Annotated in this window: 52 protein-coding genes (2 of these 52 cut by a window edge); 17 read left to right on the top strand and 35 right to left on the bottom strand. The window is 43.8% G+C overall.

Annotation, left to right across the window (positions count from 1 at the left end; genetic code table 11):
* From LEP1GSC050_RS02290 to asd, 12 genes are all read right to left on the bottom strand, one after another.
* Positions 1-267: the 5' portion of a hypothetical protein gene (locus tag LEP1GSC050_RS02290; protein WP_010569453.1), read on the bottom strand. Its footprint begins 222 nt before the window's first position; only the first 267 of its 489 coding nucleotides appear in the window; it begins with the start codon at positions 265-267; its stop codon lies off the left edge, out of view.
* A complete protein-coding gene (locus tag LEP1GSC050_RS02285) occupies positions 264-1,172 on the bottom strand; it encodes a MinD/ParA family protein (RefSeq protein ID WP_010569452.1) in 909 nt (302 codons plus the stop codon). Before LEP1GSC050_RS02285 ends, LEP1GSC050_RS02290 begins: the two co-directional genes overlap by 4 nt.
* Positions 1,173-1,211: 39 nt before the next feature.
* Positions 1,212-2,489, bottom strand: a complete 1,278-nt coding sequence (flhF, locus tag LEP1GSC050_RS02280) for a flagellar biosynthesis protein FlhF (RefSeq protein WP_010569451.1) — start codon at positions 2,487-2,489, stop codon at positions 1,212-1,214.
* A gap of 39 nt (positions 2,490-2,528) precedes the next feature.
* The gene (locus LEP1GSC050_RS02275) at positions 2,529-4,646 is read right to left on the bottom strand and encodes a flagellar biosynthesis protein FlhA (protein WP_010569450.1); all 2,118 of its coding nucleotides are present in this window, start codon (positions 4,644-4,646) and stop codon (positions 2,529-2,531) included.
* Between the two features lie 17 nt (positions 4,647-4,663).
* The gene (gene flhB, locus LEP1GSC050_RS02270) at positions 4,664-5,854 is read right to left on the bottom strand and encodes a flagellar biosynthesis protein FlhB (RefSeq protein ID WP_010569449.1); all 1,191 of its coding nucleotides are present in this window, start codon (positions 5,852-5,854) and stop codon (positions 4,664-4,666) included.
* Positions 5,851-6,633 (bottom strand): flagellar biosynthetic protein FliR, encoded by a 783-nt coding sequence (fliR, locus tag LEP1GSC050_RS02265; protein WP_010569448.1) that lies wholly within the window; start codon positions 6,631-6,633, stop codon positions 5,851-5,853. Before fliR ends, flhB begins: the two co-directional genes overlap by 4 nt.
* 9 nt (positions 6,634-6,642) lie before the next feature.
* On the bottom strand, positions 6,643-6,906 hold the full coding sequence (fliQ, locus tag LEP1GSC050_RS02260; protein ID WP_010569447.1) for a flagellar biosynthesis protein FliQ: 264 nt from the start codon (positions 6,904-6,906) through the stop codon (positions 6,643-6,645).
* Positions 6,903-7,679, bottom strand: coding sequence for a flagellar type III secretion system pore protein FliP (fliP, locus tag LEP1GSC050_RS02255; RefSeq protein ID WP_010569446.1), 777 nt, complete (start codon positions 7,677-7,679; stop codon positions 6,903-6,905). Before fliP ends, fliQ begins: the two co-directional genes overlap by 4 nt.
* 76 nt (positions 7,680-7,755) lie before the next feature.
* Positions 7,756-8,541 (bottom strand): FliO/MopB family protein, encoded by a 786-nt coding sequence (locus tag LEP1GSC050_RS02250; protein ID WP_010569445.1) that lies wholly within the window; start codon positions 8,539-8,541, stop codon positions 7,756-7,758.
* The gene (gene fliN / locus LEP1GSC050_RS02245) at positions 8,538-9,608 is read right to left on the bottom strand and encodes a flagellar motor switch protein FliN (protein ID WP_010569444.1); all 1,071 of its coding nucleotides are present in this window, start codon (positions 9,606-9,608) and stop codon (positions 8,538-8,540) included. Before fliN ends, LEP1GSC050_RS02250 begins: the two co-directional genes overlap by 4 nt.
* A gap of 359 nt (positions 9,609-9,967) precedes the next feature.
* Positions 9,968-10,303: a DUF971 domain-containing protein gene (locus LEP1GSC050_RS02240; RefSeq protein ID WP_010569442.1), complete on the bottom strand. Its 336-nt coding sequence runs from the start codon at positions 10,301-10,303 to the stop codon at positions 9,968-9,970.
* Complete coding sequence (asd, locus tag LEP1GSC050_RS02235; RefSeq protein WP_010569441.1) at positions 10,303-12,525, bottom strand: archaetidylserine decarboxylase; 2,223 nt, start codon at positions 12,523-12,525, stop codon at positions 10,303-10,305. The genes LEP1GSC050_RS02240 and asd overlap by 1 nt, the downstream gene beginning before the upstream one ends.
* 65 nt (positions 12,526-12,590) lie before the next feature.
* Here asd and LEP1GSC050_RS02230 point away from each other — a divergent pair, with 65 nt between their 5' ends.
* A complete protein-coding gene (locus tag LEP1GSC050_RS02230) occupies positions 12,591-13,517 on the top strand; it encodes an LIC_11366 family protein (RefSeq protein ID WP_010569440.1) in 927 nt (308 codons plus the stop codon).
* A gap of 10 nt (positions 13,518-13,527) precedes the next feature.
* Here LEP1GSC050_RS02230 and LEP1GSC050_RS02225 read toward each other — a convergent pair whose 3' ends face one another.
* The 5 genes from LEP1GSC050_RS02225 to LEP1GSC050_RS02205 form a co-directional block, all read right to left on the bottom strand.
* On the bottom strand, positions 13,528-14,175 hold the full coding sequence (locus LEP1GSC050_RS02225) for an START domain-containing protein (RefSeq protein WP_010569439.1): 648 nt from the start codon (positions 14,173-14,175) through the stop codon (positions 13,528-13,530).
* A 118-nt stretch (positions 14,176-14,293) separates the two neighbouring features.
* Positions 14,294-16,441, bottom strand: coding sequence for a 7TM diverse intracellular signaling domain-containing protein (locus tag LEP1GSC050_RS02220; protein ID WP_040910842.1), 2,148 nt, complete (start codon positions 16,439-16,441; stop codon positions 14,294-14,296).
* Positions 16,442-16,536: 95 nt separating this feature from the next.
* Positions 16,537-17,718 carry an acyl-CoA dehydrogenase family protein gene (locus LEP1GSC050_RS02215; protein WP_010569437.1) on the bottom strand — a complete coding sequence of 394 codons (1,182 nt, stop codon included), beginning with the start codon at positions 17,716-17,718 and terminating at the stop codon, positions 16,537-16,539.
* A 167-nt stretch (positions 17,719-17,885) separates the two neighbouring features.
* A complete protein-coding gene (locus tag LEP1GSC050_RS02210; protein ID WP_010569436.1) occupies positions 17,886-19,085 on the bottom strand; it encodes a sterol desaturase family protein in 1,200 nt (399 codons plus the stop codon).
* A 24-nt stretch (positions 19,086-19,109) separates the two neighbouring features.
* Complete coding sequence (locus LEP1GSC050_RS02205) at positions 19,110-19,892, bottom strand: SDR family NAD(P)-dependent oxidoreductase (RefSeq protein ID WP_010569435.1); 783 nt, start codon at positions 19,890-19,892, stop codon at positions 19,110-19,112.
* 168 nt (positions 19,893-20,060) lie between these two features.
* Between LEP1GSC050_RS02205 and LEP1GSC050_RS02200 the strand changes: the two genes are divergently transcribed.
* Both LEP1GSC050_RS02200 and LEP1GSC050_RS02195 read left to right on the top strand, forming a co-directional pair.
* The gene (locus tag LEP1GSC050_RS02200; RefSeq protein ID WP_010569434.1) at positions 20,061-20,711 is read left to right on the top strand and encodes a glutathione S-transferase family protein; all 651 of its coding nucleotides are present in this window, start codon (positions 20,061-20,063) and stop codon (positions 20,709-20,711) included.
* Between the two features lie 164 nt (positions 20,712-20,875).
* Positions 20,876-21,112 carry a hypothetical protein gene (locus LEP1GSC050_RS02195; RefSeq protein ID WP_020986960.1) on the top strand — a complete coding sequence of 79 codons (237 nt, stop codon included), beginning with the start codon at positions 20,876-20,878 and terminating at the stop codon, positions 21,110-21,112.
* A gap of 85 nt (positions 21,113-21,197) precedes the next feature.
* Here the strand turns inward: LEP1GSC050_RS02195 and LEP1GSC050_RS02190 are convergent, their stop codons facing one another.
* The gene (locus tag LEP1GSC050_RS02190; RefSeq protein ID WP_051184834.1) at positions 21,198-23,162 is read right to left on the bottom strand and encodes a M3 family metallopeptidase; all 1,965 of its coding nucleotides are present in this window, start codon (positions 23,160-23,162) and stop codon (positions 21,198-21,200) included.
* 103 nt (positions 23,163-23,265) lie between these two features.
* Here LEP1GSC050_RS02190 and lsa23 point away from each other — a divergent pair, with 103 nt between their 5' ends.
* Both lsa23 and LEP1GSC050_RS02180 read left to right on the top strand, forming a co-directional pair.
* The gene (gene lsa23 / locus LEP1GSC050_RS02185) at positions 23,266-23,874 is read left to right on the top strand and encodes a surface adhesion protein Lsa23 (protein ID WP_010569432.1); all 609 of its coding nucleotides are present in this window, start codon (positions 23,266-23,268) and stop codon (positions 23,872-23,874) included.
* Positions 23,875-23,939: 65 nt separating this feature from the next.
* A complete protein-coding gene (locus tag LEP1GSC050_RS02180) occupies positions 23,940-25,118 on the top strand; it encodes a MaoC family dehydratase (RefSeq protein ID WP_010569431.1) in 1,179 nt (392 codons plus the stop codon).
* 206 nt (positions 25,119-25,324) lie between these two features.
* Here the strand turns inward: LEP1GSC050_RS02180 and LEP1GSC050_RS02175 are convergent, their stop codons facing one another.
* Genes LEP1GSC050_RS02175 through metK form a run of 3 tightly spaced genes read right to left on the bottom strand, consistent with a single transcriptional unit; the run spans position 25,325 to position 27,824 of the window.
* Positions 25,325-25,663, bottom strand: coding sequence for an ATP-dependent Clp protease adaptor ClpS (locus tag LEP1GSC050_RS02175; protein ID WP_010569430.1), 339 nt, complete (start codon positions 25,661-25,663; stop codon positions 25,325-25,327).
* Positions 25,664-25,704: 41 nt separating this feature from the next.
* Entirely contained in the window at positions 25,705-26,664 is a 960-nt protein-coding gene (locus LEP1GSC050_RS02170) for a transketolase family protein (protein ID WP_010569429.1), read from the bottom strand.
* Entirely contained in the window at positions 26,664-27,824 is a 1,161-nt protein-coding gene (gene metK / locus LEP1GSC050_RS02165) for a methionine adenosyltransferase (RefSeq protein ID WP_010569428.1), read from the bottom strand. Before metK ends, LEP1GSC050_RS02170 begins: the two co-directional genes overlap by 1 nt.
* Before the next feature lie 194 nt (positions 27,825-28,018).
* Between metK and LEP1GSC050_RS02160 the strand changes: the two genes are divergently transcribed.
* From LEP1GSC050_RS02160 to LEP1GSC050_RS02150, 3 genes are all read left to right on the top strand, one after another.
* Positions 28,019-28,417, top strand: coding sequence for a ParB N-terminal domain-containing protein (locus LEP1GSC050_RS02160; RefSeq protein WP_010569427.1), 399 nt, complete (start codon positions 28,019-28,021; stop codon positions 28,415-28,417).
* Between the two features lie 291 nt (positions 28,418-28,708).
* On the top strand, positions 28,709-29,530 hold the full coding sequence (lipL32, locus tag LEP1GSC050_RS02155) for a major surface lipoprotein LipL32 (RefSeq protein ID WP_010569426.1): 822 nt from the start codon (positions 28,709-28,711) through the stop codon (positions 29,528-29,530).
* 466 nt (positions 29,531-29,996) lie between these two features.
* The gene (locus tag LEP1GSC050_RS02150) at positions 29,997-31,739 is read left to right on the top strand and encodes an acyl-CoA dehydrogenase family protein (RefSeq protein ID WP_010569425.1); all 1,743 of its coding nucleotides are present in this window, start codon (positions 29,997-29,999) and stop codon (positions 31,737-31,739) included.
* A 180-nt stretch (positions 31,740-31,919) separates the two neighbouring features.
* Here LEP1GSC050_RS02150 and LEP1GSC050_RS02145 read toward each other — a convergent pair whose 3' ends face one another.
* Complete coding sequence (locus LEP1GSC050_RS02145; protein ID WP_010569424.1) at positions 31,920-32,621, bottom strand: oxidoreductase; 702 nt, start codon at positions 32,619-32,621, stop codon at positions 31,920-31,922.
* 279 nt (positions 32,622-32,900) lie between these two features.
* Here LEP1GSC050_RS02145 and LEP1GSC050_RS02140 point away from each other — a divergent pair, with 279 nt between their 5' ends.
* A complete protein-coding gene (locus LEP1GSC050_RS02140; RefSeq protein ID WP_010569423.1) occupies positions 32,901-34,178 on the top strand; it encodes an adenylate/guanylate cyclase domain-containing protein in 1,278 nt (425 codons plus the stop codon).
* Positions 34,179-34,181: 3 nt separating this feature from the next.
* Complete coding sequence (locus LEP1GSC050_RS02135) at positions 34,182-34,595, top strand: DUF5360 family protein (RefSeq protein ID WP_010569422.1); 414 nt, start codon at positions 34,182-34,184, stop codon at positions 34,593-34,595.
* A gap of 316 nt (positions 34,596-34,911) precedes the next feature.
* Here LEP1GSC050_RS02135 and LEP1GSC050_RS02130 read toward each other — a convergent pair whose 3' ends face one another.
* Positions 34,912-35,247: a DUF962 domain-containing protein gene (locus tag LEP1GSC050_RS02130; RefSeq protein WP_010569421.1), complete on the bottom strand. Its 336-nt coding sequence runs from the start codon at positions 35,245-35,247 to the stop codon at positions 34,912-34,914.
* Between the two features lie 891 nt (positions 35,248-36,138).
* Between LEP1GSC050_RS02130 and groES the strand changes: the two genes are divergently transcribed.
* Positions 36,139-36,426, top strand: coding sequence for a co-chaperone GroES (gene groES / locus LEP1GSC050_RS02125; RefSeq protein ID WP_010418648.1), 288 nt, complete (start codon positions 36,139-36,141; stop codon positions 36,424-36,426).
* A gap of 19 nt (positions 36,427-36,445) precedes the next feature.
* The gene (gene groL, locus LEP1GSC050_RS02120; RefSeq protein WP_010569420.1) at positions 36,446-38,083 is read left to right on the top strand and encodes a chaperonin GroEL; all 1,638 of its coding nucleotides are present in this window, start codon (positions 36,446-36,448) and stop codon (positions 38,081-38,083) included.
* Positions 38,084-38,157: 74 nt separating this feature from the next.
* Here the strand turns inward: groL and LEP1GSC050_RS02115 are convergent, their stop codons facing one another.
* The 6 genes from LEP1GSC050_RS02115 to lipB form a co-directional block, all read right to left on the bottom strand.
* On the bottom strand, positions 38,158-43,689 hold the full coding sequence (locus tag LEP1GSC050_RS02115) for an LA_1737 family protein (RefSeq protein WP_020987019.1): 5,532 nt from the start codon (positions 43,687-43,689) through the stop codon (positions 38,158-38,160).
* A 5-nt stretch (positions 43,690-43,694) separates the two neighbouring features.
* Positions 43,695-43,919 carry a DUF167 domain-containing protein gene (locus LEP1GSC050_RS02110; RefSeq protein WP_010569418.1) on the bottom strand — a complete coding sequence of 75 codons (225 nt, stop codon included), beginning with the start codon at positions 43,917-43,919 and terminating at the stop codon, positions 43,695-43,697.
* Positions 43,920-43,943: 24 nt separating this feature from the next.
* Positions 43,944-45,533: a murein biosynthesis integral membrane protein MurJ gene (murJ, locus tag LEP1GSC050_RS02105; protein WP_010569417.1), complete on the bottom strand. Its 1,590-nt coding sequence runs from the start codon at positions 45,531-45,533 to the stop codon at positions 43,944-43,946.
* Positions 45,511-46,332 (bottom strand): STAS domain-containing protein, encoded by an 822-nt coding sequence (locus LEP1GSC050_RS02100; protein WP_010569416.1) that lies wholly within the window; start codon positions 46,330-46,332, stop codon positions 45,511-45,513. Before LEP1GSC050_RS02100 ends, murJ begins: the two co-directional genes overlap by 23 nt.
* A 6-nt stretch (positions 46,333-46,338) precedes the next feature.
* Positions 46,339-47,358, bottom strand: a complete 1,020-nt coding sequence (locus tag LEP1GSC050_RS02095) for an LIC_12071 family protein (protein WP_010569415.1) — start codon at positions 47,356-47,358, stop codon at positions 46,339-46,341.
* A gap of 108 nt (positions 47,359-47,466) precedes the next feature.
* Positions 47,467-48,120: a lipoyl(octanoyl) transferase LipB gene (gene lipB, locus LEP1GSC050_RS02090; protein ID WP_010569414.1), complete on the bottom strand. Its 654-nt coding sequence runs from the start codon at positions 48,118-48,120 to the stop codon at positions 47,467-47,469.
* A gap of 12 nt (positions 48,121-48,132) precedes the next feature.
* On the opposite strand from lipB, the gene LEP1GSC050_RS02085 reads away from it, so the two are divergent.
* The 3 genes from LEP1GSC050_RS02085 to LEP1GSC050_RS02075 all read left to right on the top strand — a co-directional run bounded on the left by LEP1GSC050_RS02085 (position 48,133) and on the right by LEP1GSC050_RS02075 (position 50,076).
* The gene (locus tag LEP1GSC050_RS02085) at positions 48,133-48,666 is read left to right on the top strand and encodes a type II toxin-antitoxin system antitoxin SocA domain-containing protein (RefSeq protein WP_010569413.1); all 534 of its coding nucleotides are present in this window, start codon (positions 48,133-48,135) and stop codon (positions 48,664-48,666) included.
* 14 nt (positions 48,667-48,680) lie between these two features.
* A complete protein-coding gene (gene panD / locus LEP1GSC050_RS02080) occupies positions 48,681-49,037 on the top strand; it encodes an aspartate 1-decarboxylase (protein ID WP_010569412.1) in 357 nt (118 codons plus the stop codon).
* A 187-nt stretch (positions 49,038-49,224) separates the two neighbouring features.
* A complete protein-coding gene (locus tag LEP1GSC050_RS02075; protein WP_010569411.1) occupies positions 49,225-50,076 on the top strand; it encodes a hypothetical protein in 852 nt (283 codons plus the stop codon).
* A gap of 95 nt (positions 50,077-50,171) precedes the next feature.
* Here the strand turns inward: LEP1GSC050_RS02075 and LEP1GSC050_RS02070 are convergent, their stop codons facing one another.
* Together LEP1GSC050_RS02070 and LEP1GSC050_RS02065 are read right to left on the bottom strand one after the other, a co-directional pair.
* On the bottom strand, positions 50,172-50,417 hold the full coding sequence (locus LEP1GSC050_RS02070) for a hypothetical protein (RefSeq protein ID WP_010569410.1): 246 nt from the start codon (positions 50,415-50,417) through the stop codon (positions 50,172-50,174).
* A 96-nt stretch (positions 50,418-50,513) separates the two neighbouring features.
* The gene (locus LEP1GSC050_RS02065; RefSeq protein WP_040910922.1) at positions 50,514-50,807 is read right to left on the bottom strand and encodes a hypothetical protein; all 294 of its coding nucleotides are present in this window, start codon (positions 50,805-50,807) and stop codon (positions 50,514-50,516) included.
* A 117-nt stretch (positions 50,808-50,924) separates the two neighbouring features.
* On the opposite strand from LEP1GSC050_RS02065, the gene LEP1GSC050_RS02060 reads away from it, so the two are divergent.
* Complete coding sequence (locus LEP1GSC050_RS02060; RefSeq protein WP_010569408.1) at positions 50,925-52,406, top strand: HDOD domain-containing protein; 1,482 nt, start codon at positions 50,925-50,927, stop codon at positions 52,404-52,406.
* The gene (locus tag LEP1GSC050_RS02055; protein WP_010569407.1) at positions 52,393-53,190 is read left to right on the top strand and encodes an ABC transporter ATP-binding protein; all 798 of its coding nucleotides are present in this window, start codon (positions 52,393-52,395) and stop codon (positions 53,188-53,190) included. The genes LEP1GSC050_RS02060 and LEP1GSC050_RS02055 overlap by 14 nt, the downstream gene beginning before the upstream one ends.
* An 11-nt stretch (positions 53,191-53,201) precedes the next feature.
* Here the strand turns inward: LEP1GSC050_RS02055 and topA are convergent, their stop codons facing one another.
* The 4 genes from topA to LEP1GSC050_RS02035 all read right to left on the bottom strand — a co-directional run.
* Complete coding sequence (topA, locus tag LEP1GSC050_RS02050) at positions 53,202-55,046, bottom strand: type I DNA topoisomerase (protein ID WP_010569406.1); 1,845 nt, start codon at positions 55,044-55,046, stop codon at positions 53,202-53,204.
* A 38-nt stretch (positions 55,047-55,084) separates the two neighbouring features.
* Complete coding sequence (locus LEP1GSC050_RS02045) at positions 55,085-55,933, bottom strand: oxygenase MpaB family protein (RefSeq protein WP_010569405.1); 849 nt, start codon at positions 55,931-55,933, stop codon at positions 55,085-55,087.
* Positions 55,934-56,485: 552 nt separating this feature from the next.
* Positions 56,486-57,415, bottom strand: coding sequence for a cysteine synthase A (gene cysK / locus LEP1GSC050_RS02040; protein ID WP_010569404.1), 930 nt, complete (start codon positions 57,413-57,415; stop codon positions 56,486-56,488).
* Between the two features lie 227 nt (positions 57,416-57,642).
* A protein-coding gene (locus LEP1GSC050_RS02035; protein WP_020986923.1) for a hypothetical protein crosses the window boundary here: on the bottom strand, positions 57,643-57,671 show its final stretch. The gene runs 1,054 nt beyond the window's last position; only the last 29 of its 1,083 coding nucleotides appear in the window; its start codon lies beyond the right edge, outside the window — the gene reads right to left on this strand; its stop codon occupies positions 57,643-57,645.

The raw sequence follows: 57,671 nt of genomic DNA, 5'->3' as shown, positions 1-57,671 counted from the left end.
AAGTCCGGAATGCCCTCCTTCTCTCGCTTCCCCGTCTTCGGCAGATACATACGAACCTCCGAAGTTCCGCAACAGTTCTAAAAACTCGGGAACTTTTATCTCAAGAATCGTATATACGCCGAACCCAAAGGCTGCCATTCCGACCGTAGAAAGAATCGTGATGAAAAGGATATGGCTAACGTAATTTCCCGCTAAGAATCCGCAAATTGCGCTGATCACTAAGCCAAGGAAGGCAAAAAGAATTAGAAAGCCGATCTGAAGGTTCAATTGTCGTCTAAACTTTGCTGCTTCTCACGGACATCCACGAAATTGAAGAATTTCTTAAAGAAACCGCCGATTCCGGAATCCTCTTGCGAATCCATTTCTTGATTCAGCAGAGAATAAGTGATCCGATTGAGGCAGGCAGCCGCCTTACTTTTTGGTGAATGAATGATATACGGTTTTTGTTCCCGGATACTTTTCTCCACTTCGTCGTCTTGAAAGATAAAGCCTAGATTTTCAACTCTGACTTCCAGGAATTGGCCGGAGATATCGATCACTCGATCGGCGACTTTCTTCCCTTCGATCGCGGAGCGAACTCGATTTACGACCATTTTCAGGTTTTTGTCCCTGCTCTGAGAAACGATTGCCTTAATCAAGCCGTAAGAATCGGTGATTGCGGTCGGCTCCGGAGTAGTCACTACGATGACATCGTCCGCAGGCAGTGTTAATCCGATTACGTTGGAACTAATCCCAGCCCCGGTATCGATGATCATATAGTCGTAGGATTCCAGATCCGCAAAACCTTTGATTAAATTATTTCTTTGCGTATCGTTCAGGTTCGCAAGTTGCGAATAACCGCTCGCTCCCGCAATAATATCCACGCCTTCCGGTGCTTGAATGATAATATCTTTTAAACTCTTATGTCCCTTAACAACATGATATAAATTATATTTGGGAATAATCCCCAAAATAACATTTACGTTTGCGAGACCTAAGTCTCCGTCGAAAACCAAAACCTTCTGTCCAGCTTTAGCCATCGAGATAGCGAGATTCACGGAAATCGTACTTTTTCCGACCCCGCCTTTTCCCGAAGCTATTGCAATAATTTTGGTCATAGGTTTGGTTGAAGAAACGAGTTTAAGACTCGTATTACCCTCGGTTAATTTCCGTAGTTGGGTCGCTTGGTCCATCCTAACCTCTTCCTCGAACGTTCTTCGTCCTTGATCGATTTAACCGATTGTAGAGAAGATTTCGCCTCTGATATCTTTGATTCTTTCCGGATTTACCACGCACTCGGCAAGTAGATGCTTATCCGCAGGGATCATATCAAAAGGCACTTCTTGACCGACGCTTAGATGGGTAAAACCCTTATTTAGTGTATCGGCTAGTTCCAGAAATCCACCTAAAAATTCCGCTTCGTCTAATTTGGTTAATAAAATTCTGCGGAAACCCAAAGGTTCGTAGGCTTTCATCACCGAGTGGGAATGATGATACGATGATGTAGACGATAATACAAGGATATTTTCAACGCTATCTTTTTCCCCGAAAGCCGAAAGATAACCGTGCATCTTGCCTAGTTGATCCATATTTCGATGGCTATAACCTGCAGTGTCGATCAGAATCAATTCGGAACCGTCTCTCGCAAGAGTCTCCTGGAAACGTTTTAGATCCTTTACTGCATAAAATGGCATTTCCATGGTATCTGCGTACCGTTTTAGTTGCTCGATTGCGGCAATCCGATAGTTGTCAGTCGTATAGAGAGAAACGGCCTTCCCCATGTGCAGATGATATTTCGCTGCGAGCTTTGCGATACTGGTGGTTTTACCGCTTCCTGTCGGACCGACAAAAAAGACCACCTTTCTCTGTCCACGCCCGGTACCCTTGAAAATATCCGCCTCGGCTTGCACTCTTTCGGAAAGTACTTCGATCGCTTTTTCCTGAACGGAAACGGACCTGGATCTATCCAAAGGAGACAGGCGCTGTTCGACGGCAGATGCAATTTCGTTCGCATATCTGGCGCTCATTCCTTCTTGAATTAGCCGGTCTTTCAATCGACCTAGATGGGAATCAGGTTCGGACTTTCTAACGTTTCTGAGTCTCGGTTCAAATTCCTGTGCAAAGGAGATTCCGAGTTTTTCCTCCGCATTCCCTTCGTCGGAAATAAATTCTTCCGGCAAGGATATAACCGATGGAATCGTCCGGCGAGAACGCTCTTCCCAGGAAGGAATTTCGTCCAAGCTTTTTCGTCTTTCGACCGTTTGACTCGATTTCTGTTTTAGGAGTTCTTTTAAGTCTTGAAGCTTCTTCTCGACCTTTTCGCGAGAACTCGCTTTTTCAGGGATTCCGACCTGGATCTCGATGACTTTTTTCGCCATGAGTCCAGTTCCGAAAACTCCTCCTTCCGTAAGGATTCGATGCTCGATAACGTGAGCTTCCGGTCCGTACTTCATTTTCATCTGCATTAAGCAATCTTGTAGGTCTTTGCCTCTAATCTTTGCGAAATCCATACATCCTCCCTTTCTATTAAGCTTATATAATTCTTTTGATCAAAGCGTCTCGACGGTCTCGGCTGCCTGCGTTTGGGTGACTCGCAACTCGCCAACTATGACGGTGGGAACGGAAGAATGAACTTCCTCCAGCGCAAGAACTGCAAAATTTCGAGGAGGAAATTCCTTGGCCAGGAAATATGCAAAAGGCATCCGCACCTCTCGATTCACGACGTAAATAGGAAAGCCTCTGCTCTCCTGAATTTTCCGATTCATCTCCGCCACAGATTCTAAAAGACGTCTCTGAAATTCGGGAGGAAGAACCAAAATATCCCTGCCTTCGAGTCGGTCTTGCGCCAACGATTTGTTCAGGCGGTCCAAAACTCTTCCTTCTACAACGACGGCCTGTAACTTCCCATCCACCATATAATCTTTCACGATCGTATTCGAGATGGCTTGTCTTACGAATTCGGTAAGAACGTAAGGATTCGGATACTTGGGCATCTTGTTTGCGATAGTTTCCAAAATCGGTACCAAATTGCGAATTCCCAAACCTTCCCGAAGAAGATTCTGTAAAACCTGCTGGAGCATTCCTAGATTTCCGGGTTTGTCGGCTTCCAGTTCCTGGACCAATGTCGGATATTGAGAACGATAATGATCCAGGAGTTTTTTAACTTCTTCTCTTCCCAATAAACTTGCGGCGTGAGTCGCAAGTAATTCTCGCAGGTAAGTGATGATGACTGTAGAAGCATCCACGACGATGAATCCTTTCGATTCGGCGTCGCCCTTCGTATCCGAGGAAATCCATTTTGCCGTTCTTCCATATGCAGGCTCGACGAAAGCTTCTCCCTCGATGGAAGTAATCTCTTGGCTCTCCGCCGAAGGCATCGCCATAAGCTTATCGGGTCTGATCGTACTCGAACCGACTTCCACGCCGTTGATTTTGATCGTAAATTGATCCGGCGGAATTTCCAAATTATCTAAAATACGAATCGGTGGAATGACGATCCCGCTCTCTCTCGCGAACTTTGCACGCAAATTGGAAATCTGATCCATAAGCGTTCCGCCTTGCGACGTATCGACCAAAGGAACCAAATGATAACCGAATTCGATTTCGATCGGTTCGATTCTAAGTTCGTCGTAATAATCTCTAGGTTTGCGATCCGAAACGGATTCTTTTTCCTTCTTCTCCAAAACGTCCAGTTGCTCCTGGACGGTGCGCTCCATAGAATAGGCCAAATAAGCCAGCCCGCCCGACATCAAAAGCATAGGTATGAACGGCAGTCCCGGAATAAAAGCGCCCAATCCCATCGAAGCAGCTACGACATACAGAACCTTCGAATTTGCAAACAACTGAGTCTTGAACTGCTTTGCCAAATCGGATTCGGAACCTGAGCGAGTTACGATAATACCGGTGGCAACCGTCGTTAGTAGAGCTGGAATCTGCGATACTAATCCGTCTCCAATGGTGAATTTTCCGTAAGTTTCTATCGCGGAAACAAAGGATTCTCCTCTAATACTGGCTCCAATGACGACCCCGCCGATCAAATTGATCGCAGTAATGATCAACCCGGCCCGAACGTCTCCCTGGACGAATTTACTCGCACCATCCATGGATCCGTAAAAATCCACTTCGGCTTCGATCTTCTTTCTCCGTTTCTTGGCTTCTTCTTCGTTGATATTTCCGGTAGAGAGCTCCATATCGATGGCCATCTGCTTTCCGGGTAGGGCGTCCAACGTGAACCTGGCAGCGACTTCCGAAATCCGGGTCGCACCCTTGGTGATCACCAATACTTGCACGATCACTAAGATAAGAAAGATTATGAATCCTACTACGTATTTACTCAAACCTGATTCGCTTCCGACTATGAAGGACCCGAATGCGTCTATGATCGCGCTATTTACCGCTGGCCCTTTGGAAAGAATCTGCCTAGTAGTCGATACGTTTAATGCTAGTCGATAAATCGTAGTTATCAACAAAAGACTGGGAAAAACGGAGAATTCCGCGGGCTCCTTGATCGAAAGCGAGGTCAATACGATCAAAAGACTGATTGCTAGGCTGAACAAAATCAATAAATCCAGGATCACTCCCGGCAAGGGAACGACTAACATCGCGACGATCGAAACCGCGCCGGCGCCTAGGATAAAGTCCGACTGCATGTACCATTTCTTTTCCATACGTTTCTCCTAGTCGTCTACGATGCGTTACGGAACGCTTTCCTGAAGGATTCGAGTTTTGTAAAGATCACACTGAGAGCGGTATAGAAGCGTGCCGGAACTTCCTGCCCGATCTCCACTTCGTCGTACAAGGTTCTGGCCATCGGGCGATCCTCCACTGTGGGAACTCCGTTGGATTTTGCGACTCGAATGATTCGTAGGGCAAAATCGTCGACACCTTTCGCAATCACGATCGGAGCCTTATGAATGGACGGTTTATATTCCAAGGCCACGGCAAAATGGGTCGGATTGGTTATGACGACGTCCGCCTTGGGAACTTCGGTAAGCATTCGACTTTTCTTAATCGTATCTCGAGCCATCTGGCGACGACGCGCTTGTAAGGACGGATCTCCGTCCTGTTCTTTCATTTCACGTTTGGCTTCAGATGGGGTCATTTTCAACGATTCTTCGTATTCATAACGCTGGAAGAAATAGTCTCCTACGCTGATCGCCAATAGTAGAATCCCGACTACTACAAATATTTTGAATGCAGTATATGTGATCAGAGAAACCGACTCTTCCAATCCCATATGTCCTAACATGAGGATCCTGAAGAAATCCTTCTCGATGATAAAGTACGAAACCCAGCCGATGATTGCGACCTTGGCCAAAGATTTTCCCAAATTAAATAGGGTTTGTCGATTCGGAAGAACCTTCTTAAAGTTCGGTCGAATCCGACTGAAATTAAACGCCAAGGCCCTTGGCGCGAATAAGAATCCTACTTGGACAACGTTCCCTACGATAGCCGCAACGACCGTAATTCCCATTAACGGCAAAAGTAATTGGGTGATATCCCATAGTGCGTTATTCATAAGTGTTGAAACCGCTTCCAAGCTTACCGAATCCGCAGATCTAATTCCGAAAAAATACTTTCGAAGTAGGTAGTACGACTTCATGAAAAAGTATTCTCCCATAATATACATCAGTACTACACCGGCGAGTAGAACGATTGCGGAAGGAACTTCGGAACTCTTCGGGACATTCCCTTTTTCCCGTTCTTCTCTTCTTCTCCTCTCGCTACCCGGTTGAGTACGACCTTCGTCCTCGGCCGCAAACAGTTGCAGATCGATTCGAAAGTTTTCAGCGGCAAAAGATAGGTCGGATATCTCTCCGTTCTCACATCTTCGAGGGAAGAGCCGGAAAACAAGTGGGATCCATAAGCACTTCATAAAGTCGGCCATTCCTTTAGTAAGAGGTTCACCTTTTCAAAGGAAAGCTGAAACGCCGAGTCCATTTGCGAGACTATGAAGGGAACGATCAATATCAGTACGATCAGGCCGATCGCAATCTTAATCGGGAAACTCAATTGCAAAATATTCAATTGAGGCGCCGCTTTTCCCATCAATGCCTCCGAAACTGTGACAAGAAAAAGAACGCCGAGAACGGGAAGAGAGATCTTAAACGCTACAAGAAACATCGCCCCGACCGCGCCTTCCATTGCTCGATACAAACCGTCTTGAATTTCAGGGACGAGCTTTAGAATCTGAATTTTTTCGAACGAATATGCAAGACTTTCGAACAAGAAACGATAAGCGCCTAGAGTTAAAAATAGCAACATCCCGAGCATATTTTTTAGAGTACTGATAACCGGAAGACTCGTCTGGGAAATCGGATCCAAAATCTCCGCATAACCGAAACCTAGCTGCACGTTGAAAAATTCTCCAGCCATCTGAAACGAGGCAAAAACGAGACTTATTAAAAATCCCATTAATATTCCGATCAAGACCTCGCCGATCGCGACCAAGCCGTAATCCACCATATTTCCGGGAATAGGAGGAACAAAACCCGCCGATACGGGAAAAAGGATTACAGCTATCAGAAAACCTAATGAAATTCTTTGGGCAAACGTAATCGATACGAATGAGAATACGGGAGCAACGGACAAGAGTCCCACTATCCTAGCAAGGATCAGAAGAAAAACTTGGAAATTACCGACGAAATACTCCATTAAATTTCTCTAAAATTTCTCGATCATTAAAAATAAATCTCTAGTATAATCCGTAGCCGTTTGAAGCATCCAACCCGCAAAAATTACGATTACGACGAAAATGGAGAGAAGTTTGGGAACAAACGCGATCGTCGGCTCCTGGATGGAAGTCGTTGTCTGTAAAATTCCGATAATTAAACCTACGATCATCGCAGTCAGAAGGATCGGCGATGAAAGCTTTAATGTGACAAAGAGCGCATCTCGAATCAATGTTATAGCATCGACTTCGGTCATTTATAACTCCTTACCAGCTCGTAGACGATTAAATTCCAACCGTCCACTAAGACGAATAAGATAAGTTTAAAAGGAAGACTCACCATGACCGGAGGGAGCATATTTAAGCCCATGGATAATAGCGCCGAAGCGACAACCAGATCCACTACGATAAACGGAATGAAGATTATGATTCCGATCCAAAACGCTTTTTTGATTTCGGAAAGCATAAAGGCGGGAATTAAAACATAACTCGGAACATCGTCAAAGGATTCCACTTTTTCCACTTTTCCGATCTTTAAAAAAAGAGCCACGTCCTTAGCGCCGCTCGGACCTATCTGACGAATCATGAATTCGCGCATCGGAACCATGGATTTATCGAAAAATTCGTTCGTATCGATCTTTCCGTTCATGTAAGGCGTAAGCGCCTTTTCATAGACGATATTCAAAGTCGGCGCCATGATAAAGAAGGTCATGAATAATGCCAAACCGACCATTACTTGGTTGGGAGGTAGGTTTTGGATGGAGAGAGCTCGCCTAACAAAGTCCAATACGATAACAATTTTAGTGAAGGAAGTCAGAGACATCACGATTGCCGGAGCCAAAGAGAGGATCGTAACTAAGAAAAGAATCATGAGAGAAAGACTCGTCTCTCGAGGGCCTTTTGCTTCGTTCACGTTAATACCTAGATTCGGGATGGGAATCCTAGGCGCGGTTGATTGCGCGAATATCTCCCCTCCTGAGAAAAGAAATAGCAGCGAAACTGCGAAGATCGGTGTGCCTATCGCCCACATAATCTTTTTATGTCTCTTTAATGAAGAAACCAAAATTCGCGTCCTATTTTCAATATATCCACCCAACTTACCCACCCTAATTCACATCAAATAACCCGTTTTCAAGGTTATTCCGTTCTCGTTTGATCTCGTCCAATTTTTGTTTCAGCTTTTTCTGCTTTTCCTTCCTCGCTCCAGGTTGTGGCTTCAGTAGAGTTTCTTCCGTAGAGGAAGTTCCGCTGATTTTGGTGTTTAGATCCTTCAACTGAGCCAAGACGGAAACCAAGAAACCGCCTTCAGGAGGCCGGAATTCATCCTTCATTCGTTGGAGTCTGGATTTTGTTTCAGGATCGGTTATTTCCGAAATTAAGCTGATTCCGCTATCGGCAACGCCTAATACAAAAATCTGGCCGGTTACTTCCACTATCTGAAGCTGCTTATTCGGTCCTAATAAGAGACTACTTAATAAATTCATCTCGTCTCTAACCGGCAGCTTTGCATCACGTGATGCCGCTATCGTTTTTAAAATCCAATAAACGCCGCCGCATAAGATTCCCAGAACCAATACGATTCTAAATAGAATACCGCCCAGGCCTGGCCCTTCCGAGACCGGTTTATATCGCTCTTCCACAGGATTGACTGCCGGAGTCGTCCCGGTTTCCTTTCCTGTCTCAGCAGGCTTCTTTTCCGACTTCTCGGCGCCATCGGCTTTGGACGTATCTCCTTTTAGTTCTTTTTTTAGGAGTTCATCCATTGCCTCCCGATCGGTAGCCTGAGCATGAATGTTTAATGATCCCGATAAAACGCAAAAGACTCCGATCGCAAAAGCGAGGGAGCCGAAGCGAAGAAGCGGAGATTTGTAAAAAAGAATCCTTCCGTTCATCCGCCTCCTGATTCCGGCTTGATCCTATCCGCCGGACTGACAATGTCCGTTACACGCACACCGAAGTTCTCGTCAATGACGACTACTTCCCCTTTGGCAATCAACTTTCCATTAACAAGTAAATCCACCGGTTCACCGGCAAGCTTATCTAATTCTATAATCGAACCTTCGCCCAATCCCAAGATGTCTTTTATATACATCTTCGTTCTTCCTAACTCGACTGTCACGGACATTTGAACGTCCATGAGGAGGTTTAAGTTCGGAGCTCCCTGGGCCCCGCTTGCAGTGGCTAAATTCGGGAAGGACACTGAACGCATTCCTACCTGAGCACCACCTCCGCCTCCACCCATTCCGCCTTGGAAGCCGCCTCCGCTGAAGTCTCCGCCTCCGCCACCCGATCGTTTAGATAAGGAAAGAATATCGCTAGCCATCGACAGTGAGAGCAGGAATTGGACTCTGAAGGAAGGCAAACCTTCGATCGCCAAATTAAAGAACGTTCGGACGATTGGATCGCCTTCCGGTAAAACAAGAGCTGCCGGCGAAGTGACATGTCTCGTTTCTGCAGGGGATCCGTTCACACCGCCGCCAGTCTTTGCGGCTATCTGAGACTGGAGCGCTCCCATAATAGGAGTCAAGCTATCCTTAAGAGTCTGTAGCTGTCCCTCGTCCAATCCACCCGAATCGAAACCGCCCATCATCATATTAGCGATACGAGCGGCATTATCAGCTCCCATCGCTAATGCAACTCGACCGTTTAAACTACCGGAATAAGTTGAATATAAAATAAGCGTATTTGCCTTCAATTCGGCTTCTATGTCTTTCCTAGTCTTAGCTTCCGTGGTAGGATTCATGAAGCTAGAGGTTTTTGAAAGAATCGCGCCTAACGTGCTACCCGCAGTCTGAAAACACTGGGAAAGAAAATCCGACAGGAGATCCCGGTCGACGGGCGACAAGCCCGGAACTTCCTTCGATCCTCCTGCAGCAGCCATGCTACCTGGATCGAATGTTTCATTGGCACCCGCTAATAGTGCATCTATTTCTTCTTGGGAAAGGGACCCTTCACCCATATTAAGGACTCTCTATGAATTTTGGATAAGGAGACATAATAAAAAGAATTTTGTCGACCCCTTTTTTCTCTTGCACCGAAAAACGGGGCGTTTTGAGCATGTCTTATCGAATTTTAACCTCGTTATTAGCAAAAACAAGAAAAAAAGGTTCGATTTTGACAGGGTGTATCTTTTCGAAAGGGAACGCGCGAGAAAGTAAAAATAAAGGCAGGAGCTCCAACATAGGGAGGACAGGAAAATGGATTGTCGAAAACAGACTTCTGTGATACGAAGCTAAAAGAATTTGCGGGGAGGGGTACCACCGATCCGGCCCCCGCCCAGTAGGGTGGGGAATCCTTCCGACCCAAACAACACCCCGACTAAGGAATTCCTAAATCCCCCTCCTGCCCTTCCCAAAGCAATCGAAGGGAGTCGAAACTGTAAATTCCGGTATTATGATAATCTCCCCAAACGAGATTGATAGCGTATCGACCGACTTTGGAAAATGAAAGTAGTCTTGCCTCTTGAATCGTTCCTGTCGTTGCGCCGACTTTTCCTCCATGCCCTCCTCTACAGACCACGCAGGGACAACGCTTACGAAGATCCAATAAGGAATATTTCGAAAGAACTCCGTCTTTCCACGCAATATATAACGAATCCTCGTCGAATTCTATCGTATCCGGCGTGGTTGATTTTAAGCTCAGAGTCAAAGCCATTACCTCGGTAACTGCAGGAGTTTTTTTCGGAAATGTCCGACGGTGGTTCCGTAAGTGATTTTTTCGTTCAAAGGAATATCAGAAAAATCAAATGTATCTCGTTCTAATATCAGGATGACAGTGGAGCCCATTTCGAATCTCCCCAATTCGGCTCCCTTATCTATCATGATCGAAACGTCCTTATATTCCTCTTCCTTAGGAGTGCGAATCAAAGTGTTCGTTACGATTTTCTTATCATACGTTACTCGAATCCTGCCGACATTGGATGCTCCGACCTTTATGACGGCAACTAATCCGTATTCCGTTTGCAGAAAGGTGATTAATCTTTCGTTCTTAGGAAAAAGTCCTCGAATACCGAAAACCGCCAGCTCGTTGACAGGAAATAACTTTCCAGGTTCATAATAATATCCTAAAATTCTCCCGTATGCCGGGGAATGAATCCTATGGTAATCCTGCGGAGAGAGATAAAATGTTATGTATTTTCCGTTTTGAAATCGCGATAAATATTTTTCTCCGCCTAATAACTCTTTCAGATTGTAATCCACACCTTTTGCCTGAAGGATTACCTGCTCGTGAATGTCTCCGAATCCGGTTACCTTCGCGTCGACGGGAGAAACTAGGGCGTTTTCATCAGAATCGATTATACGCGCGCCCGCTTTTAGTGCACGGGTGAAGAACTGATTCAAGGAATTGTATTCCCGAATCCCCAATTCGGCTTCGTCCAAATTAATCTTATACGCTTTCGCAAACGCCTTTAAAATCGGAATCATAATATATCGAGGAAGGCGTAATGCCGCCAATAGACCGAAAAGTAGAGACACTAAATTTTTTGGGAGAATTGAAAGAAGTAGCAAATAGAAGTCTTTGAAAATTTCGTAATGTGCCCCGCCCTCGATCAATTTTCTTAGCTCGGTCTGTGCCACCTTTACGAGTAGTACTAGACTGATTAACACGGGCACTGCCGTTATCAGTGCAAGAGAAAAGCCGATTCCAAATATTTGGAGTAGGACTTCCTCTCCGAATTTTAAGTAACCGTACGCGGATCCTAAAATCGAAACGATAAACAGGATTCTATAGGCGTTGGCGAACTTTTCTCCGAAAATATACCGAGCGTTTTGTTCTCCCGTATAAAACCAGCCGGCAATGGCAACTACTGCGAACATTAGAAAGGACGCAAAGAAAGCGATATGAGCCAAATCCGTCGGTCCGTTAACTAAAATTCTCAGAAAAGAAAGAACACCTTCCAGATCTCTAACTCCGAAGGAATACAAAGCATAAATGACTAGGGTAGCGACGATAAACCCTTCGAAGAAAGTAGCCAGCATGCTGACGAGCCCTTGTTTTGCGGCATGATCCGTTCGGACGACTCCGGCGACTCCGGCGCTCTTACCGATTCCGGTCTCCGTAGACAGGAAGAACATACCGGTTCCCGTACTAAAAATCCGAGCTATCGAAAATCCGCCGCCTAATAACAACGTGACCGGACTAGTGGCGTCTTTTGCCACCACTTCAAGAAAAGAATAGAAACTAGTCAGTTGACTCCCGAAAAGTAGGAAAAAACCGGCAAAGAAAAGAAGTAATCCGATAGGTGCGAGATATCCAGCTACTCTTCCGATTCTTCGGATTCCTCCTAAAACGACAAAGACAACGATGATGGAAATAAGCACAGGGACGGTCATACCCTGGATATCAAAACCTCGCTGTGCAAAAAACGAAACCCCCAGCATGGGGATGGCGCCGCCCATCGAAAGAACCGTCAACAACCCCGCTAGAGAAAACGCAATTGCCAACCATCTTGCGCGAAGAGCTTTTTCAATAAAATACATTGGGCCGGACAAGTATCGGCCGCTTTCTAATTTGATTCTAAATCGTATCGCTAGCGTGGAAGAAACGAATCGCAGCGGCATGATTAAAAAACTAGAAATCCAAATCCAAAGTAAGACGCCGGGGCCTGCCAAAACTAAAGCTAAGCCTGAACCCAATACCGCGCCCGGAAGCAAGGAAGAACCGGTTCCGGCAAAGAAAGCTTGGGAATGAATTAATCTTCCGCGAGAACCTTTATAATCCATATTTCCGGAAAAAATTTTCACGGCTAAAAATAAGAAGCGAATTTGAGGGAACCTTAATCGTATTGTGAGGTACAATCCTATAAACAGAAGGAAGTAAAAATACGGTTTGAGAAGGTCCAAATCCAAAAAAGGAAATAGTTTTGTAGTTAGCATCCCAGTTTACGTTTCCTTGCAAATAAAGACTTTTAGAATAGAGATCCCGGGAAAACGGTGCCAGTATGCCGGGTTCCTGCAAGGATTTCCCGAATAGAACCAAATCACCACTCCTTTTTAAATCGGAAATGCAATCTAATTCAACCTCACGCAATTTCTATTTTCTCTTCGTCGGTTTCTTACTACTCCCTACTCTACTTTACGGTGAGGACGCTGCGATTCCAAAATTCAAAGAACTCCCGGAGGAAAGACCTGCCCCACCCGAAGGAAACTGGGAATTCGGGGCAAGATTCGGCGCAGGAATGAGAGGACAAAATCGATTTGATCATAATCTGAACGGTTTTTCTTCGACGTTAGATCCTCGAGTTCCATCAGAAACTAGGGAAAGAAACGACCGCACGATGACTCAAGGCGAGATTCTTATTCGGACCAGATTCGCGGGTAATTTCAAAGTGGGTGTGCTTGGCGGGTTTCATTACTTTAGAAATTTCGGACTCACAAATATTACCGGTGATCCTTTTTACACTCGTTTAAACTTCGGAATGGAAAGCCTATATTTTTTAGCGATGGTTTGGCAAGACGGGCGCGTGAACAGGTGGCTCAATTGGGAGGCCGGATTCGGCGGCGGATACACCAAAGCCCTATGGATTTCGAGAGGTTATGCGACAAACGGAAAGGAATACTTTCAGCAAGACGGAAACTTAAGCGGCACCGGTATCGAGTTTCGTTTAGAAGGTTCCTTATCCACTCCCGTTACGAATCATATTTCTTTGAGTGCAGGCGTATTTCTTTCCTGGATTAACATCGCGTCCTTTGACGGTTCCTTCAACGGAAGCTCATCCAGTATTTATATTCGACAAGACGGACGGGTCACTCCCTTAACCGAATCCGCAAATCAAACGAATATTCTACTCTCTCAACAATATTCCCGCAAATTAGATATGCAATCAGCCTACGGGGGAATATTCTTCGGAGTCAATTACCGGCTTTAAGATTCCCCGATTAGTTAGCTGCCGATTCCGAGAGTAGATGAAACTGGGGAGCGTTTTTATATTTGGGCTCTTCCAATTTATCTTTCATTTTGCGTAAAGTTTCGTACGGAATATCGACTACGACAAAATTAGCGATCGATGAAGGGATGCTGCCTCCCGGTTCGCTATGAACCTGGTATGTAACCTCGACTTCGTCTCCCTTAGGCACGAATTTCCAATACCCTTTGATTTTACCTCGGACGATTCCTTTTTTTTCCGGTACGATAGAATTAGCGGCAGGTCTCAGAGTGTAAGTTACAGCACCAGTCGCCTTATCTAAGGAAAAGGTCGAGTGAACTATAAAATCACGATCGTCTAACGGCCAGGGGACCCCGTTTAAAATATAAATATATCTCTCTTTTGGATTCAAAATTTTTATTGCTTCCGACTTCTTGCAATCCTTCAACCAAGTCGTATAGGAAGGATTGTCGTCCAGTAGAGCCAGCACTGAATTCAAACTCGCCTTGACTTTCGTTTTTCCACGAAATTCCTTTAGTTCGGAGCCTTCCACATTTCGCGTGTGAACGGTCACTCCGTTCTTTTCCTTAGCCAAATCCCAAGCGAAAACTTGAAACGGAAAAAAGGAAATAAATAGTAAAAGAATGATTTTATAAAACATTGACATCGCCCCATCGATCGGAGTTGGATTCTTACTCGAAAAAGAAAATCGTCAATACCTTTTCGAACGTAAGCGAGCGTTCGATTTTCTCGGATCGTTGAAAATTAACGGGAACCTTTCATATATCGAAGGAGGAAGGTTCCCGCTTGTATTTTAAGGGTTTTTGCAAGTATTTGATCAAAAGTACTTTATTGCCTTTATCGTTGAATTTAACCACATCAAAGACTTTCCGAGTCATCATAATCCCACGACCATGAGTATAGCTTTGCTCGTTCAGCTTTTCGCCGTCCAGATTCAGGATTTTCTTAAAGTCGAACCCTTCTCCCTCGTCGTAAATTTCGAACCCGATTCGCTTCGAATTTAACGAATACGCGACTTTTACGGATCTAGCCCCGTAAAACACCTCTTTCTGTCTCTTTTGAATGAACTCCATATAATTACCTGATTTCATTGCATCAGTTTTCTCATCAAAGCTGATGCCTAGATTTCCGTGCTCGATCGCATTGATCAAAACTTCCCTTAGACATATACGCACCGCTGTCACGACTTCGGAGCCCACGAATTGAGTCAAATTTGCGGTTAATTGGCGACTCAAGATATCCGCGTTCCTTAGATAATTGTTCACAGTAAAATTCATACTTTCACTTTGCAAAAATCGAGAAAGAATATCTTCGGAGATTTCGGAAACCTTTCCTAAAACCATTCGCGTTCCTTCCGCATCGAAAGACTGTAATCGAATTTTTACCGGTTTAGGTTCCATAACGTATTTTTGACTGAACTCCGAATGAAACTCGACCGTCTTTCTGAGTTTGAGATGCTCTTCTAATTTTTCCTTCGCTAGAAATAGATTTAAGGAACCTTCCGGACCTTCGGGAGAATATATCAAATCCAATAAGCTCTTTCCCTTTACTTCCGCGGGACGATGTCCGGTTAATCTCGATAGAGTTCGATTGGCATCTTGTATTTTTCCCTCTTGATCTAAAGTTAGTAAAAGTTCTTCAGCGCCTTCGAATAAATTCCGAAAACGCATTTCGGATTGCTCTATCGCATGCTTGGCGTTGTTTAGATCTCCGACTTTATTCGTTAAATTTATAGAAAGTTCGTTCACACGATCCGCGAGGGACATCGCGATCAGTAGCACATGCAATACGGATCCTATTTCAACTCCCCAGTTTACGATTCCGATCGTATGCGGAAGTATACCGGAAAACTTTAATAGGTATAGGAATGTTCCGATGATAAGTGCAAACCAAGCTCCTAAAAAGAAGGCGGCATATTTCAAATTTCTGGATAAATTCTGAAATCCTACAGAGACGAGGCAAATCAATCCCAAGAAAGCGATCGGAAAATATAAGGCTAATCCGACTCGAACCGGCAAGAAATATCCGGCTACCGTTAAAAACGCGGAAGAATAAACGACGCCTAAAATCAGGATATTGAATCGAGGATGGCGTCTCTTCGTATCGAAATAAGTTCGAATAAAATCGGCGGCGGTTGCGACTGATAAAAACGTAAACGATGCGACGCAACGACTCGCCCATGTAGTGGCGCCGGGCCAAAAAAATTGCGAAGCATAGCCGCACATAATCCATTGAACAAAAATTCCGGCGGCTACATAGGCAGAAAACGCAAAATAAATCTTTTCCTTTGTCGAAAGAAAAAGAAAAAGATTATATAACACCATAACCAAAATCGCACCGAAATATAAGCCCTGCAGAATTTGTTCCGAATTTACTTTGGAAAAAAAATCCTGCCGTTTATAGGCAAAGGCGGCAAAATTTACCGCGCTAGTCGTTTCAATTCGGATGAGTATTCGATCCGTGGAATGCGGAGGAATTTCGAATGGGAAACTTGGAAACCGATAAAAGATCGGCCTCTCCTTAAAAGAAATGGAATCTCCCGCACGATAGATCGGATGGGAGCTCCCCGAGGCTTGGTACACTTCGATTTTATCCAGATAAGCGTATCGAATTTCTAAAATCCAGGAAAGAGTTTCGTTACCCGAGTTCTCGACTGGAATAGAGAACCAATATGCCGACGAACTGTAGCCGAAGGAGGGAGAAGAAACGGGTTGAAATTCAGCGATCTTTAATACTTGAGGGTATGGAGTCGAGCGGCCGGAATCTTCCCAAACTTCCGAATGGTTGCTTAGGGGAATCCCGTTCGACGGAATTTTGAAAGTATCAAAGGCTAAAACCGGGAGGGTATGGAAAGATAATAGGAATATAATGCTTCTAAGAAGGATAGAGCGTTTTCCAATTTCCATTGTACTTTCAAGAATGCCCACTCTTTCTCCTTAAATTCGTAATTGAAGGGAGAAGATTGACTTGATGCCGATCGGCATCAAGTCAAAATCGGAGTTTACCCTTTTTTAGTTTTCGACGCCGCGTCCTTTATTAAGCCGGCTGCAATTTCGTTTCTTTGGATTTGGCTGGTTCCTTCATAAATTTGGAGAATCTTCGCGTCACGATAATACTTCTCTACCGGATATTCCTTGGTATATCCATATCCCCCGAAAATCTGAACGGCGTCGGAAGCGACTTGTACCGCAGAATCCGACGCATAGCATTTTGCCATGGCTGAGAATTTTGCCGCATCCTTATGCATAGACTCGGCATAAACTCCCGCTTTATACGTCAGTAAACGGGATCCTTCTATCTTAATAGCCATGTCAGCAAGCATATGCTGAATCGCTTGAAAGGATGAAATAGTAGTACCGAATTGTTCTCTTTGGCGAGCATAATCGATAGCAGCGTCAAACGCTCCTTGCATAACCCCGACCGCGCCCGCCGCAACTGCGGGACGAGATAGAATCAGAGTCTTAAAGGCATGTAAAAAACCTTGGTTTTCCTTTCCACCAAGAAGGTTTTCCTCGGGAATTTCGCAGTCTTCCATAATCAATTGTCTAGTCTCGGAACAACGAATTCCTAGCTTATCTTCTTTCTTTCCGAAAGAAAAACCCTTTGTTCCTTTTTCGATGATGAAGCAGGAAATTCCTCTCGGTCCCCGATCCTTGTCCGTCATTGCAAAAACGGTATATACGTCTGCCTGTCCCGCGCTGCTAATCCATTGCTTGGTCCCGTTTAGAACGTATCGATCGCCTTTCTTAACTGCAACCGTCGTCATAGATGGAACATCGGATCCTGCATTCGGCTCGGATAGTCCGAAGGCCGCCGTCTTCTCGCCCGATGCTAATAGAGGTAGCCATTTATCTTTCTGTGCTTTCGTTCCTCCGACATCAATCGGTAATGCGCCTAGTTTCGTGGATGTAAAAGCCGTATTTACGCCGAGACATCCCCAAGAAACTTCCTCGGCGAGGATAATTCCACCCATCATACCATAACCTAATCCGCCATGCTCCTCGTCGAATAGAGCCTGATATAATCCGGCTTCCTTAAATTTCTGTAAAATAGGCTTAGGGTATTCGTTATTTTCGTCGTAATGCATTCGATTAGGAACGACTTCCTTTCGTACGACATCGCGGGCTAAATCGCGTAATTGTAAGAGTTCTTCCGGAAGATCAAATTGTAGGGCTGATTGCAAGAGTTGTTTCTCCTTGGCTATTTCGCTATGGGGTTTTTCCCTATGCTTGGCCTAGTTTTCTCCTTCCCCCCTTAGATAGCAAGCGGTTGCGATTCAAAAATGAACCATTAAGTTTGGTTGATATGAAAACGACTCATTTAGTTTTATATACGAACAAAAACGGAAAATTAAAAACCGGCTTTGATCATCGCATAACCGACAAGAATCGGAAGGCTTGCATATCGAACGGATTCCCAGATGATTGCTTTCCTTCCTCCTTCTAATAGAATTCCTAAGGAGAAGAATGAGAAAGTAATCCAGAGCGAGGCAAGCAGGAAAATTTCAACGTCCAGAATTCCTTTTTTAAAGAATCGTAGCGCTAGCAAAGTAATCGTCGCCAAAATAAAAAATTGTACGATCGTATATATTTTCCGTTCCGAAGAAATCTGCGGATCATAAACTTTCAATCGCTCCCGACTTACTACAGGAATCTCTTTTGTTCCCCCCAATGACGACGGCCTCCAATCCGGCTTTTGAATAAGAAGTAAAAACTTATCTTTCCAATTCGGAGCAAGGCTTATCAAATTCCATAAATCTAAATAAACATGCAGATTCGCGGTTAAAGGATTGAAGGTCCCTAACTGTGTAGTCAGACCGTACACCGGCTCGGATGTTTCTTCCGCATAAGTTCCAAACCATTTATCCCAAAGGATCAGTATTCCTCCGTGATTTTTATCCAAATATTGGAGATCTCGTCCATGATGCACTCTATGATGCGAGGGTGTGAGAAAGACTCTCTCTACCCAGCCAAGCTTTCCGATTAGGCGAGTATGAACCCAAAATTGATAGATTTTGAGAATCCCCTGACAAAGCAAAAACGCCCACCAGGGAACTCCCGCTATCGCAAGGGGAAGATTAAAGGTATATTCGAAAATTCTCTGAAAACTGGATTGCCTCAATGCCACCGATAAATTGAATTCCTCGCTGGAATGATGAGTTACGTGGCAAGCCCAAAGAAAATGAACTTCGTGCGTTGCCCGATGAAACCAGTAGTAGATAAAATCGACCGCCAAAAGAATCAACAGCCAGGATAACGCCTCAGCCCACCTGAATTCTAAGCCACCTGCCCCTCGAATTATAGGAGATCCCTCGGGAAGCTCTGAAAAACCCCAAAGCTGCTGAATCGAAAAATGAACTCGAACTTGTTCGTAGATCCAGAGAGATCCGAGAGTCACGAAGACTCCCGTAAGAGAGAAGAGTATGCCGGTACCTAAATCGGTGATCGTATCATTCCAGCGATAAACGTTTTGCTTTCTTCCAATATAAGCCTCGGCCAATATAAGAATCAAAAAGAACGGAACCGCTAAGTCTATAATCGATTCTCCCATTATCAAACCTCGTCGAAACTTAAATTATCCTACCGTATTGAAAATTTTCGCAATTTTTCGAATTAAAAAACGCGGCGTAATTCTCACGGATTGCGCCAAAACTTTATTAGCAAAACCTGAAATAACTACCGCCCGTCCGTTCTTTACGGCCTCGTATCCCAGTTTTGCAACATCACGAGGGGTCGCTTTCGGAACCATCGGACTATTTAAAAGAGCGGAATTATCCATTTCGGCTCTTTTAAAGAATTCCGTGCTCGTCGGTCCGGGACAAAGGCAGGTTACTGTGACACCTACTTTCTTCAATTCTTCGGAAATGCCTTCCGAGAAAAAAAGTACATATGCCTTACTCGCATAGTAGTTCGCCATCAACGGACCCGGTTGAAAGGCGGCGGTCGAAGCGACATTTAGGATTTTTCCGGAATGCCTATCGACCATATCCTTCAAAAACAAATGAGTCAATGCGACGAGTGATGTCACGTTCACTTGGATCAGTGATAATTCTTCGCTCAAATCCAAGGTGTCGAAGCGACCATTCGTACCGAATCCCGCATTGTTTACGAGCAGGTCGACTATCGCTTTTTTCTTTTTCGCAAAATCGTAGATCTTCTTCGGACTTTTAGGATCCGACAAATCGAGCGCAAGAAATTCGGTTTTTGCGCCCAAAGATTCAGTTTCCTTTTTCACTTTTGCCAATGTTTTTGCGCTTCTGGCTACGAGTATCAAATCGTATCCGTCGGACGCCGCCAATTTCGCAATTTCATAACCGATCCCGGTACTTGCGCCGGTTATTATGGCCGTTTTTTTCATTAAATAAGCTCTCCCTAAAGCCGCCTGACAATTCCAGGCGTGGGGGCAATAATATGCGAAATTAGAAAGCGGGGAAAGAATAAAAATCGAACTTATAGATTAGTTGGTCCGGCCAACTGAAGAAAAAAGCTTTACGATCCGATTTCTCCCGAAAGGATCCGATAACCTATGATACGTTTATACGGATATCCTATCAGCAACTACTCCAATAAGGTGAAGCTCTTTTTGTTGGAAAAGAACATCGAATTCGAAGAGATACGTACTCCCTATTCCCAGGACGAAGAATTTTTGAAGAGGAGTCCGATGGGAAAGATCCCTTATATTGAAATCGACGGAAACTATCTTTTCGAATCTCAGGCGATCATCGAGTTCGTTGAGGCGAGTTTCCCGAATACGAAGCCACTCTTTCCGAAAGATCCGTTAAAAGCCGCATTAGTAAGATCCATAATTACGATTATAGAAAATTATATCGATACCCCCGCAAGGAAAGTGTATACTCCCGGCTTAAAGCAAGAATCCGTTCCGGCGGAAGCGATTCAGGAGGTGCGAACCTCGTTAAGGATGGCTACATCGGCTTTGGCAAGAGTCGTCAAATTCTCTCCTTTTATCGCCGGATCCGAATTTACAGCCGCGGATTGCGCCGCTTTCGCTACGCTTCCACTTGTCATTGATAATCTAAGCGAGTGGATTTCCCCCTGTCCTATAGAAGAATTATCCGGTTTAAAGGCCTATTTAGAGATGATGAATTCTCTTCCAGGACCTGCGAAAGTGGAAAAAGCAAGGGCGACGATTATGAAAGCTTTACGCAGAAGTAGATAATAAGGGAACTCTTTCTCCTAATTACAGGCCGTTCGCAATTTATTGTGCGGCGCGATCTGATTTTCAAAATCTCGGATTTGAATTCGTATAAAACTCAAGTTGTATTCGATTTCAAAAAATCTGGTTGACTCGCGCCGTTCTGAAATTAACCTTCGAGTGGCCTTATGGAAGCAGAGAAAGTCATTTCAGTCCCAATCAAAGAACTTCCTCACCTGAAAGTAATCCTCGCGGGTTGGTATAACTTCCTTAAGGACAGCTATGACCAAAAAAAAATCGACGCGAGCGCTTTTAAGGACTCTTTAAAAACCAGCGTTGTCTATAATATCGATTCCGATCAGATCGAGCTTCTGCTTTCGGGAACCGAACAGCTACTTCAGAACTTCCGCAAGAACCTTTCTTAAATTCCCGAACATCGACGACCGATGACTCCTTTCATCGAGCAATTTTAGTCGTCGAAAAATCTCCGCCCTCCGTTAAATAGCCGGCTTAGGCGACTAAATCGTATAGCCGTAATAGAGCCTCGGGGCTAGGATCTCGACCTAGGAATTTTCTGAATAAGTTCATTGCGTTTTCGGAACCGCCCTTTTCCAAAATATTATTTTTATAACTCTCCGCGAGCGGCGCATCGAAAATTCCTTTCTCTAAGAAAGCAAAGAATGCATCTGCAGCCAGAAGTTCCGCCCATTTATAACTGTAATAGCCCGCAGCATAACCTCCCGAAAAGATATGCGAGAATCCGTTTTGGAATTTATTATAGGAAGGCGGCTGTAAAATACCCACCTCTTTACGTACTTCATCGAGTATTCTCTGTACTTCGTTTTCCGTATGTTTTCCCATATGAATTCGCATATCAAAAATTCCGAATTCTAGCTGACGTAATACTCCTAGCCCGGCTAGAAAATTTTTAGTCGCTTTCAATTTATGGACTAAGACTTGCGGCATCGGCTCCTTGGTCTGATAATGAAACGCGAAGAATTGCAAAACCTGCGGTTCGTACGCGAAATTCTCCAGAAATTGCGAAGGAAATTCCACCGCATCCCATTCGACTCCGTTGATGCCGCTGACAGGCGGCTCCTCCACCTTCGTACAAATATGGTGCAATGTATGACCCATTTCATGGAATAGAGTCACGACATCGCTATGCTTTAATAGAGAAGGAGATCCTTCCTTCGAAGGAGGAAAATTACAGACCACGAATGCCGTCGGTAGCGCTACGCCTTGCGGCAATCGGTTACGAGAAGCCCAGTTATTCATCCAGGCTCCGCTTTGCTTATCTTTTCTGGATTCAAGATCTAGGTAGAGCTGTGCTCGTATTTGAGATTCGCTTTTCAGCTGATATACTTCCACTTTAGAATCCCAAGTCGGCGCGTCGGTTTTTATCAATTCAAAACCGAAAAGCTTCCTAAAGAATTCGAACGCACCTTTCACGACCGAATTTTTTTCGAAGTAAGGTCTAGTTTCCTCTTCGTCGAAATCGTACGACTGCTTCTTTAATTTCTCTGACACGTAAGCAGTATCGAAAGCTTGCAGATCGTCGATGCCTAATGTCTTTGCGAATTCCGATAATTCTTTAAATTCTTTTTCCGCAAACGGTTTCGCTTTCTTTCCTAATTCTTCCAAAAAATTCAAAACGGTTTTTGGGGAATCCGCGACTTTCGTCGCCAAAGAAAGTTCTGCAAAGTTCGAATAACCGAGCAATAAAGCCTCTTCGTCCCTCAATGCTAAAATTTCCTGGATAAGTTTTCCGTTCTGAGGCGCCTTGGTCACGTACGCTTTATATAATTCTTCCCGCTTATTTCGATTCGTACCGTACGTCATATACGAAATATAGCTAGGAAACTGTAACGTGAACGAATAGGACCCGTCCGAATTCCTGTACAAGGTTTTATCCGATTCCGGGATTTCCTTTACGTCTTCCTCCGATTCGATTCTCATTTCATACGCATTCGTTGCATCCAGAAGATTTTGGGAAAATTGATTGTCCACATCCGAAAGACGAAGTTGGATCTCCTGCAAGCGCTTCTTACGTTCCGGTGGAAGTCCCACGCCGCCTAATTTAAACTGCAATATTCCGTCTTCCAATACCTTCTTTTGCGGCTGGCTTAAGGAATTTTTCTCGCGATTAAAAATCGTCGTATAAGCCTGAAAGAGTTGCTCATTCTGACCGAGATCGGAATAAAATTCGGTTACTTCGGGTAAAATCTCCGTATAATTGCTCTTAGACTCCTCGTTATTCTTAACGCTATTCAGATGAGACAATACGGTAAAATCCAAATGAAGGTCCTGAAGAGCGTCGTTTAACGGTCTTATTAAGGAATCATAGGTAGGCGAATCTTGAACTAATAATCGTGATAGGAGTTCTTTAGAAAAGGAAATCTTCGCGCGTATTGAATCTTTTAGATTTTCCAAAGGCACATTCGGGAATTCACGAAAAGGAAGAGTTTTGTCCATCAAGAACAGAATCCTTAAAACCTCAAAAAGCCGCATCCTTTTTTGCGGTATCATCTTGACAAAGCTCGAATCATCGATTCCAATTCCGTCGAGAGCCCGCATTATGAATAATCCGAGCATTCTTATTTTATTGTGTATAGGATTGCTACTCGAATGTTCGGGTACTAGTCTACCGAAGTTCCCGCTTGCAGACGGCCCATGTAATGGGGAAAATCTACCGATTCTGGTTCAACCTGAAAAGGATATTCTAGCCGGAAACGGGCTGCTGACGACGTATTGCAAAAGTGAAATTACTCCGTCGGGAGTCGAATTAAGAATTACGTATGTATTCCAGGATGAGATTCATCCAAATCTCCTGAAGGACTTCTTCTACAGAATTTATAGAAGATTCAAATATGGACGCACTTCCGATTTAGAATCGATTCGAGTAAAATTGAATCCGGAAGGAAAACTTTCGGAAATCGATCTGACAAATGTTTATTCCGGCGATCAGATCTTTTTGCAGGACCCTGTCGAACATTATGATTCCATTCTAAAACCACCCCAAATGGAATTTCGAAATTTGCGACCGGTTCTTTTCGTAAACACCTGGAACCATATGTTTGGAGAAAAGGACACGAACCCCGATCTTCCGAAAATGGAAATTCTCGGCGGAGAATTGAGATACGGATCCAGAGAATTGCTCGAGAGCTATTTCAAAGGAAGGTTGTGAAAAAGCCTTTTCCGAGGACCCAGTGTGGAAATCCTAGGAAAAATTAAAGAAAAGGCAGGAGCTCCATGGCAAAAATTCCAACCACCCCGTTCGCGGAACTGGCACCTAAAACTCCGGTGGACACCGGTAAGGTCAAAAGGGAAATCTACGGACGTTATCTCGAAGAATTTACCGAAGGAGCGATTTTTGAACATCCTCGGGAATTAACGATCGATAGGGCGTTTGCTCAGGAATTCGCAACCACATTCATGGAAGCAAATCCTCTTTTTCTTTCCGCTCCTTATGCTCAAGCGCATGGATTTAAAGATTTATTAATTTCCCCGTTAATGGTTTTCAACCTAGCCCTCTCGCTCGGAGTACAAAATGATTCCGAAAAAGCGCTCGCGAATTTAGGCTATTACGATGTTCAATTTCTAAAACCCGTTCATCCGGGCGATACTCTATCCGCAAAAACTAAAGTGCTGAAAGTGGACGATAAAGGTCCCGATAAACCGGGAATCGTTCATGTGCGCACGATTTGCCTGAATCAAAATAGGGAATTAGTTCTGCAGTACGAACGAAAGATCATGATCTATCATTCGAACGGAAAACCGAAAGGCACTCCAAAACCGGTAGTAAAAGAAGCGTTTTTTCCGGAGACAAATCAGCCTCAAATCGAATTACCGAATTTAAAACTTCCGAAAGGTTTCGAGACCGCAACTTGGTCGGATACTTACTTTGAAAATTTCGAGGCGGGTCAAATTTATATTCACCAAAATGGAAGAACTATAACCGACGAACATTTCCCTTGGACGTATCGAGTCGGTAACACTCATCCCTTGCATTATGATCGGTTATATTCCGCCGGAATTTCCGGGCCGATGGGAGGAGATCCCGTCGTTTATGGAGGACTCGTATTTGCCTGGTTATGCGGATTAGCGTCTCGGGATACAACGGAGAATGTTCTTTGGGATTTGGGATTTACCGAGGGATATCACACGCAACCTTCAATCAGCGGCGATACGGTTACGGCTATCTCAAGAATCCTCGCTGTAAAAGATAGAGGAAACGAATTCGGAATTCCCGCAGGAGAAGTTCATATCCAGTTCATCGGTTTGAAGAATATCAAAGCAAACGACGCTTTTGAAAAATTTGGCGAAGAACTTTTCTTAAAGGAAAACGATAAGAAGAAATTAGGAAAAGAAAAACTTCCTGAAAAGATTTTCGAAATCGAGCGGAAAATTCTTGTTAAGAAAAAGTGGTAAATCGCATGAAACGACGGAATCATCTATTCCGTCGTTTTTCCTAAAGTTACAAACCGGGAAAATTACGGGTTTAATCTTACTTGTTTAACATCTTCGATCCTGAGAGAAGGGTTCATAATTGGCAAAAATATAGAAGACTAAAAAATTGCAATTTCCGTCGGAATTTTTTATAATAAACCGCTTTGATCCCTAAATACTAGAAAGAATTAAGATTTCTCTAATGTTGCACTCATGGAACCTTTTGAGACGGCCATTCTTGGGTCGGGTCCGTACGTCAAAATAAGTTCCTGAACATGCTCAGCGTGTTCAAATTCTCCCGCAAAAACGACAGTCTTTTTTTGCGTATCCACTTCCACCGCATGACGAAACGCCTGTTCCATAGTCATGGTGCAGACTTCCATTAACATTTCGATCACATAGTCATACGTATGCTCGTCGTCGTCCCATAGTACTACTTTCCACGGGCCGCCTGTTTTTGCAGGGTCCTCAACTGTAGTCTCTTCGATGACGGGTGTCTGGGACTTTTTAACTCTTACCCGAAGCATTCTCCGGGTCGATTAGCGTTTTACTTCGGAAGAAATGCGGGCTATTTTAATTGAATAGCTTTCCGGGCTAATTCCACTATATTCTTAGCTCTTAGGCCAAAATAGTCCAGTAATCCCGACCAGGTTCCCGATTTTCCGAACGTATCTTTCATTCCTAATTTTAGGATTCGGACCGGATATTCCTCCGAAAGAAACTCGCTAACTGCAGATCCGAGTCCACCAACCACATTATGTTCTTCGCAAGTTACAACGACGCCGCAAAGTTTCGCGTATTTTAGAATAGCATCCTTGTCGATCGGTTTAATCGTTGCCATATTCAAAAGAGTCGCTTGTACACCCAAGGATTCCAATTCTTTGACCGCAATCATTGCTTCGTTTACAAGTACGCCGTTCGCTATAATCAGCACGTCCTTACCTTCGCGAATTACCTCTGCCTTACCGATTTCGAATTTATAATTTTCCCGTTCGATGAGCGGCACGTTTGGGCGTCCTACTCTTACGTAAACCGGACCGTTATAATCCGCGATTGCGCGGATTACTTGCTTAGTTTCGTTATAGTCCGAAGGACAAATTACGACCATTTCCGGAATGACTCTCATCGTTCCGAAATCTTCGATGCATTGGTGGGAAGCGCCGTCTTCACCGACGGTAATTCCTCCATGAGAAGCGACCAATTTAACGTTCAAAAACGGATAAACGATACTGTTGCGAACGACTTCCCAAGCTCTCCCGGAAAGAAACATCGCAAAGGAGGAGGCGAACGGTACGTAACCTGCCAAAGCAAGACCGGCCGCATGCCCCACTAAATTTTGCTCGGCGACTCCGATATTGAAAAATCGATCCGGATATGCTTTTGCAAATTTATTCGTCTTTGTCGAACCGGAAAGGTCCGCATCCAAAACGACAATGTCCTTTCGTTCCGCTCCCAATTCGTGCAGAGCGTCTCCGTACCCGTCACGGGTAGCCTTTTGATCGGAAGTGGAAACGGAAGGAGCGCCCATTAGCCTTTCAAAGCCTCTGCTTTGTCGGTTTTTTCCCAAGTAAAGGTTTCTCCACTACGACCAAAGTGACCGTAAGCAGCCGTTTCGCGGTATTTTCTTCCTTTTTCTAGCAGTTTGAGCGAATCGGTAATTCCACGAGGAGTGAGTTTGAAATTAGCGCGAATTCGTTTTACGATCTCCGCCTCGGAAAGTGTTCCGGTTCCGAAAGTATCGACGTGAACGGAAACAGGATCGGCAACTCCGATCGCATACGCTAGTTGAACCTCGCATTGCGAAGCCAGTCCGGCTGCTACTACGTTTTTAGCTATGTAACGTCCCATGTAAGCTGCGGAACGATCCACTTTAGAAGGATCTTTTCCGGAGAAGGCTCCTCCACCATGACGACCGTAACCGCCATACGTATCCACGATGATTTTACGACCGGTCAACCCGGTATCTCCATGAGGTCCACCGATGATGAATTGGCCGGTAGGGTTAATAAAGAATTTCGTATCTTTCAAAAAGTTCGCCGGAATTACTTTCTTAATACATTCTTCGATAACGGTTTCTTCGATCGTCTTGTGATTTACATCCGGAGTGTGTTGAGTCGAAATAACGACCGTATCCACACGAACAGGTTTTCCGTCCTTGTATTCTACGGTAACTTGAGATTTTACGTCCGGACGAAGCCACGCGAATTTCTTTCCGTGTCTGAGTTGGGCAAGATATTTGACTAGTTCGTGAGAGTAGTAAATAGGCATCGGCATGAGTTCCGGAGTTTCGTTGATCGCAAAACCGAACATCAGTCCTTGATCGCCTGCGCCTTGTTCTTTAAAAAGCCCTTCCCCCTCGGTAACTCCCTGAGAGATATCGGGACTTTGCGCATGTATATGAGTCGAGACGACAGCAAAATCGGCGTCGAATCCCATTGTAATATCCGTATACCCTATATCGCGGATCACGTCCCTGGCAATTTCGGCAGCGTCTACTTTTCCTTTACTAGTTACCTCGCCGGCAACTACGACGAGATTAGTCGTCACCAAAGATTCGCAGGCAACCCTTGATTTAGGATCCTGTGCAAGGTATGCATCGAGGATAGCGTCTGAAATTTGATCACAGACCTTGTCTGGGTGGCCTTCCGAGACCGATTCCGAAGTGAAGATAAAGTCTTTCAGGGACATTAGGCTTAATTCCTACTAATTCTATCTTAGCGGGATTTACAATCCCGCCATAAAACTAAAAACCTCCGGAACCTGACGGTGTCAAGTGAATCCGATCCGGAAGTTTCCGGTCTTTCCCCCTATCAGGCAAATTTAAAGCAATCGTTCGGAAATTGATTTGTAGGATTTTCCATGGAAGAAAAACCTTTTCTGAGATGAAAATTCGGGTATCCGATATCAAGGTCAAAAATCGAATTCGAAAGGATTTAGGCGACCTCCAAAGTCTTCGTACTTCTATTCAAACTCTCGGTCTTTTACATCCGATCATTATCGATTTAGACAATAAACTGGTTTCCGGCGAAAGACGACTTGAGTGTGTAAAGTCTTTGGGCTGGGAATATGTGGACGTGAGAATCGTCGACGTTCGGAGCAAAAAAGAACGAATCCTGATCGAGGCGGAAGAAAATAATGTCCGCCTACCATTCTCCTCCGAAGAGCAAGATAGAGTTCGAAAACTCTTGCAACGCTATTCTTACACAAGCTTTTTAGGAAGGCTTTGGGCTTGGATATTGGATCTTTGGGACTGGTTCGTGGATTGGATTTCCAGAAAATAATATTTCTGTTAGCCTTATCAAGCACGAGTTTCGGAAGTTCTTGTTCCGAAACCTTTTCTCATTTCAGCACTTCAACGTTCATCCTCCTGTAATTCAATTTCACCTAACTATACGTAAAAGACTCACGCCTATTAACGTCGATCATTCAATTTTTTATTGTTCAAAAATCGGCAATCAAATTCCATCTTTTTGCGCTGCCAAAAACCTTAGAAACAAAAAATTATTAATTCGATTTACAAAAACAAAACGGTTCCTTAGTGTGAGCAATCCATACCAAGGAGAGTCTCCCGAATGAAAAAGTCTTTGATTCTTATGGTTTCTGCAATTCTTGCGAGCTTTACTGCTTGCCATGGCGGATTACCATCCCTTAAAAGCTCCATCCCACTCCCAGACACCGGACTTAGCGCTCCGTCAGTTCCGGGTGTTGCCGCTCCAAAACCGATGTTAGGTTATTCTGAAACTGTTAACTACTGGGGATTCATTAAGCCTGGTCAAAAAAGTGACGGAATTGTAGACGGAAATAAAAAAGCATATTATCTATATGTTTGGGTTCCTGCTGCAGTTGCTGAAATCGGTGTTCGTATGATTTCTCCTACCGGTGAAATCGGAGAGCCAAGTTCTTCAGACATCGTGAGTGATAGCTTCAAAGCTGCAACTCCAGAAGAAAAAAGTATGCCGAACTGGTTCGATACTTGGGTCCGTGTTGAGCGTATGGCAGCAATTATGCCAGACCAAATCGAGGCCGCTTCTAAAAAACCAGCTGTTCAAAAACTGAAAGATGATGATGACGGCGATGACACTTACCATGAAGAGCGTCACGCAAAATACAACTCTCTAACTCGGATCACCATTCCGAATATTCCAAAAAGCTTGGACGAGTTGAAAAACATCGACACTAAAAAACTTTTAGTTCGCGGTTTATATAGAATCGCTTTCACCACCTACAAACCAGGTGAAGTGAAAGGATCGTTCGTTGCTACGGTCGGTGTTTTAGGTGTTCCAGGAACTCCAGGACTTTCTCCGATTGTTCACTCCAATCCTGTTGAATTAGAAAAGCAAGCTATTGCCGCAGAAGAAGCTCTTAAGAAAGCTCTTTCTGGTGCTAAAAAATAAGCTTACTTATTATATAAATCGGGAAATACCCGGAAGGCCGCCGAAAGGCGGCTTTTTTATGCTCGCAGCCTTTTCGAAATTCATTAATTGGAATTGGGAAGATTCTATTAAGCTATTGCGATAGACCCGGCACAGATTGTTTGTTTTGGTGTAAAATTTGGTATCCCCACCCTTCCTGGGCGGGGGCCGGTGTGGTGGTACCCGCTAGCCTCGATAGTTTCGACTCCATATCAGAAAGCCGCGCTTCCGCCAACACTTTTTCTTCTGAAGATTCAGTGGGAGTTCCCACACAACCTTAGTCCATTACTTTTTTAGCGAACACCGTTCTTTTCTTTCAGACACTCGAATAAAAAAAGAGAATCTATGAATTTACCTTTTCCTAAATTTAAGGTAGTATAACCAAGTTTTACAGAAACGTTACGTGAATAAACGTACGTTCAATTCCAGGCAAACCGGGAGTGTTCAAATGATCGAAAATAATTACTTTATTGAGAACGAGGATTTATCGCAACAAGTCCAGTCAGTAATTGATTGGAATGAAATAGTAGACTCATTCGAACAGGGATTTAAAGACCAAAAAGAATTCGAGCGCTCAGGTAAAGAGGAATTGGCGATGGCACCAAGTTCCGTCGAAGAGGCCGTGGAATATTATAAATCCATATTAGAGTCCGCGGGTGAAATTGCCGGTCTTGAAATAGCACCAAAAGCAAAGGAAATGGATGCAGAAGGTTTAAAGTATTCCAATGGTAAAGTTATCTTCCCGCAGACCATGATGGAATGCCTCGCAAAAGTGAAGGAGGCCGGTATTTTACCGTATTCAATCGGACGAAAGTTCGGAGGATTAGGAATTCCAGCCACCATCCAAGCGATGCTTATGGAAATTTTTGCCCGAGCGGACGGTGCATTCGCAATCGCAATCGGTTGCATGAATTTAGCGGAGACGATTGAGCGCTTCGGATCGGAGGAATTGGTCCGGGAATATGTTCCTAAGATGGCAGCCGGAGACCTTTGCGGTGCGATGGCTTTAACCGAACCTAACTACGGTTCCGATCTTCCCAATCTGCAAACCAAGGCAATCAAAGACCCTTCCGGAACATGGAGAATCACAGGAGCGAAAAGATTTATCACTCATGGTTGCGGTTTCGGTAATATTCCTTCGGTAATTCTAACTCTTGCAAGAACCGGTAGTCCGACGAGCGGAGCGAGAGGACTTTCTTTTTTTCTAGTAAAAAGCAGCGATGTTCAGATCGCCGGGATAGAAAAGAAGATGGGGCTTCATTGTTCTCCGACCTGCGAAGTAGTCTATGAGAACTCGCCGGGAGTTCTTATCGGAGAGGAAGGCTACGGTTTAGTACGATATTCGATGGCAATGATGAACGGGGCAAGACTTTCCATCGCGGCTCAAGCCCTAGGAATCGGAACTGCGGCTTACTACGAAGCGAAAAAATACGCCGAAGAGCGCGAGCAATTCGGAAAGAAAATTCAGGATATTCCTGCCGTCAGAAAAATGTTGGAATCGATGGATAGGGAAATCGTCGCAATGCGAGCCATCCTGCAAGAAGCTTCCCGATCAATAGATCTTTATCATTGGAAATCCGAACATCTCAAAGAAACCGGAATGGATGAAAGAGAAATTAAGAAAGACGAAACTATTCGTAAATGGGAAAAGCTGGCAAACCTCTTCACTCCCCTCTCGAAATACTACATCACGGAACAAGCCAACAAAATCGCATACGATGGATTGCAAATACATGGAGGTGCCGGCTATACCTATGATTACGACATTTCTAGAATCGTACGGGATGTGCGAATCACCAATATTTACGAGGGGACAACGCAATTACAAATAGTCGCAGCGATCGGCGGAGTTGTTTCAGGCTTAAGCCCAAAAGGACATTTAAGGCAGTATTTGGACGAGGAAATCGCAAACTTCCCTAGTAGCGCGCTGCTTTCCAAAGTAAAAGAGAAATTAGAAACCAATTACGGTTTATATACTTCCCTCGAAAGCGGAGAAGATAAAGACGAAGTTGCATTCGAGTTGGTCGAGTCCGCCGCCAGAACCGTTAACGGACTCCTGCTTGAAAGAGGAGCGAATAAACTTTCCGGAAAACGAAAGGAAACTCGCCTCGCTTTAGCAAACGGTTACAATTTAGATAGCATAGCAATCTTGGAAAGCAACCGGATTCGGATTCAAAATAAAAAACGATAAGTATCCGTACTTCAGTCGGCTCTTCTCTATTTATAGAGATTCGTTTTCTATAGCTCGATATGTCCTATGGAAAACGTAGGAATTTATCGAGCTGCATTCGATATGAAACCTCGAATATACATTTTGAAAAATGATCTTAAACGATGGAAGGGAATCTAACTATCGATTCCTGCGTTTAATCTAAACTTCTTTTTTCAAAACTTCCGATATTTTAGCCCGAACGTTCGAGGAACCTAATTCTTGAATTTTATCGGAATCGATTATGATATTACCTTTTAAATCCGCCCAGGCAGCGTTTAACATCGCTTTAGCGACTACCGATCCTTCTATTGACCTATATTTCCTCAAAGGTCCGATTAAAATCGGATTTAAGAATATTGCGAGTATTGCCCCGATTTTTTCGCCTATTCTAAATTCCTTTCGATCCCCCTCCAATAGAGAAGGTCGGAAAATACCTAGATATTCGAATCCTAATTTGGAGATTTCCCGCTCCACCTCGCCTTTTACTTTATTATAAAATACGATTGATTCCGAATCGGCGCCTAAGGAGCTAACCAGGGAAAATCCCCTCACCCCGTTAGATTTAGCCGCCTTGGCAAAGGAAATCGCATACTCAAAGTCAACCTTCCGAAAATTCTCTCGAGTTCCAGCTTGTTTAATCGTTGTCCCTAATGCGGAGAATGCATCGGTAACGCCTTTCGGAATATCTTGAAAATGATCCCAATCCACAAGTATCGGTTCTAACTTCGGATGCGACCAAGATAAGGGTTTACGAACGATCATATAAACCTTGTCCCAATCTGCATCAAGCAAAAGTTCTCGTACCAATTGACTTCCGACTAAGCCGGTTCCACCGGCAACGATCGCGATACGATGTTTCATATTCCACTCCGATGTTTGTAGAAGATGCTATGTCCGAGTCTTTATCGTCCAGACATTTCTATCATTTTGAAAACCGCTTAGACCCGATAAAATCTCTCAAGTGTCTTTTTTTCTTCTCCCAAAAACGAAGTTAGTAATATCTTTCTTCAAATTCTTTCCCACTGAAACCCGATAAAGAATTGATACATCTGTCGACCCTCTTATGCTCCGATCATGCCATATCCAGCTTATCTACCTAAATTCCTCTGCAAAATTATAGAAACGACAGACCGAAGTAAGATGGATGAATCCTGGAGAAAGGTGGTCGAGAATGAAGAAAAAATCGGAGCTTACGTATCCAACGCGTTTAGATATATCTTACTCGTATTTTTTGCCTTTCAACTTTTGGCAAATTTGCATACTGGAAACGCATGGATTAACGGTATCGGCATCAGCTTATTCACCGTCATAACCGTTGGACATAGTGTCATCATTCGGACCTGCCCTCGCTGGGCAATTTCCGTTTATTCGTACATTGCTCTCGTGTCGGATTTTGTGATTATTTCCGGCGTATTGATTTCATACACATTCTTAGCGAGTCCGGACAATCTAGGTTTCGCTTTAAAAAATCCCATTCAAAGCTTCTTCTTTTTCCCCCTAGCATTTTCACTCGTACAATTTCGTTTACGCTTAGTCCTTCTTAGTGTAATGCTCTATTATACGTTCTATTTCGGCTTTTTCGCATATGCAGCGTATTTGGGCAAAATCACCTACGCTGTCGACTGGAAAGATTACGTGATGGGACCGAATCTTCTACTGGCTGATGCATTCACAGGCCGCCCTTTAGTCTATTTAATCCTAGCTTTTTTCTTTTGTTTCGGAATATTAAGAACTCTGATTATGATTCGAAGAATCGGAGAGGCAGAAGCTCAGAGAAGTTTACTTTCCCGCTATTTTTCGCCCGGGATGGTTACCGAGATGATGGCTAATCCGGACGTACTCACCGGCAGGAGGCAGACCGCAACTATTCTATTTACCGATATTCGGAACTTTACTGCTCTTTCGGAAAACATGGATCCTATCGAGCTCGGTAAATTTCTTTCATCGATCCGTGAAACATTGACGGAATGCGTTTTTGAATTCGGAGGCACGCTGGACAAATATATAGGAGACGCCGTTATGGCGACGTTCGGAACCCCGTACCCGTCCGACGATCCGGCTGCAGACGCAATCAAGGCTCTCAGCTGTGGGAAACGAATGTTAGAACGCTTGGGTGATTTTAATGCTAAGCGAATGGCAAACGGATATCCGCCGGTAAGCATCGGTATCGGAATTCATACGGGGGAAGTATTTTCAGGAAATATAGAAACAAGCCAAAGAGCCGAATTTACCGTTATCGGAGACGCAGTAAATACTGCCTCTCGAATCGAATCTTTAACCAAGAATTTCGGGAAAGAATTCCTAGTATCCGAAGAAACCTGGAAACTTGCGGGCGCGAATTTTAACGGAGAAACACTTCCACCGATTCAAGTGAAAGGAAGAGAAAAATTGGTCACCGTTATTGCGGTAGGAATATGATAGATGCCGGCCGCAGAGGAAATTCAGTTCAGAAAGCCGAAAGGACTTAGCGAGTTCTTCCTCATAACGGATATAGGATTTATTTTATATTGGGGAATCACCTCCATAAAAATCATCCCGGATGAATTTTTATTCAAAGATTATAGCGACCCGATTTTAAATGCATGGAATTGGTCCTTCTTGCCGTTGGATCTTTTCATCTCGTTTACCGGATTAGCAAGTTTATATTTATTTAATAAGCGAAATTCAGTTTGGAAAAATCTTGCGATCCTGTCCTTAGGATTCACGATTGCGTCCGGTATTCAAGCTATTTCGTTTTGGATCATCCGCGGAGACGTTTCACTTTTATGGTGGGCGCCCAATATATATTTAATTTTTTATCCTTTGTTCTATGTTCGATTTTTATTAAAAAATTGATCTTGCTGCCGGAATCCCGGAAGTCGCTTTAGTTCGTTCGGTACTGGAAAATCCCCACCCTTCCTGGGCGGGGGCCGGTGCGGTGGTACCCGCGAGAAAGACCGTATTTCACAAAATCAACGGTTTTACAATTCATTTATTCGGCAAATTTGTGTAGGAGTTCCTACAAATTCGAAGCATGGACTTTTAGCAAAGAAAGCGGAAAAAAATTATGAATGGCGTTCATTTAATAGAAACAAAGGCGCCGCCGAAACTATAGGCGGCGCTGGGAGTGAAAGGCTTCGCAGATTTCGAAAGATGAAACTTTCGATGGTACCTACTTCACTCCGGCCTTTTGTAATTCTTTCCCCAATTGGCCGGTAATGGTGTAGAAGAACATACGCCAATCACTTAAAAAAGATTTTATAGGATACGTAAACGTCGCCGGACGGTTCTTCTCTACAAAGAAATGTCCGATCCAAGCAAATAAATAACCGCTAAATAACGCTCCGAGCAAATACCAAGGATTTAAAAAAGCAACCGCGGATATTATCCATCCCAATGCGATCGAGGTACCGATAAAGTGCAAGATACGATTCAATTTATTGGAATGTTCTCTCAAATAGAACGGCCAAAATTCTCCGAGTGTTGTATAATTAGTTTCTTGAGACATGAAATACTCCAATTTGTATGATACTCTTATTTCGATCTATTCGCAACCTTAAATCGATCTCGAATTCACAATATAAATCATTTGTTATAAAAAGTGAATTACGGAGATCGGATCTAAAGGATCATATATTCCAGTAAGATTTCAGATTCAACTACTTCTGGGTGGAATCCTAGGCCTTACACCGAACCTTTCTTGATACTGTTCGTTCGCCTTCCCGTTCGATCAAAGGCAGCAAAGCTCTCGGATTCTTGCATAAGACTCGCATCTTGTTATAGTATGCGATTATTCAAATCGAAATAAGATCTAAAAAACTAACGGAGTCTCTCCGAGAAACAAGTTCATTCCAATAAAAATTTACGTCCTGACAGAATAATAAAGCCCACCGTTCTTACCTCCCTTTGCAATGTTTAGAGTTTTAACCCCTTATAGGGTTAGTAACGGAATTTCTCTGCAAGAACGCGGATCCAGTTCTTGGATCCCAAGCTGGCGGTCTTTAATTGAGAATCATTAGTGTCCTTAAAATCGGTCCTTGATTTGCATCTTTTATGCTGATTCGATTTTTTTTGAAAAAATAAGGCTTGTTCCCGATTTCTTTCCTGGATTTAAATTAAAAAAAATAGTGGCTTAAGGCTCAAAAAGAGACATATAAACCGGAAATTTAAGGGACGGACCCTTTCAATCCGGCACAAAAATCCTGATATTAATCATCGCATGAAAGCAACCAGAATGGGGAATTTAGGTCTTTACGGTCTTTTTAAGACTAAAATTAGCACTCTCTATCCGAAAGTGCTTGACGCCTTCCCGTATCCTAGTTTTTCCTAAAAGGAAGGCCAAGCACTCTACTAATCAAAGTGCTAAGGAATTATTTTAAATCTCAAAGGAGAAAAGTCTATGGCAATTAAACCACTAGGCGACCGCGTGCTAGTCGAACCGAAACAAGAAGCCGAAGAAAAAATCGGTAGCATCTTTGTTCCCGACACCGCGAAAGAAAAACCCCAAGAAGGAAAAGTAATCGAGGTTGGAAGCGGCCGTTACGAAGACGGCAAGCTCGTACCTCTCGAAGTTAAATCCGGAGACGTAGTTCTTTATGGAAAGTACTCCGGAACCGAGATCAAATCCGAAGGCAAAGAATACCTTATCATTCGTGAAAGCGATATTCTTGCAGTCGTGAAGAAGTAATCCGTAGGAGGAAATTAAAATGGCTAAAGTTATCGAATACGACGAAACAGCGAGACGCAAACTCCTAGAAGGAGTCAACAAATTAGCGAATGCGGTGAAAGTGACTCTCGGACCGAAAGGCCGCAACGTAGTCATCGACAAAAAATTCGGCTCACCCACCATTACTAAAGATGGCGTTACGGTAGCTAAAGAAATCGAATTGGAAGATTCGATCGAGAATATGGGCGCTCAAATGGTTAAGGAAGTATCTACCAAAACCAACGACGTTGCCGGAGACGGAACCACCACGGCGACGATTCTTGCTCAATCAATCATCAACGAAGGATTGAAGAACGTTACCGCAGGCGCTAACCCGATGGCTCTCAAGCATGGAATCGACAAAGCCGTAGCGGCTGCCGTCGAAAGCATCAAAAAGCGTTCCGTAAAAATCGAAAATAAAAAAGACATCGCGAACGTTGCTACTATTTCCGCAAACAACGACAAGGAAATCGGAAATCTAATCGCGGATGCAATGGACAAAGTCGGCAAAGACGGAGTCATTACCGTAGAAGAAGCAAAATCCATCGAAACTACTCTTGACGTAGTCGAAGGTATGCAATTCGACCGCGGATACATCTCTCCATACATGGTAACCGATCCTGAAGCGATGATCGCGACTCTGAACGATCCATATATCCTTATTTATGATAAAAAGATCGCGTCAATGAGAGACCTTCTTCCGGTTTTGGAAAAAGTAGCTCAAGCAGGACGCCCTCTTGTAATCATTTCGGAAGAAGTAGAAGGGGAAGCTCTCGCAACGATAGTAGTGAACACTCTCCGTAAAACGATTTCCTGCGTTGCGGTTAAAGCGCCCGGATTCGGTGATCGCCGTAAAGCGATGTTGGAAGATATCGCGATTCTTACCGGCGGACAAGTGATTTCCGAAGATCTCGGAATGAAACTGGAAAACGCAACCGTTCAACAACTCGGACGCGCTAAAAAAGTCATCGTCGATAAGGAAAATACCACCATTATCGAAGGACAAGGCGCTTCTAAAGACATCCAAGGTCGCGTAGGACAAATCAAGAAACAAATCGAAGATACTACTTCCGAGTATGATCGCGAAAAACTTCAAGAACGTCTTGCGAAACTCGCAGGCGGAGTTGCGGTCATTCACGTGGGTGCAGCTACCGAAGTCGAAATGAAAGAGAAAAAACATCGCGTCGAAGACGCTCTTTCCGCTACTCGTGCAGCAGTGGAAGAAGGTATCGTTCCAGGCGGCGGCTTGACTCTTCTAAAAGCTCAAGAAGCGGTAGCTTTACTCAAACTTGAAGGCGACGAAGCAACCGGGGCAAAAATCATCTTCCGTGCTTTGGAAGAGCCGATTAGAATGATCACTTCGAACGCAGGTTTGGAAGGATCGGTCATCGTCGAACAAGCTAAGACTAAGAAAGGAAACGAAGGCTTCAACGCTCTAACCATGGTTTGGGAAGATTTACTCCAAGCCGGAGTCGTCGACCCTGCGAAAGTAGTCCGCTTTGCTCTGCAAAACGCTGCGTCTATCGGTTCCATGATCCTAACTACCGAAGTTACGATCACCGACAAACCGGAAAAAGACGGCGGTGCGCCACCGATGGGTGGAATGGGCGGTATGGGAGGAATGGGCGGCATGATGTAATAAGCCGACCGTTTCTTTCGAAGCGTCCAAAAGCCGGAGAAGAAATTCTCCGGCTTTTCTTTTTCTAAATGCTTCTAAAATCGAATCCCGAAAATTCTACTATAGTTCTTACCCGCATTCGTCGTGTTACTATATAAGATTTGTAGAATGGAATATTTGCTATAATCCGTCTGCAACTCGTATTCCCAATCCCAAAGCAACCCTCCAATACCGGGTAACGCTAGAATTCCCATCGAACGATATCCCCTCTCCGGTCTGGCTCTGTAATAATATAAACCTGGACCGACGATCATCGCATCTTCTCCGGTCGAGATCGATTCGCTCCTGTAGTACAGCAGACCCAAGCCTACCATATCGTAACGACCATTTTTGCCGGAAGAAAAATATCCGAGCACCGGCGGAACATAAGTAGAAACTTCGTTCCCGTCTCGATGATAATAGTACGCGGGAAGGAAATTAGCGATACTTTCCTCTCCCGAACGTTTTAGACGAAGCCAAAGGAAATTCGCATCGGAGTAATCTTGGCCGGATTCATAACCTGCAATTAATCTACCTAGGACCGCCCAACGTGTTCGGTTTGCATCATATTCTCCGTGAAACAATCCTAAAAAGACGTTTACATTTCTTCTTTGAAGCGCCAATTCTCGATTCACGTCCAGTATTCCGGCAAATCCCCAACGATCCATTCCCTTATCGACATACGAATAGGATCCGAAAGCGAACCAAAAGCTGGAATCCGCACGACGATTGCGAATTACTAAGGGAAATATTCCCCAAGAATTCGAATTGGATCCGGTGATCGAATAGATCGGTCCGAAAATAAATCGGGAATGACCCGACTCGGGATCTCTGGCAAGATCGAAAAGTACCGCTAGATTGAAATGGAAGGAATTTCCTGCAGGCTTAGATTCCCGGTTATAATAAAATAAAGGAAATATATAATTCTTCGTAGAATCTCTTTTTCCTTTTTCGCTAATCGATTCCTGTCCGGCGAAAGAGATTAACGGAAAAATAGAAACACCGGTCGAATTCTCGTTCGTACTTTTATAACTATTATAGGAGATTAATTTAAAAAAACTGAATTCCTTGGATTCGGCGTCTGCTGCGGAAGCGAAACGGTTATAATAGAACCCCAGCCAAAATGCGGAGGTCTCCTTTTCAGAAGTGGAAGTATACAATGTCGGAAAAGGTAGCAAAAAGAAACTCGTAGCGATTTCCTCTCTTACATCGCCGCCCTTTCCGGTTGTCGAAAAAATACCGATCGGACTCACCGAAAGAGAATCCCATGATCCTGAAGTTTGCTCGGTTCTTTCAAAATAAAACGGAAGTCCCCAAATCGTTCTGCTCTTTATTCCTGCAATATTCGACTCGCTGTCCGAATAAAACGGATATAATGCAAAAGATGATTCCGAGGGCGATTTAGTTCTATTTCCGAGCAAAAGAATATTCAACGAATACGAATCCGGTTTTGAATCGTATCTAAATAGAATTGGAACCATGGTCTTATTACGAACGATCGCCTCCTTCTCCCTCTCGACCTCGGAAAAGTAGAACGGAAAAATCGACGTGGATTCCCTCCGCCCGGTAACGGAACTAGATATTTCGGACGAAACTAATCCGAACAGAGTCCAATAGGATCTATCCTTAGTTTTGCTAGAATAATACCCTAAGACGAACCTAGTCGTTTCGACCGAATCTTTATAAAAATACAAGGCCAGTGGAAATACGACATCCGTCCTTACTGCGTCCTTTTTCGACAAATCGGATTCTCTATATCGATAGTAGATCGGAGTCAGTAATTCGAAAGTCGAGGAAGAACCGTCTTTCTGTAGATAGCTGCTCGAGCTGAGCAAAAGTGGAATTAGCGTATTGGATCTAACAGATTCGTTCGATTCGGCGGTATCGGAAAAATAGAACGGAAATAAATTGGTTTTCGAGAATGTCGCAAATTGGGTTTTTACGGAGGAAGAAGAGAATAGTCCCAACACGTTCGTATATGTAGACCCAGGGTCCGAGGAGGAATAATAGCCGAGGAAGAAAAATCGACTCAAATCTTCGTTCCTTCTATAGTAGAGACCTAACGGAATCAGAAAATCGATTTTCGTCATCTTATCCTTCGATTCGCCCGGCGCCTTGGAACGATTATAATAATAAAGAGGAAATAGAAAACTAGTGTCGGAACCGCCTGAAATATCGCTGAATAAGCTGTAGTAAGACAATAAAGTCAGAACCTTAGAAGAATAATTTCCCCCGGCCCCTCCTTCAATCGAATCGTACTTACGATAATAGAAGGGGGCAAAAAGTTGATACCCTTCCCGTTCCTGATTACCCGAAGCGGAGGACGTCTTAGTCTCTCTCGAATGAAAAAGAGGCAAAAGAATCGAATGAAAGCTTGAAACTTCGGACCGAGGAGAAATATCTTTTTTACTATAATATAATATGCTTATGGTTCTATCCGAACTCGGAGACGAATCGTGGGCTACCAGCGGAAATATCCGGAACCCCCAAGTATTCGGCGAATAGTAGGTTCGGAAAAAAGGCCACAGCACCGAGTAATCCTTAGTATCCCCTTTCTTACCTCTTTGGAACCCGAAAATCATCCAAGCTTCTTGAAAATCGGCGGCATCATCCTGTCTAGCATAAAACGGGAAATAGACGTTATATTCTTGGTTCCCGATTTTACTTTTGAAGATCGGCGGTAAAAGCCAAATCGTAACCTTGTCCTTGGTCTCTTCCGACCAAGAATACCAAGCGAGAGGTAAAAGTCGGAAATGCCTTCGATCGTCTCCTCTCTCATAACTTAAAATCCCGAATAATGTGCTGAATCCGAAAAAAGATTTGGATGTATCGCGGGAAAGCGTTTTGTATTTTCTAAGTCCGTCTTCACTCGCGTCCGGACTCTGAGTCGAACCTGGAGCTACCGGGAGTTTCTTGTTGTTCAGCGGATCGGCGGGAACATTCTTGCTTTCGGTGAGCGGATTTTCTTGTTTTCGCTTCCACCACAAAATCGAATCTTTAGAAATGGATTCCCGATACGAAACTCTTACCAAATTATAAAACCAGGCAAAATCAGTGTCCAGATACAATTCTTTCTCGGTCATTCCGATCGAGGCCGAAGAGGATCCTTGCAATGTACTAAGAGATTTAGAGGAAGAAAAGCCCGCAATATTCAGATCGAGGGACTTGTCTTCTTCCTCGTATTTCAAATAGAAAGGCAAAAAGATGGATGCCTTGCTCTTAGGAGTATCCCAGAAATAGTAAATGGGTAAGAAAAACTGGGAACTTTCTTTTGCGACACGATCTTCCTTGGAAAAGTAAAGTACGGCCCAGGTTCGATCCAACTCCGGCGATCGCTTTACGTAATGAAAAATGCCGAACGAAGAGTAATCGTTTTCTTCGTATCCGAATCTAAAGAAGAAAGGAATGAAAACTCGAAAAACGTTTTTATTATGATAGTAAAGAGGAAATGCATATCCGTATCTTTGATTACCGGAACCGTCAAAACCTCTACCGCCTAAACCCAAAATATTCCAGTAGGATCCAGACTCGGAGTTTCCGGAAAAGAAGATCGGGTAAACCCGCAAACTAGATTCCCTCTCGCTATCTCTTATTTCCAATGGACCGAATAATGAATACGAACCCTTTGCATCTCTATTTCTGAAAAAAAGCGGAAAAAGATAGGAGTAAGAGACGTCCCCTTCCTTCCAGCTTCCGGCAATCCCGGCGAAATTCCAGTAGGAACCGATTTGCCATTTGCCCGAATAAAAAAGCGGGTAAATCCGAAAGGAAGCTTCGAGACCGTTGCTTTCTAATTCGACGGGGCCGTACAAACCGTAAGACCCGGTGCCAGAGTCCGAATTTAGAAAGAAAGGGAACAAATAAGAATACGTATCGCTCCCATCTTTTCCCTTTCCGGCTAATCCTGCAAAATTCCAGTAGGAACCTGTAGGCGAAGATCCTGAAAAATATAGCGGATAGATTCTAAATGTCGAACTCGGTCCCGTACTAGACATTTCTACAGGGCCGTAAAGATCGTACGAACTTTGCGCGGAGTTTGTCCGAAGAAAAAATGGAAACGCGTATGAGTAACCGTTTACGCCATCCTTTCCCGCTCCGAATAAACCGGCGAAGTTCCAATATGATCCCGTGGAAGAAACCCCTGAATAATAAAGAGGGTACACTCTAAACGAAGAATTCTGATCGACCGAGGAAAATTCGACAGGTCCATAAAGACTGTACGATGTTTGCGGAGATGAAGTCTTTACGAAGAATGGAAAAGCATATGCGTATCGATCCGAAGCGTCTTCTCCTTTTCCGAACAGGCCGGCAACATTCCAATATGAGGTCCCCGGAGAATTACCCGAGTAGTAAAACGGATAAATTCTGAAGGAGGAGGAAGATCCGTTTTTGGAAAATTCCACGGGACCGAATAAGGAATAGGATTCGTTATTCGATTCCGTTGTAACAAAAAAAGGAAACGCGTATAAATATTTGTCCGAACCGTACTCCCCTTTTCCGGCGATTCCCAAAAAATTCCAATACGATCCTTGGCGAGACGCACCCGAAAAATAAACGGGAAAGAAGGTAAAATAAGAATTTTTTTCGTAAAACAAAAAAGGGAAAAAATAGGCTCCGTTTAGAGAATCGTTTGGATCGGTATTCCAGCCGCTCAGATATAGAAAATTCGTTCGAGTCCCCGACTCTTTGGCGTAACCCCTAAAGAAAATAGGAGTAAACCAATTCGATCTGACAACTTCTCCGTTTCGCGCGGCCGTTACTTTAAACGATAATAATAAAGGAATTCCTGTTACTTCTTTCTTTTCCGGCTGTCCGAGAAGGGAGTTCTCCGACCAAGTTTGTAAATAGAACGGAGATAAAAACATTCCTTCCGTCCCGTCCTTACTGGAGTCGTAGGAAAATAGAGGTAATAAAGTTAAATGAGATTTCGATTTTCCCGAGCCCCAGTATAATAAAGGTAACAAAGCTCCGTAATCGGAATCTTGGTCCTTCCCGGTGTGAAAAATCAGAAAGTGAGTCCAACTCGAACTCTCCGTCGCATTTCTAAAGAAAAGAAGCGGAAGCATATATCGAAAGGAGTTTCTCCCTCCATTCGCAAACTCATGATTCTCCGCACCAGCTAAAGGCAGAAACGAAGGAAATCTGTATGTTTCCTTTTTATAATTCGTGTTTTGTTCGTAAGAGTAATAATGGAGCAGAGAGAGGTTAAAACTCTCCTTAATTTGGCCCTGGTCCACTTTTTGACTGAAGTATAAGGGAAAGGACCAAGATCGATAGGACGCGGAATTCTTATCTTTGAGATAATAATAGAACGGGTAAACCGTATATTCTTTAAACTGCGGATAATTGGTATAGCTAACGGCAAAGAAAGCGTCCCACGAAAAATGGTCCTGCCAGGATTCCACTTTCATGATGATCGCGCGAACCGGATATTTTTCCTCCTTCTCACTTCCGTAAATCGGTTTTCGCTCGCTAGTCAACTCGTCGAAAAAATCCTTGGGTTGCGCCTCCAGGATCGAATTGAAAAATAGATAGGAAGAAATAAGAATGAAACAGAATTTAAGAGCAAAATTTAAAAAAAATTTCATACAGCTTAGTCTTCAACGATTTCGATGAGTTTCTTTTTACCTTTCTCACCGTGAATTAATCGCACGCATCGTCGGGAAACTCCGAATTCTTCGGCGATAGCTGCAAGAACCGCGTCGTTGGCCCTACCCTCGATTGCGGGTTCCCGGACGGCGACGATCCAGGTCAGATCTTCCCCTTTTTTGATAAAGGGTTTTTTGGAATTCGGTTTGACCCTTACTTCGATACGCATGAGGGATAAAATCCGAAACGAACTCTAGCGTTTTCTTCGAAATTTACCAGCGATTAATCTTATCTCATCGATGCCCAAAAGCAGGCTTGTTCCCAGAAAAATTCCGCCGGAGAAGAGAACCGCAATCAAAACGGAAATTCTTGAAGAGTTTGCATATCCGAGACCTTCCGATTGCAGGAAAAGCAATAGAGAATCATGCAAGAAATATCTGTACAAAATTAGAATACCGCTCATTAAAAACAGAGGGAGAAAAAGACTCAGAGTCTTACGAACAAAGCCCCCCCATGGGAAGACGATTCCGTGCTTCATAAGGCTTCTGGATAAGAAGAGCCAAGTGGAGATCGAAGTCACTGCGGAAGCTAATGCAATCGCGGAATGCTTTAAATAGTAAATCAAAGAAAGATTCAGGAGCAAATTCAGCCCCAAGGACAAAGCCTGAACTTTCAACGGAGTCTTAGTGTCCTGAAACGCGTAAAAGGAGGAAATCAGTACTTTATTCATGCTGTAAAATGGGACAGCTACTGAATATAGAATGAGAGGCATCGTGGCGGTTTCCGTCGCGACATGATCCCATCTTCCTCCGTAATAAATTGAATCCAAGATCGGCCCGGCTAGGATTCCCATTCCAAGCGCTGCTGGTACAGTAAGAAAAGACGCAAATCCTAAAACCCCCAGCATTTCTCCCGGTACTTCCGAATGTCTGTCTTCTTTCAATGCGGAAAGTAGCGCCGGCAAAGTAGTTGTAGCCAAGGCCACGCCGATAATTCCGGTCGGAAGTTGAACCAGCCTTTGAGAGTAGTCTAAACTAACCACTGCGCCTAAACCCGGATTCGCGTTTTGAACCATGTTAGCGAGAAAGATATCCACCAACAAACCAAGCTGATAAAAACCTCCTCCTAATGCCGCAGGCAGCATAAGTTTAAAGATCTTTTTTATGGCGGGGTGTTTGTAGTTCCAAGACAGTATCGGGCCTTCGCCGTTTTTAGAGACGTACCAAACTTGAACGGACAATTGGATGACTCCGCCGAATATGATGGCAAAGCAGAGTATCCGAACCTTCGTCAGGAGATCCAACTCTAAAAAAGGAAAGATGCAAAGAAAGACGACTAGATAACTTAAATTTAATATAATCGGGGAAAGAGAAGGCACAAAAAAACGATTCTTGACGTTCGAGATCGCCATAAAGATCGACGATAAGCTGGCCGTAACGATCAAAAAAAATAATATATAGGTCAATTCTATTACAAGAGTCGAATATTCTTTGGAGCCTCCCACCAATAAGGGAATAGCTATCGGAGAAAGCGAAAATACCAGGAGAACGAATGCGAATAATATCAAGGCTAAGAAAACCAGAACCGCTCCGCTCATTCTTCGTGCGGCCTCTTCTCCCTCTTTACCGGCTTCGGAATAAAGAGGCATAAAGGATTGCGAAAGAGTTCCTTCAGCTAAAAGATTTCGGAACATATTAGGCAATCTATATGCGACCGAAAAGGCGGACGCAATCATGCCTGTCCCGAACGACACTGCCATAAAATGGTCCCTGAATAAACCTAGAATTCGGGAAAGTAAGGTATAAAAAGAAAGAGCGAAGCTACGAGTGGCTGCTTTGGACAAGGTTACCTGCTGGACCGGAAGCTTCCGGCGAGACTACAAGTCGTTCTAAGTAGCGAACTCCGCCCAACCTGTTCACGTCAAACTCAATTCCGCAAGCAGGACATTTGTATCTCCCTGAAAGTCGAATTCGTAAACGAGAATGACAACTCTCGCAATACAAAATTTTATCGGACGCCGAGCCTTTGAGTTTTTCCAAAGACTGCTCCAATTTCAGTTCGGAGCCGAACTCATCCTTTTTCGAAATAGAGTCTCGGTTACGAGTCGGAGAATCTTCGATGACCGAGGTTTTCCCCGCATCCGCAACGGGAATCGTTCTTATCTCGGGGATATGCACCGATTCATCATTCTTTTCAAAATTGGATTCGCTAGGAGCGGAATAAAATTGCAGAGGTTTCGTTTGCCTCAATGAGGCTATGGAATCCTCGGACGCATTATGCTTAGAACGTAGGTCTTCGATTTTTAAAGAGGATAGCCATTCTTCCGCATCTCGTTCAGTGGAAAAAATCGGCAAGGAAGTCGATAAGCCGAAAAGACCGAGTACGAGTTTGCATTCTTCATTCCAGCCGACAAACGCAATGTTCCCGCCGTTCTTTTGCAAAAAGGAATGTAATTCGGATAACGACCAAATGCCCTCCTCTTCCAAATATTGAATAGAGTCGCAAATCATTAAGAAAAGACGATCGCCTTCTTCCCAACGAGATTTTAAAAAACGAATCAAGTCGGGCGAAGAATGTGAATCCAGAGTTCCTTTCGGAACGATCCGTAAAATCTTATGAAAGCGAGAAGTCTTGAGTTCCAAGAAAGCCTATCCTAAATAAATCGCATCTAGAATCTCCGGCTTATCCAAACGTTGAGAGACTATCTCGGCGCTCGGGATCGGCATCGGTTTTTCCAGAACTTCCGTTTTTGCGGGAACATGTCTTTGTACCTCCGCAACCGGAGTTGTAGGGGAAGATTGCTGAGAAGCGGCTGGTTGACTTCCGGCTTGCCATCGAACCGGGCCTTCAGTCTGAGCAAAATCGACTTTTTCCCAAAGAGGAGGAGAGGAAGAAGTTCGTGCGCTACTAGATACCGCCGAAGTGTTTGCTTGCGCAAACCCTGAACCGGCGCTTTTAATAAGAAGATGTACCAACCCGATTACTAAGGCACAGATCAAAGCAATCCATGCGTTATTCTGAGCTATCCATAGAAAAAGATCCGTTTGCGTATGTACGAATTGCCCGAAATTTCCTCGTTCATAAGTCATAAACAATGAAGCGACTCTTTCCAATTTCTGGGGATGATAAACTCCCATGGATAATAAAACGTCCGGTTCAAGAATTTCCGGAAAGATAGGAGCCACGGTTTTCAATACTGGCTCATCCGAAGAAACATTTCGTTTTCCTAGTAATACGGGAGTTCCCACCTGCCATTTCCTAAGCCGATGTGCGATCGTGAATGTGGGAGAAAGAAATTTGACTTCCGGTTTTCTCTTCTTTATGGGATCTTCAACATAGTCTTCGTTTGAGGAAGCCAGAACGATTCCGGTATCATTTACGACAGAAATATCTTTGATCCGAAATCCGTCCTTATCTTCGGAAGTCACTTTGACTAGTCGCGCAAATGTAAAATTCAAATCCGCTAATTTCTCGCCTTCCAATTTGCTTTCCGTGGATTTAGAAAGGGAACTGATCGTATCCCTCGCGCGATGGTCTGACGAAATTTTCAGCTGATCGAAGGAAGCCAAAGAGGATTCCAAAAAGGACCAGGCGGAGGCACCGATCGCAATTCCTTCGCAAACGATGAGAGCAAAAATAAAGAATAGAACGTGTTTAAAAGTCTGCACCTGATAACCTCTCTTCCTAAGAATCGGTCGTAACGACTGATTCTCTAAAGGAGAAAAAGCGACCCTCCGCTATTCTTTATCCCCCAGTGTTAAGCAGAGTTGATTCGATCAGAGGGAAATAGCTTTTTCCCTGAGGAGCTTTTCTTGAATTATTCTTTGAAATTCTGAAATCCAGTGCCTTCGTTTTTCTGAGCTCGAGTCCAAACCAAGTTTAGCTATGGAAACCATGTTTCTCCAATCCCCACCGCAAGGATGAATACATCTAAATGCGGAAAAATCATTAGATACATTGAGTGCGATTCCGTAGCTGGTAAACCAGGACTTGAATAGAACTCCGATCGAAAGAATTTTACGTTCAGGGTCGGTTGAAAGGTACAATCCAGGTAAATCCGACCGCCGAATTAGATCCAAATTCCAAACTATTTTTACTGCTTCCATGGCGGAAGAAAGCGCCGCATCTAAGAAATTAGTAATCGTAAGACCCCGCCCTTTCAAATCGATATGAAAATAAGTAACGATTTGCCCCGGTTCATGGGCGGTAAAATCCCCTCCTCGTTTGATATAATGGAGAGCGATGCCGTTTTTAGATAGGAATTCCGGGTTCTGAAGAAGGTTACCGATATTATAATTGATCCCGGCGGTAATCGTGGGAGGGTGTTCTAAAAATAGAATGTTTTCCTTTCTTTTTGCCCTCGCCTTCTCCTGAAAGAGAATATATCTTTCATAGGGGACCGGGCGCCTAAGGGAAATTGCCTGTACCACTATAACATTACAATGGAAAAGCTACTCGAAGTCATCTCCTTTATCTTACAAAGATCGCCCTCTGGACGCAATCGCCAGGAGTTGGCAAAACTAATTTATTTAGCGGATGGTGTCTTCTTCCAAAAATACGCCAAAATCATCACAGGACAGAAATACATTCATTTAGAAGATTCTCCCTACGCTATGGAATTGAATCAGGCGTTGCTTCATTTGAAAGAAAACCGTCTAATAGATGTACTGCCAAAATTGACCGAGACGGGGATTGCCGGATATCTGCTGATTTGGGTCGGCCCTGCTCATGAAGAGGAAATCGACTTAAATCGCCAGGAAAAACGGATTTTGAGGAAGGTATTGGAGAATTTTAAAGGGAAGGTTTACGACGAAAATCGAGTTTACCCGAATCTTTATGAAAATTACGTCATCACTCCTCTTTTCTCGGAAATTAAATTTAACAAAGATACAATGAATACTAAAATCCATTTCTTTAAGAGAAAAACGCTTTTGAATATCTCCGGCAAAATATTTAAGGTACTTTTTAGCGAGTAGCTAAGGCGGGAAACATGCTTATAACGGTTTGTAAAGGCAAAATACACCGCGCGACGGTTACGGACGCAGACCTCAATTACGAGGGGAGCCTAACCGTAGATATGGATTTGGTGGATGCTGCCGGAATGTTTCCCTACGAAAAGGTATCCGTCGTTAACGTAAATAACGGGGCGAGATTCGAGACATATCTGATCGAAGGCAAACGCGGTTCGGGAGAAATTTGCCTGAATGGGGCTGCCGCACGTCTCGGCATGAAAGGCGATAAGGTAATTATCATCTCATACGGTTCCTTGGAGGAAAAAGAACTTCCTAAGGGATACCAGCCTAAAGTCGTCCTAGTGGACGAAAAAAATCATATCAAAAAGATCTGACCTGGACCTCTAAAAAGGGTCAACATTCTCGCTGGACGAATTTTCCGATCCGGTTAAAATAGAAAAATATTTCAAGAGAAGACTTAAACCCGGCGAGTTTTTCCTAAAAAACCGGAAGTTCCGGCTAAGTTTCGGGGATTATTGGTCGATATTTAATTTGAAGAACCGTATTGGGATCAGTACACGCATGAAATCCGTTGCAAAATTCTCCTTCGCCTTAGTATTATTTATCTTAGGTACCGCCGCATCCGGGCAGAACGCGGAGAAGCCGACCGCTGCTAATTCCGGTTCCGGGGTGGAATTCTACCCTCTCGCTTATTACGACGATCGATTGCTCGTTAAGGAAGTTTCCTTTTTCCGCAGACATTCAGATAACGGAAAAGGGGAATTCGTGGACGTTATGATCGAATTGGAAAACAGAGATTTCGATCCTGCAAACTTTTCCATTTACGTTCTTGCTTTAAATGAAACATCCACCGCCAAAGTAGACGACCATCGCGAATTAGTCCCATTTCCAAAATGGCGTACTTATGATGTGGAAGAAGATGTAAAAGTAGTAAACTTTCACAATTTAATGCCAAGTCCAGTGGACAATAAAGTTGTCTGGGGAGACCAACGTTATAATGAAATCAAGAAAAAGTACGAAGATAAATTGGTCCGCGGTGAAAAAGCGAAGTTAGGAAATCCTTCCTTTAACGAACTCGTTCATTACTTGACCAATAATCCTCAGACCGCATTGCCGATCACACTTTACGGGGAAGCTGGCCCGACCAAAGATAAGGTACTGATCAGCAATTTTGTGGCACAAACTCCGGAAGACCTCCAAAAGCAGCGTCACGAGTCGTTAAGCAAACATACTTATACGATCTATAACGCAAAATACAAGACCACGATCTTTTCTCACCACTACACCGAATATCGTCCAGGTTACTTCACTTTCAATAAAATAGCCGTATTGATCTTTAATCCACAAAAGGAAAAGAACAAGCTAGTTTATCGTAAAATTATAGACATCAATGGGTTAAAGCTAGTGAATTGATCGCGACCGAAGGCAAAGTTGGAAATAAAAAAAGGACCTAAAAAGGTCCTTTTTTTATGAGTTCGCGCAGTAACTGAGCGCTATGATTAATATGATTAAAGTTTAGAAGAATCCCTAGGTTTTCGGTATCGATCGATACTCCCGGGAACAAAGCGAGTAGACCACTGGTCTCGGTTGATATGCTTTTCTACCCAACCTTTTCCATGGTCCCAACGACCATCTGAGAGAAAATCAAAGAAATAGGAAGAATTCATGTACCGGTAGGAATCCATGATATCTAAAATATCGCGTTTTTCCGGTTCATCCTGGGGGGCGTCTTCGTAATAGAAGCTGCTATCCATTCATCTATACCCTACCTGTCTCCTTAGCTCTGTCCATCCTTATTTACCTAATGAGAACATAAAAAAATCAAACTTCTAGGTTGATTTTCAGGAGAATCAAAGCTCTTCGCCCGAAACTTTTGAAAACGGGATATCTTCCTCAGAACGCTCAGGAAGTGGCCACAAAAAAGGCAAATTCCTTTGGCCTTTGTCGGGATGCAGTGTCTTTTTACGCAATTGTCGGGTTCCTGCACGCCTCATGCCCTTTACGACCCGGAGCTTCTCCGCTTCTGCAAGAAGACCGTCTAACCGATTCTCCAAAAAGTATTGGAGTTCCTTTTGGAGATCTTGGTTAGACGCGCCGTCTGCAAGTTTCAATCCGTCTTTTTCCTGGTCTCCATCCATTTCCATTCGGCCTCCTGTAGAAAAAAGTATATCCTTTCTCCCGGACAAACGGTTCCGAATCGGATTCCGGCGATCGCATTTTTTTTCTTGCGAGTGCGAGGTTCCAACCTAAATTTGAGGCGAATGTTGAATGTCTCAGAATATGCGGATTCGCTTTCCACAGGGAAAGAAATTGATATCGAATATAGATTTATTTCCGATGAGGACCACCAACAGATTTACTTGCTCTTATTGCAAATTCTCGGACATTTGGACCGTCTTTTTCTCACGGAAGTAATCTCCACGATTCTAAAAGAGCTTCTGATGAATGCTAATAAGGCCAATGCAAAGAGAATCTTCTTTTTGTCGGAAGGTTTGAATATTTCCGATTCGGTTCAATACCAACGTGGAATGAAACGATTTCAAGAGGAGATCATTCACAAATGGGACGAACAGGAACCGGTCTTGAAAGGTTCTAATTTTTCGGTTCGTCTACGCGCCAAAATTCTGAATCAAAATTTGATTTTTCTAGTGGAAAATGATGCCCCCCTTCTTCGGCAGGAATCCGAACGAATCAAAGCTCGACTAGAATCCGCCAGTAAATTCAACGATTTATCGGAAGCCTTCCTTACCATGGCGGATAGTCAAGAAAGCGCCGGACTTGGAATCGTTCTCATCCAACTTCTTTTAAAAAATTCGGGAATTGGAATCGATAAGTTCAAGATCGAATCCGACGGGAAAATGACTCGAGCGACTTTAGTGATTCCGAAACAGATCGTTCCGTTGGAAGTCACGACAAAATTGAAAGATCGAATTTTCACCGAAATTGAAGGACTTCCCCCGCTTCCCAATACTCTTACGAAAATCATCAGCCTTTGCAATAACGCCGATTCTGATATGGGAGTGATCGCAAATGAGATAGAAAGAAATCCGGCTCTCAGTGCAGACCTTCTTAAACTTTCAAACTCCGCCGGTTTTGCGAGCCGGAACAAAGTAAATACGATCGTTCAAGCAGTCAAGGTCGTCGGTCTCAAAAACGTTAGAAACCTTCTCTATGTTTCAGGCGTCAGAAAAATTATGGAAGGACGATATACCAAGCTGCAAGAGGTTTGGAATCATTCCAACCTAACTAGCTATTTAGCTCGACAAGTTTCCCAAAGAGCGGGTCTCGTTAAGCTAGCGGATATAGCCGCCGCAGGAGCATTACTCCATGATTTAGGTAAGTTCGTTTTGCTTGCTCTCGATCCGAATCTATTCAGAAAACTGAGCGCATTCCAAAAACATCGAGACTTAACCAATTCTACGATCTTTGAAGAAATCTCGATCGGAATATCTCATCCAACACTCGGAGGAATGCTAGCTCGGAAGTGGGATTTTCCGCCTGACCTCGTCAATATGATAGAGTTTCATCATCGTCCTTTCATGACGTACGGAACGATTTACGCCGACCTAGTCGAAACAGTATATCTTGCAAATATGATGAGTGATTTTACGGAACGGAAAGTCTCTTATTATGCCGTCGACTCTAATATCCTTCGCAAGTTCGAACTGGACGATAAACAGAAGTTTGAAGAGACTTGCGAAAGATTGACTAAGGCTTACGAGATCGCGAATGAAGAAAACTGAGCAATCACTGTTAAATCTGAAAGGAATCCGGTTCTTTCGCTCCGGAACGCCGATTTTAGAAGGAATCGATCTAAGAATCAACCCCAACGAGCATTGGGTTTTATTAGGTAGAAACGGCGCAGGTAAGACGACTCTTGTCAATTTAATTTATGGAACGGACTGGCCGACTGCTGGGCGAATCGAATTGTTCGGAGAGGCGTTCGGAGAGGTGCCCATCCAAGAATTGAGGAACAAAATCGGCATTTTAGATTCGTCCCAACAGGAAAGCGCTCTGCAAAGAAGCTTAACCGTGTTCGACGTACTTCTTACCGGTTTCTTTCATACTATCGGGTATTATCGAGACCCTGACGCTTGGGAAGAAAAGGAAGCGGATCGCATTCTAGAAGAACATGGAATGGGGGCAAAACGCAAACAGTTGTTTCGAACTCTTTCCTCCGGAGAAAAGAAGAAGGTTTTGTTTTTGAGAGCGATGTCAACATCCCCGGATTTCGTTATACTTGACGAGCCTTGCTCGGGATTAGATTTAACGGCTCGCGAAGAGTTCATCGATTTTTTGGACGGTTATAAGAAGAATCGAAACTTTACTTCGATCTATATCACGCATCGCTTGGACGAAATTCCGCCGTTTTACGAGCACGCTGCGCTTTTAAAATCCGGAAAAATTTTATATTCCGGTATGATAGGCGAAGCGTTCACCTCGGAAAGGTTAACGAATCTCTACGACCGCAAAGTTCTAGCGGAAAATCGAAACGGAACCTGGGTCGCCATTGCCGATCGATCTTAAAAAGAATCTAATTATAAATACTCCGCATAATCGCATTCCGGAAACCGCGAACAGATGAAATATTCCTTTTTTTTGGAGGATCGTTTCCGAATTCTCTGACCTTTTCCGCATACCGGACAAATGCCGTAACCTAGTGCAGTCTTGGATGTTTTTTTCCATTCAGAGGAAACCGATTTTATATCGGCGCCCTTTAGAACCGTCTCTAATTTCGAGTAAAAATCGGTAAGTAACTGAGCTCGAGAAACCGAACCCTCCGCGACATGATCCAATTTCATTTCCATATCGGCCGTAAATCCGTCTCGAAACAAATCCGGAAAGGCTTTTTGCAGGAACGAATTCACTTTTTCTCCGAGATTGGTGGCTAAAATCCCGATTTTATCCCGGATAGCATAATTTCGTTTATAAAGAGTTTCTAATATATTTGCATATGTGGATGGTCGACCTATCCCTTCCTTTTCCATCTTCGCAACTAGAGTCGCTTCGGTATAGCGAGGAGGAGGTTCCGTAGTTTTCTTTTGCATCTCCCATTTTGTAGGAGATAGTATTTCTCCGACCTTCCAGAGAGGTAGGATTTCCTGAGTAGCTCCGTAAACGATTCTGTATCCCGGAAATTCCGTCCGTTTTGTCTCTCCAATCCATACTTCGGAGCACGCGTCCGCCTGAAACTGGATTCGAATCCAGGTTTCCGGTTTCATTTGGGAGGCGAGAGATCGTTTCCAAATCAATTCATATAGCTTCTTCGCGTCTTTATTCAAAGAACGTTCGGCAAGATGTTGAATGTCTTTAGGAGTTAAAGTGGGGTCGACTGGACGTATGGCTTCATGAGCGTCTTGCGTCTTCCCTTTCGTCTTTCTTTCCCTGTGAGACAAATCTTCCGACGATACAAATTCCGCGCCAAAGGATAGGATAGCCTCTTTTTTGAGAGCGAGTCGAGCCTGAGTGGAAATCCGAGCCGAATCGGTTCTCATATAAGTAATTAAGCCTTGGCGTTTTCCGTTTCCGAGATCTACTCCTTCGTATAGAGACTGAGCCAATTTCAACGTCTTTGATGCCGGAAATTTAAAAAAACGGAATGCTTCTTGTTGAAGACTAGCGGTAGTAAAAGGCGCAGGTGGGAGAGTTTTTCCCTTTTTTTCGGAACGATCTATAATCTTTAATTCTGCATTTTGGTCTAAAAGATTTTGCAAAGAGGTTACGCATTCCTCTTCGGTTTCGAACGCTCCGTTCTTCCGGTGAAATAAAATAAAATCTTCTTTCTCCGGCGAAAAATGAACTTTTGCAATCACCTCCCACGAATCCTTGGGTAGAAAAGCTCTGATAGTAGCCTCCCTCTCGCAAATCCATTTCAAAGCAACGGACTGAACCCTACCCGCCGACAACCCGGAAGAAATTGCCTTCCATAGAAAAGGGCTAATTTTGTATCCAATCAATCGATCTAGGATCCTTCGAGTGACCTGCGATTCCACCAAGCGAGAATCGATGTCGATCGGATGAGATACTGCTTCTAAAACCGCAATTTTACTGATCTCCCTGAATTTGACTCTCTTCACCGACGCAGGCTTGCCGATTCTCTCGGATAAGATGGATCCGATAAATTCTCCCTCTCGATCCGGATCGGTAGCTATGAAAATCCGATCGGCAGCCTTAGCCGCTTTCAAAATCTGAGCCAAAACTTTTTTCTTGCCAGGTAAGAGCTCATACTCGGGTAAAAAATCATGAGAGATATCCACGCCTAATCGATCCGAAGGTAGATCCACAAGATGGCCGAAAGTCGCTAGAATTTGAAAATCGTCACCTAAGTAGGAGGACAAAGTCCGAACTTTCGTGGGAGATTCTACGAGTAAAAGTTGAGGCATCGTAAGACGTGTCGATAAAGTCGACCCGCCTGTACTTTTTAGAAGGGACCTAGGCTTTCAATCAAATATCCGTCCGGATATGTAGGGTTCTTTCGTTTAGTAACGAAGAACGGTTTCCTTCGCGGCGGCCAAAAATATCGGAGAACAAAAGCCCTCAGTTTAAAGGAAACAATCGTGACCCATTGCAACAGAAAATTAGGATTCGGAAATCCCATTGCAGCTCTCAATGGAGCGTCCATTAAGGAAAATAAAACTTGAGAGACTAAAAAGGAAAGTCCTGGAATTTTAGGCAATCTTCCTACTGCAATCCGTAAAGTTGCCGTTCCTAATCTTACTCCTTCAGGCGTCTGTTTAAAATTCTTGGATTCGAAAGTCCGATTAAAATCTTCCATCTGTTCATATGTCTTCGGCAGATCTTTGATATTCATCAATTCACCGATCCGTCTCCACAGATAGAAATTGGCTAATTTTTCCTGATGCGAACTTTTTCTCCAACCAAACCGGGAATTCCAGCGAGAAGGTTCAAAAATAAAAGTGGTAAGAGTATAGAGAAAGTCTTCGTTCTTAATTTTATATTGCTTATGAATTTGATTCATGCGACGAATCGCTCTTCGACCGTTTTCGCTATCCAATCCGTTTTCCAAAAATTCTCCTAAGACGAGAGTAGTATCATCATATCGTTTTTGGCCGAAATTTTCGAACTGCTTGGTTTCATCTAGGATCTTCGCGATGGAAGGAATCGCGTAAGTGCGAAAAAATGCCAATGCCAAAGAAATTTCCACATCCTGTGGGAAATCGTAGCTGCCGGAAAGAAATGCGATTCGATGAGCATCTTTCTCCGGATCCAGCTTTCCAATTTCTCGTAAAATTCGTAATCGATCAAACATCTATATTCCCGTCTCTTCTCATCACCGTGAGAAATCATTTACAAAAAGCTAATCCTAAATGGAACGTCGATTGCACAAGAATTTTTCTAAATACGCGATAGGTTGGATAGCAAACGACCACCTTGCCACCAGGTAATTACTTTTATATAAAAGTAATTACCTGGGTCTGAATTTGAAAAAGTTTTGGTGCCCGCCCCTCCTGGGCGGGGGCCGGTCGGTGGTACCGCCGCAGCCGAATGAAACAAGCCGCTTAACACAAATTGCGATTATTGAAAATCCTTTTTCTACATTTGTTTGTGTAGGAGGTCCCACATTTTTTTTATTTCGGACTTAGATTGACAGTCGCCTGTCTTTCTGATAAAAGTTTTATTTCTGAAAAACCGCCCCCATCCCCCACCCAGGAAGGGTGGGCCCTCGCTTTTCACAATAAACCGATCAAATCGATTCAATCTCGAATCCAAGAAGGACAAAAAAAACCCGGCTACTGCCGGGATTTCGTAGGGCTTTTTTAAGGCGAATCACCGTCGACTTATTTGTCGCGGCAAATTTAATTTAACCGTTAGAAGGAACCGGAAACAAACCTTCAATAGAAAGATATCTCTCTCCGGTATCATAATTGAAAGTAAGAACCGTTGAACCTTCTGCAATATCCGGTAGTTTTTTAGCTACGGCGGCAAGCGAGGCCCCGGAAGAAACTCCCAAGAAAATTCCTTCTTCGCGTGCAGCACGCAAAGCATATGCAAAAGCTTCATCTTTGGATACTTGGATGACTCCGTCTAATAGATCCACATGCAGGTTTTTAGGAATAAATCCAGCGCCGATTCCTTGAATCGGATGGGGTCCCGGTTTTCCTCCCGAAATAACTGGAGAAGCCTCCGGTTCTACTGCATAGACTTTTGTTTTCGGAAATTTCTCTTTCAGAACTTTCGCAACGCCGGTGATGTGACCGCCCGTTCCGACTCCGGTGATCAGTACATCTACCCCGTTCGGAAAATCTTTTAAGATTTCAGCGGCAGTTGTCTCTATGTGAACTTGAATATTGGCTTCATTTTCGAACTGCTGGGGCATCCATGAATTATGATTCTCGGACACAAGCTGCTTCGCACGCTCGATCGCACCAGGCATTCCTTTTTCTCGGGGAGTAAGATCAAATTCTGCTCCATAGGCCGCCATGATTCTTCTTCTCTCGACGCTCATTGATTCGGGCATAACGAGAATCAATCGGTATCCTTTTACGGCCGCGACTAGCGCCAGTCCTATTCCGGTGTTTCCGGAAGTAGGTTCGATGATCACGGTATTTTTCGTTAATTTTCCACTCTTCTCCGCGTCTTCGATCATAGAAAGAGCAATACGATCTTTAATAGAACCGCCGGGGTTAGATCGCTCAAGTTTAGCGTAAACGGAGTGTTTTGAATCGAAGAGACGATTAATCTTCACATGAGGAGTATTTCCTATAGTCTCTAAGATATTATTTGCTTTCATTGCTTGTTCCTACCTTTCCAACTTTGATTCCGGTCATTTGCTACTATATTGGAAACAGTTTTCAATATATCAAATATTTCAATAAAAAAAAGGACCTGCCTGCGATTTTTCGACCTTTTCCCCATACTTTCAAATATCTTTCTGCACTAAATTCATAAGAAAATCGGATTTGAGTGATACCGTTACAGAATATTCTCAATCCTTCAACTACAACGAGACTCATTAGATTAAACTGTCTTTAGCACAATTCCCGCCA

Origin of the sequence: Leptospira broomii serovar Hurstbridge str. 5399 (genome assembly GCF_000243715.2) — a bacterium.
Classification (GTDB): domain Bacteria; phylum Spirochaetota; class Leptospiria; order Leptospirales; family Leptospiraceae; genus Leptospira_B; species Leptospira_B broomii.
This window is presented reverse-complemented; position numbering and strand designations above follow the sequence as displayed.

Excerpts from the sequence above, each read along its gene's own strand:
- LEP1GSC050_RS02285 (WP_010569452.1), bottom strand. The coding sequence starts at position 1,172 with ATGGACCAAGCGACCCAACTACGGAAATTAACCGAGGGTAATACGAGT.
- flhF (WP_010569451.1), bottom strand. The coding sequence starts at position 2,489 with ATGGATTTCGCAAAGATTAGAGGCAAAGACCTACAAGATTGCTTAATG.
- LEP1GSC050_RS02275 (WP_010569450.1), bottom strand. The coding sequence starts at position 4,646 with ATGGAAAAGAAATGGTACATGCAGTCGGACTTTATCCTAGGCGCCGGC.
- flhB (WP_010569449.1), bottom strand. The coding sequence starts at position 5,854 with ATGAAGTGCTTATGGATCCCACTTGTTTTCCGGCTCTTCCCTCGAAGA.
- fliR (WP_010569448.1), bottom strand. The coding sequence starts at position 6,633 with ATGGAGTATTTCGTCGGTAATTTCCAAGTTTTTCTTCTGATCCTTGCT.
- fliQ (WP_010569447.1), bottom strand. The coding sequence starts at position 6,906 with ATGACCGAAGTCGATGCTATAACATTGATTCGAGATGCGCTCTTTGTC.
- fliP (WP_010569446.1), bottom strand. The coding sequence starts at position 7,679 with ATGTGGGCGATAGGCACACCGATCTTCGCAGTTTCGCTGCTATTTCTT.
- LEP1GSC050_RS02250 (WP_010569445.1), bottom strand. The coding sequence starts at position 8,541 with ATGAACGGAAGGATTCTTTTTTACAAATCTCCGCTTCTTCGCTTCGGC.
- fliN (WP_010569444.1), bottom strand. The coding sequence starts at position 9,608 with ATGGGTGAAGGGTCCCTTTCCCAAGAAGAAATAGATGCACTATTAGCG.
- LEP1GSC050_RS02240 (WP_010569442.1), bottom strand. The coding sequence starts at position 10,303 with ATGGCTTTGACTCTGAGCTTAAAATCAACCACGCCGGATACGATAGAA.
- asd (WP_010569441.1), bottom strand. The coding sequence starts at position 12,525 with ATGCTAACTACAAAACTATTTCCTTTTTTGGATTTGGACCTTCTCAAA.
- LEP1GSC050_RS02230 (WP_010569440.1), top strand. The coding sequence starts at position 12,591 with ATGCCGGGTTCCTGCAAGGATTTCCCGAATAGAACCAAATCACCACTC.
- LEP1GSC050_RS02225 (WP_010569439.1), bottom strand. The coding sequence starts at position 14,175 with ATGTTTTATAAAATCATTCTTTTACTATTTATTTCCTTTTTTCCGTTT.
- LEP1GSC050_RS02220 (WP_040910842.1), bottom strand. The coding sequence starts at position 16,441 with ATGGAAATTGGAAAACGCTCTATCCTTCTTAGAAGCATTATATTCCTA.
- LEP1GSC050_RS02210 (WP_010569436.1), bottom strand. The coding sequence starts at position 19,085 with ATGGGAGAATCGATTATAGACTTAGCGGTTCCGTTCTTTTTGATTCTT.
- LEP1GSC050_RS02205 (WP_010569435.1), bottom strand. The coding sequence starts at position 19,892 with ATGAAAAAAACGGCCATAATAACCGGCGCAAGTACCGGGATCGGTTAT.
- LEP1GSC050_RS02200 (WP_010569434.1), top strand. The coding sequence starts at position 20,061 with ATGATACGTTTATACGGATATCCTATCAGCAACTACTCCAATAAGGTG.
- LEP1GSC050_RS02195 (WP_020986960.1), top strand. The coding sequence starts at position 20,876 with ATGGAAGCAGAGAAAGTCATTTCAGTCCCAATCAAAGAACTTCCTCAC.
- LEP1GSC050_RS02190 (WP_051184834.1), bottom strand. The coding sequence starts at position 23,162 with ATGGACAAAACTCTTCCTTTTCGTGAATTCCCGAATGTGCCTTTGGAA.
- lsa23 (WP_010569432.1), top strand. The coding sequence starts at position 23,266 with ATGAATAATCCGAGCATTCTTATTTTATTGTGTATAGGATTGCTACTC.
- LEP1GSC050_RS02180 (WP_010569431.1), top strand. The coding sequence starts at position 23,940 with ATGGCAAAAATTCCAACCACCCCGTTCGCGGAACTGGCACCTAAAACT.
- LEP1GSC050_RS02175 (WP_010569430.1), bottom strand. The coding sequence starts at position 25,663 with ATGCTTCGGGTAAGAGTTAAAAAGTCCCAGACACCCGTCATCGAAGAG.
- LEP1GSC050_RS02170 (WP_010569429.1), bottom strand. The coding sequence starts at position 26,664 with ATGGGCGCTCCTTCCGTTTCCACTTCCGATCAAAAGGCTACCCGTGAC.
- metK (WP_010569428.1), bottom strand. The coding sequence starts at position 27,824 with ATGTCCCTGAAAGACTTTATCTTCACTTCGGAATCGGTCTCGGAAGGC.
- LEP1GSC050_RS02160 (WP_010569427.1), top strand. The coding sequence starts at position 28,019 with ATGAAAATTCGGGTATCCGATATCAAGGTCAAAAATCGAATTCGAAAG.
- lipL32 (WP_010569426.1), top strand. The coding sequence starts at position 28,709 with ATGAAAAAGTCTTTGATTCTTATGGTTTCTGCAATTCTTGCGAGCTTT.
- LEP1GSC050_RS02150 (WP_010569425.1), top strand. The coding sequence starts at position 29,997 with ATGATCGAAAATAATTACTTTATTGAGAACGAGGATTTATCGCAACAA.
- LEP1GSC050_RS02145 (WP_010569424.1), bottom strand. The coding sequence starts at position 32,621 with ATGAAACATCGTATCGCGATCGTTGCCGGTGGAACCGGCTTAGTCGGA.
- LEP1GSC050_RS02140 (WP_010569423.1), top strand. The coding sequence starts at position 32,901 with ATGGATGAATCCTGGAGAAAGGTGGTCGAGAATGAAGAAAAAATCGGA.
- LEP1GSC050_RS02135 (WP_010569422.1), top strand. The coding sequence starts at position 34,182 with ATGCCGGCCGCAGAGGAAATTCAGTTCAGAAAGCCGAAAGGACTTAGC.
- LEP1GSC050_RS02130 (WP_010569421.1), bottom strand. The coding sequence starts at position 35,247 with ATGTCTCAAGAAACTAATTATACAACACTCGGAGAATTTTGGCCGTTC.
- groES (WP_010418648.1), top strand. The coding sequence starts at position 36,139 with ATGGCAATTAAACCACTAGGCGACCGCGTGCTAGTCGAACCGAAACAA.
- groL (WP_010569420.1), top strand. The coding sequence starts at position 36,446 with ATGGCTAAAGTTATCGAATACGACGAAACAGCGAGACGCAAACTCCTA.
- LEP1GSC050_RS02115 (WP_020987019.1), bottom strand. The coding sequence starts at position 43,689 with ATGAAATTTTTTTTAAATTTTGCTCTTAAATTCTGTTTCATTCTTATT.
- LEP1GSC050_RS02110 (WP_010569418.1), bottom strand. The coding sequence starts at position 43,919 with ATGCGTATCGAAGTAAGGGTCAAACCGAATTCCAAAAAACCCTTTATC.
- LEP1GSC050_RS02085 (WP_010569413.1), top strand. The coding sequence starts at position 48,133 with ATGGAAAAGCTACTCGAAGTCATCTCCTTTATCTTACAAAGATCGCCC.
- panD (WP_010569412.1), top strand. The coding sequence starts at position 48,681 with ATGCTTATAACGGTTTGTAAAGGCAAAATACACCGCGCGACGGTTACG.
- LEP1GSC050_RS02075 (WP_010569411.1), top strand. The coding sequence starts at position 49,225 with ATGAAATCCGTTGCAAAATTCTCCTTCGCCTTAGTATTATTTATCTTA.
- LEP1GSC050_RS02070 (WP_010569410.1), bottom strand. The coding sequence starts at position 50,417 with ATGGATAGCAGCTTCTATTACGAAGACGCCCCCCAGGATGAACCGGAA.
- LEP1GSC050_RS02065 (WP_040910922.1), bottom strand. The coding sequence starts at position 50,807 with ATGGAAATGGATGGAGACCAGGAAAAAGACGGATTGAAACTTGCAGAC.
- LEP1GSC050_RS02060 (WP_010569408.1), top strand. The coding sequence starts at position 50,925 with ATGTTGAATGTCTCAGAATATGCGGATTCGCTTTCCACAGGGAAAGAA.
- LEP1GSC050_RS02055 (WP_010569407.1), top strand. The coding sequence starts at position 52,393 with ATGAAGAAAACTGAGCAATCACTGTTAAATCTGAAAGGAATCCGGTTC.
- topA (WP_010569406.1), bottom strand. The coding sequence starts at position 55,046 with ATGCCTCAACTTTTACTCGTAGAATCTCCCACGAAAGTTCGGACTTTG.
- LEP1GSC050_RS02045 (WP_010569405.1), bottom strand. The coding sequence starts at position 55,933 with ATGTTTGATCGATTACGAATTTTACGAGAAATTGGAAAGCTGGATCCG.
- cysK (WP_010569404.1), bottom strand. The coding sequence starts at position 57,415 with ATGAAAGCAAATAATATCTTAGAGACTATAGGAAATACTCCTCATGTG.